53 protein-coding genes and 2 tRNA genes (2 of these 55 cut by a window edge) are annotated in these 57,671 nt (G+C 51.6%); 35 read left to right on the forward strand and 20 right to left on the reverse strand.

Going from position 1 to position 57,671, the window contains the following annotated elements; translation table 11 throughout:
- On the forward strand, positions 1-145 hold the final stretch of the coding sequence (locus FEF65_RS10650) for a GFA family protein (protein ID WP_161595231.1). It extends 674 nt beyond the left edge of the window; 145 of the gene's 819 nt are visible here — the last part of the coding sequence; the start codon falls outside the window, past its left edge; the stop codon is at positions 143-145.
- Between the two features lie 121 nt (positions 146-266).
- On the opposite strand, the gene htpG is transcribed toward FEF65_RS10650, so the two are convergent.
- Both htpG and yjgA read right to left on the reverse strand, forming a co-directional pair.
- Positions 267-2,168 carry a molecular chaperone HtpG gene (gene htpG, locus FEF65_RS10655; RefSeq protein WP_138239799.1) on the reverse strand — a complete coding sequence of 634 codons (1,902 nt, stop codon included), beginning with the start codon at positions 2,166-2,168 and terminating at the stop codon, positions 267-269.
- Between the two features lie 305 nt (positions 2,169-2,473).
- On the reverse strand, positions 2,474-2,983 hold the full coding sequence (gene yjgA / locus FEF65_RS10660) for a ribosome biogenesis factor YjgA (protein ID WP_138239800.1): 510 nt from the start codon (positions 2,981-2,983) through the stop codon (positions 2,474-2,476).
- Positions 2,984-3,208: 225 nt separating this feature from the next.
- Here yjgA and FEF65_RS10665 point away from each other — a divergent pair, with 225 nt between their 5' ends.
- A complete protein-coding gene (locus FEF65_RS10665; RefSeq protein ID WP_138239801.1) occupies positions 3,209-3,571 on the forward strand; it encodes a cupin domain-containing protein in 363 nt (120 codons plus the stop codon).
- Positions 3,572-3,594: 23 nt separating this feature from the next.
- Positions 3,595-4,125 carry a sugar O-acetyltransferase gene (locus tag FEF65_RS13810; protein WP_138239861.1) on the forward strand — a complete coding sequence of 177 codons (531 nt, stop codon included), beginning with the start codon at positions 3,595-3,597 and terminating at the stop codon, positions 4,123-4,125.
- A 133-nt stretch (positions 4,126-4,258) separates the two neighbouring features.
- Here FEF65_RS13810 and FEF65_RS10675 read toward each other — a convergent pair whose 3' ends face one another.
- The 4 genes from FEF65_RS10675 to metH form a co-directional block, all read right to left on the reverse strand.
- Positions 4,259-4,435: an N-carbamoyl-L-amino acid amidohydrolase gene (locus tag FEF65_RS10675; protein WP_138239802.1), complete on the reverse strand. Its 177-nt coding sequence runs from the start codon at positions 4,433-4,435 to the stop codon at positions 4,259-4,261.
- Positions 4,436-4,527: 92 nt separating this feature from the next.
- Positions 4,528-5,754, reverse strand: coding sequence for an EAL and HDOD domain-containing protein (locus FEF65_RS10680; protein WP_138239803.1), 1,227 nt, complete (start codon positions 5,752-5,754; stop codon positions 4,528-4,530).
- A gap of 181 nt (positions 5,755-5,935) precedes the next feature.
- Positions 5,936-6,610 carry a spermidine synthase gene (locus FEF65_RS10685; RefSeq protein WP_138239804.1) on the reverse strand — a complete coding sequence of 225 codons (675 nt, stop codon included), beginning with the start codon at positions 6,608-6,610 and terminating at the stop codon, positions 5,936-5,938.
- Between the two features lie 12 nt (positions 6,611-6,622).
- On the reverse strand, positions 6,623-10,294 hold the full coding sequence (gene metH / locus FEF65_RS10690) for a methionine synthase (RefSeq protein WP_138239805.1): 3,672 nt from the start codon (positions 10,292-10,294) through the stop codon (positions 6,623-6,625).
- Positions 10,295-10,425: 131 nt separating this feature from the next.
- Between metH and cysC the strand changes: the two genes are divergently transcribed.
- The 12 genes from cysC (at position 10,426) to FEF65_RS10750 (ending at position 21,220) form a co-directional block, all read left to right on the forward strand.
- Positions 10,426-11,064 carry an adenylyl-sulfate kinase gene (cysC, locus tag FEF65_RS10695; RefSeq protein ID WP_138239862.1) on the forward strand — a complete coding sequence of 213 codons (639 nt, stop codon included), beginning with the start codon at positions 10,426-10,428 and terminating at the stop codon, positions 11,062-11,064.
- A gap of 48 nt (positions 11,065-11,112) precedes the next feature.
- Complete coding sequence (gene rfbA, locus FEF65_RS10700) at positions 11,113-12,015, forward strand: glucose-1-phosphate thymidylyltransferase RfbA (RefSeq protein ID WP_138239806.1); 903 nt, start codon at positions 11,113-11,115, stop codon at positions 12,013-12,015.
- Between the two features lie 78 nt (positions 12,016-12,093).
- Positions 12,094-13,110 (forward strand): dTDP-glucose 4,6-dehydratase, encoded by a 1,017-nt coding sequence (gene rfbB, locus FEF65_RS10705; RefSeq protein ID WP_138239807.1) that lies wholly within the window; start codon positions 12,094-12,096, stop codon positions 13,108-13,110.
- A 36-nt stretch (positions 13,111-13,146) separates the two neighbouring features.
- On the forward strand, positions 13,147-13,674 hold the full coding sequence (locus FEF65_RS10710) for a transcriptional activator RfaH (RefSeq protein ID WP_138239808.1): 528 nt from the start codon (positions 13,147-13,149) through the stop codon (positions 13,672-13,674).
- A gap of 169 nt (positions 13,675-13,843) precedes the next feature.
- Positions 13,844-13,920, forward strand: a tRNA-Met gene (locus tag FEF65_RS10715).
- A complete protein-coding gene (locus FEF65_RS10720; RefSeq protein ID WP_138239809.1) occupies positions 13,888-15,438 on the forward strand; it encodes a site-specific integrase in 1,551 nt (516 codons plus the stop codon). The genes FEF65_RS10715 and FEF65_RS10720 overlap by 33 nt, the downstream gene beginning before the upstream one ends.
- A gap of 235 nt (positions 15,439-15,673) precedes the next feature.
- Entirely contained in the window at positions 15,674-16,225 is a 552-nt protein-coding gene (locus FEF65_RS10725; protein WP_138239810.1) for a replication/maintenance protein RepL, read from the forward strand.
- A 679-nt stretch (positions 16,226-16,904) separates the two neighbouring features.
- Positions 16,905-17,246 carry a hypothetical protein gene (locus FEF65_RS10730; RefSeq protein ID WP_138239811.1) on the forward strand — a complete coding sequence of 114 codons (342 nt, stop codon included), beginning with the start codon at positions 16,905-16,907 and terminating at the stop codon, positions 17,244-17,246.
- On the forward strand, positions 17,246-17,395 hold the full coding sequence (locus tag FEF65_RS10735) for a plasmid partition protein ParG (protein ID WP_138239812.1): 150 nt from the start codon (positions 17,246-17,248) through the stop codon (positions 17,393-17,395). The genes FEF65_RS10730 and FEF65_RS10735 overlap by 1 nt, the downstream gene beginning before the upstream one ends.
- A 227-nt stretch (positions 17,396-17,622) precedes the next feature.
- Positions 17,623-17,949 carry a plasmid mobilization relaxosome protein MobC gene (gene mobC / locus FEF65_RS10740; protein ID WP_138239813.1) on the forward strand — a complete coding sequence of 109 codons (327 nt, stop codon included), beginning with the start codon at positions 17,623-17,625 and terminating at the stop codon, positions 17,947-17,949.
- The gene (locus FEF65_RS10745; RefSeq protein ID WP_138239814.1) at positions 17,855-19,495 is read left to right on the forward strand and encodes a relaxase/mobilization nuclease domain-containing protein; all 1,641 of its coding nucleotides are present in this window, start codon (positions 17,855-17,857) and stop codon (positions 19,493-19,495) included. Before mobC ends, FEF65_RS10745 begins: the two co-directional genes overlap by 95 nt.
- Positions 19,496-19,549: 54 nt before the next feature.
- On the forward strand, positions 19,550-21,220 hold the full coding sequence (locus FEF65_RS10750) for a restriction endonuclease (protein WP_138239815.1): 1,671 nt from the start codon (positions 19,550-19,552) through the stop codon (positions 21,218-21,220).
- Between the two features lie 144 nt (positions 21,221-21,364).
- On the opposite strand, the gene FEF65_RS10755 is transcribed toward FEF65_RS10750, so the two are convergent.
- Both FEF65_RS10755 and FEF65_RS10760 read right to left on the reverse strand, forming a co-directional pair.
- A complete protein-coding gene (locus tag FEF65_RS10755) occupies positions 21,365-21,844 on the reverse strand; it encodes a hypothetical protein (RefSeq protein ID WP_161595232.1) in 480 nt (159 codons plus the stop codon).
- A gap of 33 nt (positions 21,845-21,877) precedes the next feature.
- Positions 21,878-22,963, reverse strand: coding sequence for a GmrSD restriction endonuclease domain-containing protein (locus tag FEF65_RS10760; protein ID WP_138239817.1), 1,086 nt, complete (start codon positions 22,961-22,963; stop codon positions 21,878-21,880).
- A gap of 548 nt (positions 22,964-23,511) precedes the next feature.
- On the opposite strand from FEF65_RS10760, the gene FEF65_RS10765 reads away from it, so the two are divergent.
- The 3 genes from FEF65_RS10765 to prfB all read left to right on the forward strand — a co-directional run bounded on the left by FEF65_RS10765 (position 23,512) and on the right by prfB (position 26,397).
- Positions 23,512-23,865: a (2Fe-2S) ferredoxin domain-containing protein gene (locus FEF65_RS10765; RefSeq protein ID WP_138239818.1), complete on the forward strand. Its 354-nt coding sequence runs from the start codon at positions 23,512-23,514 to the stop codon at positions 23,863-23,865.
- An 86-nt stretch (positions 23,866-23,951) separates the two neighbouring features.
- A complete protein-coding gene (locus FEF65_RS10770) occupies positions 23,952-25,136 on the forward strand; it encodes a 6-phosphofructokinase (RefSeq protein WP_138239863.1) in 1,185 nt (394 codons plus the stop codon).
- Positions 25,137-25,268: 132 nt separating this feature from the next.
- Positions 25,269-26,397 (forward strand): peptide chain release factor 2 gene (gene prfB, locus FEF65_RS10775; protein ID WP_138239819.1). Its coding sequence is split into 2 segments (ribosomal slippage): positions 25,269-25,343 and positions 25,345-26,397, totalling 1,128 coding nucleotides; the frame shifts between segments, so codons are not numbered across the junction.
- A gap of 102 nt (positions 26,398-26,499) precedes the next feature.
- Here prfB and FEF65_RS10780 read toward each other — a convergent pair.
- The 11 genes from FEF65_RS10780 to FEF65_RS10830 form a co-directional block, all read right to left on the reverse strand.
- Positions 26,500-27,480, reverse strand: a complete 981-nt coding sequence (locus FEF65_RS10780) for a hypothetical protein (RefSeq protein WP_138239820.1) — start codon at positions 27,478-27,480, stop codon at positions 26,500-26,502.
- A 12-nt stretch (positions 27,481-27,492) separates the two neighbouring features.
- Positions 27,493-28,566 carry a protein-glutamate methylesterase/protein-glutamine glutaminase gene (locus FEF65_RS10785; RefSeq protein ID WP_138239821.1) on the reverse strand — a complete coding sequence of 358 codons (1,074 nt, stop codon included), beginning with the start codon at positions 28,564-28,566 and terminating at the stop codon, positions 27,493-27,495.
- The gene (gene cheD / locus FEF65_RS10790) at positions 28,563-29,189 is read right to left on the reverse strand and encodes a chemoreceptor glutamine deamidase CheD (RefSeq protein WP_138239822.1); all 627 of its coding nucleotides are present in this window, start codon (positions 29,187-29,189) and stop codon (positions 28,563-28,565) included. Before cheD ends, FEF65_RS10785 begins: the two co-directional genes overlap by 4 nt.
- 1 nt (position 29,190) lies before the next feature.
- Positions 29,191-30,027 carry a CheR family methyltransferase gene (locus tag FEF65_RS10795; protein ID WP_138239823.1) on the reverse strand — a complete coding sequence of 279 codons (837 nt, stop codon included), beginning with the start codon at positions 30,025-30,027 and terminating at the stop codon, positions 29,191-29,193.
- Positions 30,027-30,419, reverse strand: a complete 393-nt coding sequence (locus tag FEF65_RS10800) for an STAS domain-containing protein (RefSeq protein ID WP_138239824.1) — start codon at positions 30,417-30,419, stop codon at positions 30,027-30,029. Before FEF65_RS10800 ends, FEF65_RS10795 begins: the two co-directional genes overlap by 1 nt.
- A gap of 197 nt (positions 30,420-30,616) precedes the next feature.
- Complete coding sequence (locus FEF65_RS10805; RefSeq protein WP_138239825.1) at positions 30,617-33,283, reverse strand: methyl-accepting chemotaxis protein; 2,667 nt, start codon at positions 33,281-33,283, stop codon at positions 30,617-30,619.
- Between the two features lie 109 nt (positions 33,284-33,392).
- A complete protein-coding gene (locus tag FEF65_RS10810; protein WP_138239826.1) occupies positions 33,393-35,786 on the reverse strand; it encodes a methyl-accepting chemotaxis protein in 2,394 nt (797 codons plus the stop codon).
- A 74-nt stretch (positions 35,787-35,860) separates the two neighbouring features.
- Positions 35,861-36,376 carry a chemotaxis protein CheW gene (locus FEF65_RS10815; protein ID WP_138239827.1) on the reverse strand — a complete coding sequence of 172 codons (516 nt, stop codon included), beginning with the start codon at positions 36,374-36,376 and terminating at the stop codon, positions 35,861-35,863.
- 87 nt (positions 36,377-36,463) lie between these two features.
- A complete protein-coding gene (locus FEF65_RS10820) occupies positions 36,464-38,572 on the reverse strand; it encodes a chemotaxis protein CheA (protein ID WP_138239828.1) in 2,109 nt (702 codons plus the stop codon).
- 5 nt (positions 38,573-38,577) lie between these two features.
- A complete protein-coding gene (locus FEF65_RS10825; protein WP_138239829.1) occupies positions 38,578-38,943 on the reverse strand; it encodes a response regulator in 366 nt (121 codons plus the stop codon).
- 251 nt (positions 38,944-39,194) lie between these two features.
- A complete protein-coding gene (locus FEF65_RS10830) occupies positions 39,195-42,089 on the reverse strand; it encodes a hypothetical protein (protein ID WP_238701353.1) in 2,895 nt (964 codons plus the stop codon).
- Positions 42,090-42,255: 166 nt separating this feature from the next.
- Between FEF65_RS10830 and FEF65_RS10835 the strand changes: the two genes are divergently transcribed.
- Positions 42,256-43,278 carry an ion transporter gene (locus tag FEF65_RS10835; protein WP_138239831.1) on the forward strand — a complete coding sequence of 341 codons (1,023 nt, stop codon included), beginning with the start codon at positions 42,256-42,258 and terminating at the stop codon, positions 43,276-43,278.
- 54 nt (positions 43,279-43,332) lie between these two features.
- Positions 43,333-44,358, forward strand: a complete 1,026-nt coding sequence (locus FEF65_RS10840) for a PilZ domain-containing protein (protein ID WP_138239832.1) — start codon at positions 43,333-43,335, stop codon at positions 44,356-44,358.
- Between the two features lie 80 nt (positions 44,359-44,438).
- On the opposite strand, the gene typA is transcribed toward FEF65_RS10840, so the two are convergent.
- Entirely contained in the window at positions 44,439-46,253 is a 1,815-nt protein-coding gene (gene typA, locus FEF65_RS10845) for a translational GTPase TypA (RefSeq protein ID WP_138239833.1), read from the reverse strand.
- Between the two features lie 193 nt (positions 46,254-46,446).
- Between typA and nfo the strand changes: the two genes are divergently transcribed.
- The 15 genes from nfo to FEF65_RS10920 form a co-directional block, all read left to right on the forward strand.
- Positions 46,447-47,313, forward strand: a complete 867-nt coding sequence (nfo, locus tag FEF65_RS10850) for a deoxyribonuclease IV (RefSeq protein WP_138239834.1) — start codon at positions 46,447-46,449, stop codon at positions 47,311-47,313.
- Between the two features lie 307 nt (positions 47,314-47,620).
- Positions 47,621-48,049, forward strand: coding sequence for a nucleoside-diphosphate kinase (ndk, locus tag FEF65_RS10855; RefSeq protein WP_138239835.1), 429 nt, complete (start codon positions 47,621-47,623; stop codon positions 48,047-48,049).
- 9 nt (positions 48,050-48,058) lie between these two features.
- The gene (gene lysS, locus FEF65_RS10860) at positions 48,059-49,591 is read left to right on the forward strand and encodes a lysine--tRNA ligase (protein WP_138239836.1); all 1,533 of its coding nucleotides are present in this window, start codon (positions 48,059-48,061) and stop codon (positions 49,589-49,591) included.
- Between the two features lie 137 nt (positions 49,592-49,728).
- Positions 49,729-50,193 carry a CBS domain-containing protein gene (locus FEF65_RS10865; RefSeq protein ID WP_138239837.1) on the forward strand — a complete coding sequence of 155 codons (465 nt, stop codon included), beginning with the start codon at positions 49,729-49,731 and terminating at the stop codon, positions 50,191-50,193.
- A gap of 4 nt (positions 50,194-50,197) precedes the next feature.
- On the forward strand, positions 50,198-51,541 hold the full coding sequence (locus FEF65_RS10870; RefSeq protein WP_138239864.1) for an ArsB/NhaD family transporter: 1,344 nt from the start codon (positions 50,198-50,200) through the stop codon (positions 51,539-51,541).
- 36 nt (positions 51,542-51,577) lie between these two features.
- On the forward strand, positions 51,578-52,828 hold the full coding sequence (locus FEF65_RS10875) for a lipoprotein-releasing ABC transporter permease subunit (protein WP_238701355.1): 1,251 nt from the start codon (positions 51,578-51,580) through the stop codon (positions 52,826-52,828).
- The gene (locus FEF65_RS10880) at positions 52,821-53,543 is read left to right on the forward strand and encodes an ABC transporter ATP-binding protein (protein WP_138239838.1); all 723 of its coding nucleotides are present in this window, start codon (positions 52,821-52,823) and stop codon (positions 53,541-53,543) included. The genes FEF65_RS10875 and FEF65_RS10880 overlap by 8 nt, the downstream gene beginning before the upstream one ends.
- Before the next feature lie 135 nt (positions 53,544-53,678).
- Entirely contained in the window at positions 53,679-53,963 is a 285-nt protein-coding gene (locus FEF65_RS10885; protein ID WP_138239839.1) for an integration host factor subunit alpha, read from the forward strand.
- Entirely contained in the window at positions 53,963-54,334 is a 372-nt protein-coding gene (locus FEF65_RS10890) for a MerR family transcriptional regulator (RefSeq protein ID WP_138239840.1), read from the forward strand. The genes FEF65_RS10885 and FEF65_RS10890 overlap by 1 nt, the downstream gene beginning before the upstream one ends.
- Positions 54,335-54,522: 188 nt before the next feature.
- Positions 54,523-54,599: transfer RNA gene (locus FEF65_RS10895), tRNA-Pro, on the forward strand.
- Between the two features lie 75 nt (positions 54,600-54,674).
- The gene (locus tag FEF65_RS10900; RefSeq protein WP_138239866.1) at positions 54,675-55,289 is read left to right on the forward strand and encodes a protein-L-isoaspartate(D-aspartate) O-methyltransferase; all 615 of its coding nucleotides are present in this window, start codon (positions 54,675-54,677) and stop codon (positions 55,287-55,289) included.
- Complete coding sequence (locus FEF65_RS10905) at positions 55,243-55,890, forward strand: YqaA family protein (protein WP_138239841.1); 648 nt, start codon at positions 55,243-55,245, stop codon at positions 55,888-55,890. The genes FEF65_RS10900 and FEF65_RS10905 overlap by 47 nt, the downstream gene beginning before the upstream one ends.
- Entirely contained in the window at positions 55,881-56,717 is an 837-nt protein-coding gene (locus tag FEF65_RS10910) for a M23 family metallopeptidase (RefSeq protein WP_138239842.1), read from the forward strand. The genes FEF65_RS10905 and FEF65_RS10910 overlap by 10 nt, the downstream gene beginning before the upstream one ends.
- Before the next feature lie 56 nt (positions 56,718-56,773).
- On the forward strand, positions 56,774-57,631 hold the full coding sequence (locus FEF65_RS10915) for a sigma-70 family RNA polymerase sigma factor (protein WP_238701357.1): 858 nt from the start codon (positions 56,774-56,776) through the stop codon (positions 57,629-57,631).
- On the forward strand, positions 57,631-57,671 hold the 5' end (the start) of the coding sequence (locus FEF65_RS10920; RefSeq protein WP_138239844.1) for an adenine phosphoribosyltransferase. The gene runs 481 nt beyond the window's last position; the window shows 41 of its 522 coding nt (coding positions 1-41); it begins with the start codon at positions 57,631-57,633; the stop codon falls past the right edge of the window. Before FEF65_RS10915 ends, FEF65_RS10920 begins: the two co-directional genes overlap by 1 nt.

A 57,671-nucleotide genomic window follows, 5' to 3' on the forward strand; every position in this document is an offset into this window, starting at 1 on the left:
TGATGCCTTTGACAGCAGTCTGAAGATTGGTATGGCAACAAGGTTGCCGGAGCCTGTCGATATGGCAGACATCATGAGTGTCATTGATACGATGTTTGTCGAAGCCGAGAGGGGGATGATGCAACATGTGGTGGCTATGCCATAGGTCTGCGAATGCCAGCAGGGAAGTGCAGAACTGTTCAGCATGTTTCAAAGAAAAACGCCCCAACCGGAGGTTGAGGCGTTTTGATCGCGGATGAGGTTATGCCGAATAAATCAGCGCTTCCTTAACGGGTTAGCAGCGCATTGATTTTGCGTACAAATCCGGCCGGATCATCCGGCAGGGCACCTTCAGCCAGTATGGCCTGGTCAAACAGGATGCTGGCATAATCATCAATGCTCTCCTGCGTCTCCATCGCTGCCAGACGCTTGACCAGTTCGTGATCCGGGTTGATTTCCAGAATCGGTTTGCTTTCCGGAATATTCTGGCCGGCCTGGCGCAGAATACGTTCCATATTTGCTGTCATATCAAACTGATCGGAAACAAGGCATGCAGGTGATTCGGTCAGCCGGTCGGTGACACGAACCTCTTTTACCTTCTCTCCCAGTGCTGCCCTGATTTTCTCAACCGCCGGCTCAACTGCCCTGGCCTTTTCCTCACGCTCGCTCTTCTCCTCTTCAGCATCGCCACCGATACCGGAGAGGTCGAGTTTACCCTTGGCAATGGATTGCAGCTTCTTGCCCTCAAATTCGGTCAGGTGACCAACCAGCCATTCATCAATGCGGTCATGCAGCAGAATGACCTCTACACCCTTTTTACGGAAAACTTCGAGGTGCGGGCTGTGCTTGGCAGCAGCCAGTGATTCGGCAGTGATGTAGTAGATGGTGTCCTGACCCTCGACCATGCGGCCGATATAGTCACTCAGCGAGACGAACTGTTCATCCGAAGTGGTGGTGGAGAAGCGCAACAGTTTGGCAATCTGATTGCGGTTGGAGAAATCCTCAATCACGCCTTCTTTCAGGCAGTTACCGAACTCCTCCCAGAACGTGGCATAATCACTGTTGCCTTCATCGCTGTTGCCAGCCATCTCTTCCAGCAGGCCCAGAATGCGTTTGGTAGCGCCTTTTTTCATGGCATCCATGGCCGGACTCTGCTGCAGAATTTCACGGGATACGTTCAGCGGCAGATCATTGGTATCCATGACACCGCGTACAAAGCGCAGGTAACGTGGCAGCAGTTCTTCATTGGCCTCCATAATAAATACGCGGCGAACATAGAGTTTTACGCCGTGCTTGGATTCTGCCTGCCATAGATCGAACGGAGCGCGCTTTGGCAGATAGAGCAGCAGGGTGTATTCGTATTTACCTTCCAGACGCTGATGCAGGCGAGCCAGCGGATCTTCAAAATCATGACCGATATGTTTGTAGAAGTTGTTGTATTCCTCATCGCTCAATTCGGATTTCGGACGGGTCCACAGTGCTGATGCCTGGTTAATCGTTTCGATTTCAGCGGGTGTTGCCTCTTCGCCTTCAGCTGGAGCCTCGGCTTTGCCCTGCATGCGAATCGGGAACGGGATATGATCGGCATATTTGTGAATGACCGATTTGATGCGCCAGTCATCAAGGAATTCGTCGGCATCTTCGCGCAGGTGCAAGGTGATCTCGGTACCGCGCGTCGCCTTTTCAACCGTTTCAAGCTCATATTCGCCATCGCCCTTTGATTCCCAGTGGACGCCATGCTCACTGCCAACGCCGGCCCTGCGGGTGGTCAGGGTAACTTTTTCTGCAACGAGGAAGGATGAGTAGAAACCGACACCGAACTGGCCGATCAGGTGGGCATCTTTTGCCTTGTCACCGGAGAGCTGGCCGAAAAACTCGCGGGTACCGGAGCGGGCGATGGTGCCGATATTGGCAACCACTTCATCCCGATTCATGCCAATGCCATTGTCACGGATGGTGATCGTGCGGTTTTCCTTATTGATATCGATCAAGACATGCAGATCCGAATCACCCTCAAACAGTGCATCATCCGTTGTTGCTTCAAAGCGAAGCTTGTCAGCTGCGTCAGATGCATTGGAAATCAGTTCGCGCAGGAATATCTCCTTGTTGGAGTAGAGCGAGTGAATCATCAGATCCAGCAGTTGTTTGACCTCGGTTTGAAAGGCACGTGTTTCTTTCGTTGTCGTCATCGGTTCTCCTCAGTACAAAAATTGAATGGATCAAAGCACATTGCATCGTGCTGTTACTTGCGGGCGTGCGCCTTGAACTCCCTTGATAGGGGTCATGGCATGTCAATTCAAGGGGGAGGATAAGGCGGGTGGTGAAGGGGGGTGTCGGATCTGCTCAGCCGGCTTGTTGCCGGCTGGCTGCGTATTTGTCGGCTTGTGTACACAGGCTGCCTTGCTCGCAATATCCTGCAAAGCCGGCAGGGCTATATCGCCGTCACCGAATTCAGTGACAGCAGGGCGAATGCAGACGCCGGTGAGACAGCCGCTCAGGCGGCGATGACCTCGCGCAACATGCGGAACAGCAGTCGATGCGATTTTGGCGGTTTCCCCGACTTTATCTCATTGTTGGCATTGCGAATCAGCTGTCGAATCTGACCTGCATCGGCACGGGGAAAGGCCGTCATAAATTCAGTCAGGACACTGTTGTCGCCGCTCATCAGCCGTTCACGCCAGCGCTCGATGCGATGGAAATCCTTGTCCTGCTCCGATTTTTTTGCTTCCAGAGCAGTAATGGTTTCAACAATGGAATCGGTATCGATCTGGCGTAGCAGCTTGACAATAAATTTGAACTGGCGCTTTTCTGCACCATATTTCATATCCTGTACATCTGTCAGTGCCTTGACCAGCTCAGGCGGCATATCCATGCGGGCAAGTGCGCGCGGTTCAAGCCGTGAAAGTGAGACGGCAAGATCATGCAAGACCTTGATGTCGCGCTTTTGCTGACTTCTGTTCAGCCGTTCAACTGGCTCGTATTCTTCATCGCATATATAGTACATGCGGCAACTATAACTGATGACTTCGCAAGAAGTCATCAGCGCGCCCATGGATGGGCGCGCAAATCAGATGCTTGCATCGCAAGTATCTGATTTGTAAGGAAAGTGAAAATCACACTTTTCGCTTTCCGTGGAGGAAAAAGGCCAGGATGGACTTTTTGCGAGACCATCATAACTGGCGACTGAAAGGCTGTCTCGAATTGCAAAAAAATGGACAGGGGACAGGGTATGAAGTGTGTACGTCTCTCCGATGTTGAATCATCCCCCTCTGGCATGCCTTGTTCATCGCGAGAGGGGGATCATGCCGCCGGCATTGTGCGGAAAGTGTTGCTGGGAGAGCATGAACTTCCCGGTTCAGTGCGTTTGTCGCACGCGTTACTCGCGCCCGGTCAATCGGTGGCAGAACACAGTCATGATGATTTGTTCGAGGTGTTTTATGTCCTGGGCGGGCAGGGGGTGTTGATGGTGAATGGGAAGAGTCTGGCGATCGCTGCCGGCAGTTGTTTTGTCGTTGAGCCGGGGGAACTGCATGCGCTGGGCAATGATGGCAGTGGTGACCTGACACTGATTTATTTCGGTTTGTTTGCCTGATGAGGGATGTCCTTACAGAAGGGATGCGGCTGTCCGCGGCGGGGGCAACCGAGTTTGATCATATGATCGCGGGGTTGCCTTTTAACCCTCTGGATGCAGACCTCAGGCACTTGCGTGAGCAGGCAAGGCTTGCCTGTGCCAGATTTGGCAGTCACCCGAGTCCGGGCAATATGCGCCATATCAAACGTCTTTTCCGGCGCCTGGGCAGTGCGATGATCGAGCCGGGTTTTCAGTGTGATTATGGTGTGAATATTGAGGTTGGTGAAAATTTCTACGCCAACTTTTATTGCGTGTTGCTTGATTCTGCCGCCATCACCATCGGTGATGATGTGCTGCTCGGGCCGGGAGTGCATATCTATACGGTGAATCATCCGAAAGATGCCGATGAGAGACGGCGCGGAGTTTGTTATGCCAGACCGGTCAGGATCGGCAATCAGGTGTGGGTTGGCGGTGGTGCGAAGTTGTTACCGGGCATCTCTGTCGGTGATGGCGCCATTATTGGTGCCAATGCTGTTGTGACCAGAGATGTGGAGGCAGGAGCAATCTACTATTAAGAAGATGCCGACTTTTCCCCGGATGGCAATAAATCAGCATCTCCCTAAAGACGGTTGATCCTCGCAGTGTATCCATGACCTGTTCGGATACAGTGAATCATTCAGAAGATCGCCGCTATTTGTAGCCGGAAGTTTACCGCTTGTATTTATAAATGGCGCCCGCATCACTATGTTCATAAATGCCGCAGACAATTTCAGTCAGTACCTCATCGACAACATCGCTGTTGAGGTCACGCTCAAGGATATTCACCATCTCCTCGCTGCTGATGGTCTCTTCTTCCTGGGTCTTTTTATCAATTCTGACAAACATGCTTGGCTCCGTGTGAGGATATGAGTGGCGCAAGATAAGTTGTGATCAGCGACTTTGACAGTGGCGGTCGCCTGCCGGTTCCGGGGTCATGGCTACATCAGCGCTTTCAGTCGGGCATCCGCCCAGGCTGTGGACTCCACATACAGGGCGGAAAGCTGATTTTCAGGGGTATCCAGGTGCTGTGCAAGTCTTGCCACATCATCCCATGCCGCCAGCTCAATGGCACAAATAAGCTCCAGTGCAGAAGCTTCGCAGGAGTCCAGGTCAAACAGACCTCTGGAGACACTGGCCGGCAGGGACATATTATCCGTGATCGCGTATAAATCCTGATCGAGTAATGCATCCAGCGTAGAGAACATGCCAAGTACGAAATAATCGTTTTTCAATGTGGCTGAGCCGTATTTCTCAGCCCACAACTCAAGGAAGCGCCCCCGGCTGAGAGCAATGATCATCAGCTCGGGCGGTTTATCCTGGCTGAACGACGAGAGCAGAATGATCGATAGCCAGAGGCGTATATTTTTAATGCCCAGCATATTAAGTGCGTGGGGAATGGAGTCGATACGGGTGCGTAACCCCAATGCCGCCGAGTTGATATATTTCAACAGCTTGTAGGAGAGGGCGAGATCATGGGTGATATCAAACTGTAATTCGGTTGTGCTTTCAGCCCTTAATGTCCGGTCGAGCAGTTGCAGTACCTGCAGTTTATTGCTGGGCAGTGATTTGCTGACCATCAGCTTGGGTTTACAAATAAAATAGCCCTGGAAGTAATCGAATCCCAGTGCCTTGCACTGCTCATACATCTCCTGGGTCTCCACCTTTTCTGCCAGCAGTTTGACCGGGTATTGGCGCAGGGATTTTACCATTGGCTCCAGGTGACCTTCCGGCAGGGCGAGAAGATCGACTTTTACAATATCGGCATAGCGGATCAGTCTGGCCTGATCATTGGCGATGCTGACAAAATCATCCAGGGCAATGGTGTAGCCCTTGTTTTTCCACGCCTGGATCGCCTCAATGACGTTCGTGTCTACCTCGACATCCTCGAGTACTTCAAGAACAGATTGCCCTGCCGGTAGCAGGGAGGGGTAATCGCTGAGCAGAAAGTCGCGTGAGATATTGAAAAAAAGCTCGTGTTGTTCGGACAGACTGGCCATCCCCATCTCATTCAGTACATTTGAAAGCACCTGGGCAGTGAGCTCAACGTCACCGAGCCGTGATGCGCACTGGAGCTGTGAATCAACGCTGCGATAAAGAATTTCATAGGCAACCGTATTTGAGTGAGCATCAAAAATCGGTTGTCTGGCCAGCATGATTTCAGACATAGAGCATTCCTCTTTGTACAGATGAACTGATAAGCAAGTTGCTACTTAACCATTCAGTGGTCATTTACCCCGAGTCTGGCCAAACTGGCCATCATCTGCTGCGTGCTATGCCGGATCACCCGACCAAAAAGAGAGTAGGTATAGAGGCGGCTGCTGTCCAGACGTAAATGGATATATGATGTTATGACAGGCGTGTGGCAATCCAGATGGTATGCTGATTACCGCGTTGTGATGCGTGGGCACGTACCCGCTTTTCGGCCACATCAAAGCCGATCTTCATCAGTCGCCGGGTGAAGGCCTGGTCAGGTGCTGCCGACCATACCGTCAGCACTCCGCCCGGCCTGAGTGCATCATAGGCGTGTTGCAGGCCACGCAGACCATACAGGGCATCATTGTCGTCACGGGTAAATGCATCCGGACCATTATCGACATCCAGCATGATGGCATCATAGCTGTTTTTCCCCTCACGCATCACTTTGCCGACATCCGCAACCCGCACTTCAACACGGTTGTCATTGAGAGGGTAACCGGCCAGACCTCCGAGGTGGGTCCGGTTCCACTGGACCACTGCAGGCATCAGCTCTGCGACCACGACTCGGGTGGTTGTCGATGCATAGGGGAGGGCTGCAGCCAGGGTATAACCCAGCCCCAGTCCGCCGACCAGAAAGCGGGTATGCGATTTTCCCGAGACAGGTTCGCACGCCAGCTCTGCCAGCACATCTTCCGAGTGATGCAGGCGGCTGTTCATCAGCTCACCATGTTTGTCGACCCGGATCGAAAACTCATCGCCGCGCTGATAAAGACGCAGTGTGGCGCCATGATCGCTGGCACTGTCGAGCAACTGATAGGGTTTCATATCAGCAGTATTTTAATAGCCGAGGCTAGGAGCCAGCCAGCGCTCAGCCTCCTCAACACTCCAGCCTTTGCGGCGGGCATAATCTTCCACCTGGTCACGGTTGATCTTGCCCACGGTAAAGTAATGGGCTTCAGGGTTGGCAAAGTAGAGTCCGGAGACGGCAGCCGCAGGCAGCATGGCAAAGGATTCGGTCAGCGTCATGCCGATGTTGGCTTCCACATCGAGTATTTGCCAAAGCGTTGCCTTTTCACTGTGCTCCGGGCAGGCCGGGTAGCCGGCCGCCGGCCGGATCCCCTGATACTTCTCGCGGATCATCTCTTCGTGTGAAAGCGACTCCCCGGCAGCATATCCCCAGTAGTCGGTGCGGACATGGTGGTGAAGCATTTCTGCCAGCGCTTCCGCCATACGGTCCGCCAGTACCTTGATCATAATCGACTTGTAATCGTCATGGTCGGCCTCAAACGCCCTGGCCCGCTCTTCTGCACCGAAGATGCCGACGGCAAATGCACCGATATGATCATTTGCATCAGGCGAGACAAAATCAGCCAGACACAGATTGGCGCGTGCATCCTTTTTGTCCTGCTGCTGACGGACAAAGTGCAGACGGGTGAGTTCCTGACCGCGTGTTTCATCCGTATAGACGCTGACGCTGTCATCCTCAAGGCTGCGGGCGGCAAACAGACCGAAGACGGCACGTGCTGTGAACCACTTCCCGGCAATGATGGTATCCAGCCATTGCTGGGCTTCATCGAACAGCTTTTGTGCCTCTTTGCCCTTATGCGGATCGGAAAGAATGCGCGGATAGGCACCATTGAGTTCCCATGCCGAGAAGAATGGTGTCCAGTCGATATACGGGCGAATATCCTCCAGCGGGATATCAGTCAGGACATGGATACCCGGCTGCGCAGGGGCTTTGGCGATGGTCGCCTGATTGAGGCTGTGGGCATTGCCCCGCGCCGTTGCAAGACTCAGCCACTCGGTCTGGTTTTGACGGCCGAGATAGCGTTCGCGAACGCCTTTGTACTCCTCACGTACCGATGTGACGAAGCTGTCGCGATTGAGCTCTGAAATCAGGTTCTGAGCGACACCAACGGCGCGCGAGGCATCCTTGACCCAGATGACCGGCTGATCGTATTCCGGCTCGATTTTTACGGCCGTGTGCGCCTTGCTGGTGGTGGCACCGCCAAGCATAACCGGGATGGTAAAGCCGAGACGTTTCATCTCTTTGGCGATATGGACCATCTCATCCAGACTCGGCGTGATCAGGCCGGAGAGGCCGATAATATCCACCTGATGTTTGCGGGCCTCGTCAAGAATGGTCGCGGCCGGCACCATCACACCAAGGTCGATGACTTCGAAGTTGTTACACTGCAGCACGACGCCAACGATATTTTTGCCGATATCGTGGACATCGCCCTTGACGGTTGCCATCAGCACCTTGCCATTGGAGGAGTTGGCACCCTCTGCCTTACCTGCCTCGATAAACGGCATCAGCCAGGCGACCGCCTTTTTCATCACGCGTGCCGATTTCACCACCTGTGGCAGGAACATCTTGCCATCACCAAACAGGTCGCCCACCACATTCATGCCATCCATCAGCGGGCCTTCAATCACCTCAATAGGGGTGGAAAACTGCTGGCGGGCCTCTTCGGTATCCTCATTGACGAAGGTGTCGATACCTTTGACTAGTGCATATTCAAGACGCTTGCCGACCGGCAGGGAGCGCCACTCGTCATCCGCTTTTTTCGCTTTGGTGCCGTCGCCCCGGTAGTCATCAGCAATGTCCAGCAGGCGTTCGGTTGCATCATCACGACGGTTCAGGACCACATCTTCCACACGTTCGCGCAGATCCGCCGGCAAATCATCATAGACGGCCAGCTGGCCGGCATTGACGATGCCCATGGTCATGCCGCGCTTGATGGCATGGTAGAGGAAGACCGAATGAATCGCCTCGCGTACCGGGTTATTGCCGCGGAACGAGAAGGAGACGTTGGAAACACCGCCGGAGATCATCGCATGCGGCAGGTGTTCGGTAATCCAGCCGGTGGCTTCGATAAAGTCGACGGCATAGTTGTTGTGTTCCTCAATACCGGTGGCAATGGCGAAGATGTTCGGGTCAAAAATAATATCTTCAGGCGGGAAACCGATCTCATCCACCAGAATACGGTAGGATCGCTCGCAGATTTCGACCTTGCGGGCATAGGTGTCGGCCTGCCCCTGCTCATCAAAGGCCATGACAATAACGGCTGCACCATAGAGGCGGAGCAGTCGGGCATGTTTGACGAAGTTTTCCTTACCCTCTTTCAGCGAGATCGAGTTGACAACGCCTTTGCCCTGAATGCATTTCAGTCCGGCTTCGATAATCTCCCATTTGGAGGAGTCAATCATCACCGGTACACGGGAGATATCCGGTTCACTGGCAATAAGGTTGAGAAATGTTGTCATCGCGGCGACACCATCGAGCATGGCCTCGTCCATGTTGACGTCGATGATCTGGGCTCCGTTTTCAACCTGCTCACGACAGATGTCCAGTGCAGTGTTGTAATCACCGTTCATGATCAGCCGTTTGAACACGGCAGAGCCGGTAACGTTGGCGCGTTCACCGACATTGACGAAAAGCGATTCGGCGCCGATATGCAGGGGCTCAAGCCCTGACAGGCGGCACTCAACCGGACGTGTTTTGCCGCGTACGGGTAGCGGGCGGGGAGGGATGCCGGCGACGGCCTTGCTCATGGCACGGATGTGATCAGGGCCGGTACCACAGCAACCGCCGATAATATTCAGAAAGCCGGATTCGGCCCACTCACGAATTTCGGCCGCCATGTCTTCCGGTGTCTCATCATAGCCACCGAATGCATTGGGCAGGCCGGCATTGGGGTGCGCATTGATACGGCAGGAGACGGTGCCTGAAAGCTCTTCAATATACTGGCGCAACTCTCCTGCACCGAGGGCGCAGTTCAGGCCGATGGAGATCGGTTCGGCATGGGCCAGCGAGTTATAGAAAGCTGTCGCCGTTTGGCCCGACAGGGTGCGGCCGGAGGCATCGGTAATCGTGCCGGAGATCATGATCGGCAGTTCGATGTTCTGATCGGCAAAGTACTGTTTGACGGCGAATACAGCCGCTTTGGCATTGAGTGTATCGAATACCGTTTCAATCAGAATGATGTCGGCACCGCCATCAATCAGGCCACGGGTCGCTTCGGTATAGGTCTCTACCAGCTCATCAAAATGGATGTTGCGGAAGCCCGGGTCGTTTACATCGGGGCTCAGCGAGCAGGTGCGGGATGTCGGGCCGAGTACACCGGCGACAAAGCGAGGCTTATCTGCTGTGGCTGCGGCATCACAGGCGAGGCGTGCCAGGCGGGCTCCCTCGAAATTGAGTTCATATACCAGAGACTCCATATGGTAGTCGGCCATGGATACGGAGTTGGCGTTGAAGGTGTTGGTTTCAAGGATATCCGCGCCGGCATTGAGGTAATCCTCATGGATGCCCCGGATGATATCCGGCCGGGTCAGATTAAGCAGATCATTGTTGCCCTTGAGTTCACTCGCCCAGTCGGCAAAACGCTCACCGCGATAGTCGGCCTCCTCAAGTCGGTGGCGCTGGACCATGGTGCCCATGGCACCATCCAGAATAAGAATGCGGTTGGCAAGTTGTTGGTTGAGTAGGTCAGAGCGATTCATGGCGGCGAGGCTATCAGTGCCGTTTAATTTGATAAACAAGCTTCGCTTATCTGCTATACTCGGCCTCCTTCAGTCATGGAATTGCTCGAGCTGTTTCCATGGGATCTATTAACGATAAGGATTTCAACAAGATGCATCGTCATGGTAATGAGCGGAATGAAAATATCGTATGGCATGAAGCGACGGTGACACGGGCAAGGCGAGAGCAGGCCAATGGTCATCGTAGCGTTATTTTGTGGTTTACCGGCCTCTCCGGAGCGGGCAAGTCGACACTTGCGCACGCACTCGAAGAGCGCTTGTTTCAGATGGGGATGCGCACATTTGTCTTTGACGGCGACAATGTGCGCCATGGCCTTTGTGCCGATCTGGGATTTTCGGCCGAGGACAGGGTTGAAAATATCAGGCGTATCGGTGAAATGGCCAAATTGATTATTGAAGCCGGCGTGATTGCCCTGACTGCATTTATATCCCCCTTTCGTTCGGATCGTGAGCGGGTGCGTGGTCTGGTGCGAGAGGGTGATTTTATCGAGATTTACTGTCGCGCATCACTGGATGCCTGTGAGGCACGGGATGTGAAAGGGTTGTATGCGAAGGCACGCGCTGGTGAAATTACTGATTTTACCGGTATATCCTCTCCCTATGAGGAGCCCGAATCGCCCGAACTGGTGGTTGATACAGGAAGCAGGCCATTGGATGAGTGCGTAGAGCAGGTCATCGCTTACCTGACGGATCATCACTTTATCGGCCATCGTGAATCATTGCGTATCTGAACCTGGATGGATGGCGCGACCGGACTTTGCAATGGGTGGAGATGAAAAATGAAAGGTATCATTCTTGCCGGTGGAGCAGGAACCCGGTTGCACCCGCTGACGTTGTCCGTCAGTAAACAGCTTATGCCTGTTTATGATAAACCGATGATCTATTATCCATTGTCTACATTGATGCTGGCCGGGATTCGCGAGATGCTCGTGATATCGACTCCTGATGACTTGCCCCTGTTCAGGCGTTTGCTTGGCGATGGCTCAAGATGGGGGATTTCTCTCTCGTATGAAGTTCAGCCCAGCCCTGACGGGTTGGCGCAGGCATTTACGATCGGGCGTTCATTCATCGGTCACGACGGATGTGCCCTGATTCTCGGCGATAATATTTTTTATGGCCACGGGATGGTGAAACAGCTGCAGGCTGCCGCCGCTCATCCTTCCGGGGCCACGGTGTTTGCCTATCGGGTACAGGACCCTGAGCGTTACGGTGTGGTTGAGTTCGAGGAGGGGTTCAGAGCTGTTTCGATTGAGGAAAAACCGCAACATCCGAGAAGTAACTGGGCCGTTACAGGGCTCTATTTTTACGATAATGACGTGGTTGAAATTGCTTCACAGCTGCGCCCTTCCAGGCGAGGGGAGCTGGAGATTACCGATGTCAATCTCTCCTATCTCAAACGGGGAGATTTGCGTGTTGAAACGCTCGGGCGAGGGGTGGCCTGGCTTGATACGGGGACGCATGCATCACTGCTGGATGCTTCCCAGTATGTTGAGGTGATTGAAAAAAGGCAGGGGTTGAAAGTGTCCTGTCCGGAAGAGATTGCCTGGGAAGCCGGCTATATCGATGATGCACAACTGGAGCGGCTGGCGCATGCACTGGAAAAAAACGCCTACGGGCAGTATCTGTTGCGGCGCCTTCAGGAGGGCCGATATGGTTACGGTGCGATCCGTAATGATCGTTGATTGGCGCTGGATTTGTAATTAAGGAGATGCTGATTGATTGCCCTCCTGAAAACATATAAGAAGAGGGGAATGATGCAGATGAGCAACTTTACTGCGAAAAATATGTTGGTTACGGGTGGAGCCGGATTTATCGGCTGTAACTTTGTTCGCTATATGCTGGCAAGTGATACATCGCTTCACATTGTGAATCTCGACAAGCTTACCTATGCCGGTTCGCTTGCAAATCTGAAGGGGCTTCCCGATGAGCATCGTCATACCTTCATTGAAGGAGATATTTGTGACCGGGTTCTGATTGATCGGCTGCTGCGCGAGTACAACATTGATACCATTGTTCATTTTGCCGCCGAGTCCCACGTCGACAACTCCATTGCAGGTCCTGCCGTGTTTGTGACGACGAATGTGGTGGGGACGTTTACGCTGCTTGAGGCCGCCCGTCACTACTGGCTGAATGAGTGCGCCATGGATGCAGAGCGTTGCCGTTTTCACCATATCTCGACCGATGAAGTTTATGGTACGCTTAGCCGGCAGGATCCCGCATTTTCCGAGCAGACGCCTTATGCGCCAAATTCACCGTACTCAGCATCGAAGGCCGGCTCGGATCATCTGGTGCGGGCATATTTTCATACCTACGGGTTACCTGTGACCACGACCAATTGTTCCAATAACTACGGGCCGTATCAGCACGGGGAAAAGTTTATTCCGACGGTGATTCGCTCGTGCAGGGAGGGCAGGTCAATTCCGGTGTATGGCGATGGTTCCAATATTCGTGACTGGCTATATGTCGAGGACCACTGCTCCGGCATTGATGCTGTCATTCGCCGGGGGGTGCCGGGAGAGGTGTATAATATCGGTGGCATCAATGAGTGGACGAATCTGAATATCTGCAAGCTTGTTTGTCAGTTAATGGATGAATATGCGGAGCAGCCAAAGGTGGACAGGCATGAGTCGCTGATTACCTTTGTAGCTGATCGTCCGGGCCATGACTGGAGGTATGCCATTGATGCGACGAAAATGCACGATGCGCTGGGCTGGCAACCGGCAGAGACCTTTGAAACAGGTATCCGGAAAACAGTTTTATGGTATCTGAACAGGTGATTGATTGCCTTGCAGGCAGAATTCAGGCGGTATGGTATGAATGAAAGTGACTCCCGGAGTGTGTGGTTTGCCGTGCGTACCAAGCCGCGCAAGGAGCATGTTGCCAGAGCCAATCTTGAGCAGCAGGGAATTGAGGTTTATCTGCCACTGATTAACACCCGCATTGCTCATGCGGGAAAAGTCAGCTGGCAACCACGTCCGTTTTTTACCGGTTATCTGTTTGTGCATCTTTCACGGGAGCAACAGCGATGGACCACGATACGGAGCACAGTCGGGGTACTGGCACCGGTTGTTTTCGGTCACTTTTATCCCCCGATTCAAAATGCTGTGATTGAAGCGTTACAACTGCGCCACGATGAACATGGATATATCTCTCTGAGCCAGACACCGGATGCACCGTTCAAGCCAGGGGAGCGAGTGCGCCTTCTCGATGGAGCCCTGAAAGGATTGGAAGGCATATTTGTTGAAATGCGTGGGCCTGACCGGGCCCTGGTGTTGCTCGACTGGATGCAGAAACATATGCGTGTTGTGACAGCGACCGAAGAGCTGGTTTCGCGTTCTTGAGTGAAATGTTGTTGTGCCGGGCCTGCATGTTGCTGCGCTGTACCGTGTATCCGTGAAAAAATGATGTTCGGCTAATATTTGTTTTATAAAGATTTTTTTTGAAGGATAAAAAAAGTTGTTTAATGATGCTTGACGGCGCAGAAGTTTTTCCTAAGATGCCGGCCACCGAGGCGCTTTAGCTCAGTTGGTTAGAGCAGCGGAATCATAATCCGCGTGTCCGGGGTTCGAGTCCCTGAAGCGCCACCAAACATATTCTATCCCTTTATTATCAAGGGTTTAGATGGTGAAAATGAAGCGCGCCACCATTTTTGTACAATTTTATTGCACAGGAATGGGAGGCGCGCTTTGCTTTTTAAGGCAAGTAAGAAAGCTCCATATTTATATCGCCATACAAAATCTGCATCGTTCTATTTCCGGCGGTCTGTTCCAGATGATTTGCGAACCTTAATCGGTCGGCGTGAAATCAAAATCAGCTTGAAAACATCGGACAAGTCTCAAGCAATACTTTTTCATAACCTGTTTGCTGCTAATGTTGAACGCACATTTCATGACATCCGTGTGGGCAGCAATATGAACGAAAATGAATTGAAAAAACTGATTGGCAATATTCAAGGATTTACAGTCAAATCCATGAAGCGGCATGCTGATGGCAGTGTCGAGATCGAAGGTCTTGAAGTTGATCCAAGCCGAGCAGAAGAAGAAAAGATGTTGCTTCAGGCAGCAGGCATCTTTCCATCCTCATCGCCATCTTCACCATCACATCAGATGCAGGTTCAGGCAGGCATGAGGTTCAGTGAGCTTGAAGAATTATATTGGTCAAAGACAAAGCGGTTAACTGCAAAGAAAGAAAAAGAAGATCGAGCAATATACAGGACATTCATCGAATTATTTGATAATCCATTTTTGTCAGAAATAAGCCATCCAATGCTCACAATTTTTTCCGAAATCCTTGAAGAATACCCGACAAATGCTAAAAAGATTTATCCAAATCTGACTGCGAAGCAAATCTCAAAACTAAATCACTCAAGAAAGACTTTGTCGCCAAAGAGTATTAACAAATATATGAACAGGGTTGGGGTTCTTTTTCAGTTTGCAATAAACAGGGGTGAAATGTCTGTCGATTTTTCCAAAGGCAAACGAGTAGAAGAAGACACAAACGCAAAGGATGAAAGAGAGCCATTTACTGATGCCGAAGTAAATACTTTGCTCAGGACTGTAGAAGACGAGAAAACAAACAACCCTGATCTGTATTGGTTGATGTATATTGGCGCATACACCGGCATGCGCATTGGTGAGATTTGTCAGTTGCAGCCAGAGGACATACTTCGAGATGCTGGTGTTTTGTGTTTTGACATCAACGAAAATCATGACCTTAAATCATGCAAGAACTCTGGCTCTAAGCGATTGATCCCGATTCACGACAACTTGATCAACCTTGGCTTTATTGATTTTGTTTCTAGCCGTTTTAATCAGGAGTTTTTATTTCAATTTAATTACCACCTAGAACAAGGCTGGTCATACGAGTCGAGTAAAGAGACCCGGTATTTTATTCAAGAGAAATGTAATATTAAGAAAAAAAGCTTTCACTCGTTCAGGCATTCTGTTGCAACAAAACTCATGAACAAGATTAGTCCGACTATCACGATAGAGTTGATTAAAGGTGTTTTGGGTCATGCTCAAGACGGGCAAACTCTTGGTAGGTACGGTAAGGGGTTTAAAGGGCCGATCTTGAAGCATGTTGTTGATGCCATTGATTTTGATTAAGTATAAAGGTTTTAGTTACATCTATAGAATTGGGCTATATTTCTATATAAATCAATAACTTATAAGGATACAGTGTCGCAATAAAATGATACACATATGTCTCAATAAAATGCACTCTATCAAGAATTGGTCTATTTGTCAATTTCACCAATAAAATCAATAGGTTATTGACTTTAATTTTTCGATTCTGATACACTGTATATCACCATGATATGTTGTGTACTGGAGCCCTGATATGAAAGAACTCGATCTTGACGAACTCATCAATAATGACGCTGCTATGGACGCCTTGAAAAAGGCTGGTTATGCGGTAAGAACACACCGATCGTATGATGCGAATGGTAACTTAATCGCACAATGGATTGATCGCGGAGACAAGAATTTCAAGCTTGTCGATGACGCGGCATGGCTGACATTCTCGCAGATGTCTGCAAAAAATAAAAACGCAGCATCTGTGTTCTTCTACCTCGTGCACCATATGAGCCGATCAAATGCGCTTGTCATCAGTCGCAATTGCTTAGCTGAAGCCCTTGGCATCAGTGTTGCAAGTGTCGCGAGGCATATTAAATACTTGCAAGACAACAATTACGTTGAGGTACTGAAGTCAGGCAACACAAACATTTACCACATCAACAAGACAATTGTGTGGAACGGCAAAGGTAAAAAGTATGCCAAGTTTGATGCTCAGGTAATCGTTTCGAGAACAGAGCAAGACAAGAACCCTTTCGAGCCACAAACAAACTACACGAAACATGTCTCAAAAAAGGAAACTGCTTTGATAAGCTGATACACTAACGTATCATTCTATTGATACACATAATGTGTATTTAAGGGGGCTCTGCGCCGCCCCCTCGGCCTTCGGCCTCACCTTGGCACCTCAGTTTGCTGGCACAAACTGAGACTTCAGCAACATGGAGCTCTCTTCTTTTTGTGGCCTTCGGCCTTTCCGGCATCAAGAAAAGGTTGCTCTGTATTGCAATATGCAGCACAAAAACTACAGCAAAACCTTTTTCTAATGCTTAATGCTTGCCAGCCCCGCAGGGCTCATTGGAAAATCCTCAACGTAAAACTAGGCTCAGTTTGTGCCAGCAAACTGAGGTGCCTAGGAGGGCGAGCTTGCGAGTCCGGGGCGGCGCAGAGCCCTTCTTACTTTACCATTTCTTCGATTAAGTCATTTGTTTTCTCATAAGTCTCAACATCGGTTGCATACAACGCGGCAAGCGCTCGATGTATATCTGTAGGCGTCACTTGCTTACAAACCTTTGCAGATATCCGGGATGCCGACTTAAAAATGGCTTCATGGTTTTTTTCTGGATACACAAGAACAAATCGTTTCGAACCGTTTAACAAAACATATACCTCACTTTTTTATACGGATTTCGCAATTATTTTAACGATTTACAAAAAAAGTGCTTGCGTTTATTTTTCAGAACATATATAATTATATATAAAGCGAGGTGATCGACATGAGCAAGTCAACAATATCAATTCTGACCGATGAATATCTGATGTCAGTATTTTTGCGTTCGCCATCTCCTGAAAGTCTTCGCGGAGAAATCGAAGCGATTGAAGCACTCATGTCTCAAAAATCAAACAGCGTGATGAGCGTTTATTATGGCTTGAAAAAAGAGCTTAAGAGCATCGTCAGATTCAACCTTGAAAAGATCAACGACGTCGTCACGGATCATTATATTAATCAAAATATAGATGAGCTTTGCGAAAAAGCCCTTATCAAACTCAATGCAGCACTCATGGAGCGTGAAGCTCTTCAAACCCACGCTCAATCAACGGCTGGCTGGAGGCTCTAATGTCAGGCGAAAAACTCAAACTCACTTCGTTCATGATTGAACCTTCATTGCTTGCGCGATTCAAGATCGCATGCGTGAAAGAAGGCGTCAGCGTCGGTGCAAAAATCCGTCAACTCATTGAAAATTCGCTCAGAGAAATCGAGTCATGACGCTTACGCTTCTCACACTGAAAAACGCTCTTCGCTGTGTTCTCAAAGAATTTTCCAGTGCAGTTGAGTTTTTAGTGCGGATTCAGGAAAATAGTAATAGCGGGTCAGGTGCCAGCACAATCCTGGTATTACCTCGTACCTCGGCAATACAGGATGCTGGCCCCTCCGGGGGATCGCCAACCGAGGGTTGGCTATGTGCCTCCGGCGGTTAAAGACAGGAGCTGAGCATGTCTAAGAAATTTGCAATCCACCTCAACGATGAAGAGCACACTTTCTTCGAAGAGAAAGCCAAGGCTGAAGGTCTCTCAGTTGGTGGCGTCATCAAGAAAGCTGCAACCCAACAGGCCGTGATTCACCGAACTCATGATCCTGTTAAGACAGCTCAGATTGCGCGCATTGGCAACAATGTCAATCAGATCGCCCGGCATCTAAACCGTCTTGAAGGGAGGCGCGGGATTGATGCAGAAGTTGTTGCTGCATGCCGTGCTGATTTGGATCGCATCCGTCAGATGGTTGAGAATATCCAAGGTACTGGTGCAGCAAATGCTGGTTAAGTGGATTCCTAAAAAGGAAGCAGGTGGAAACCTCAATGGTGCTGTTTCTTATATTCTCGGTGAGAAGAACTCAGCAGGCAAACAGCGCGACGATTTGCCGAAGCCATGTCCGAAGTGCTCAAACGTCTCACCCGAAGAGCTCCAGACTATTGAAGAAAGCATGACGCAGAAAAATACATATTCGCATGCAGTCATATCGTTTAGTCCGTCTGATATGGAAACGCTTTCAAAAGAAGATCGAGAAGCAATCGTGAATGATTTCGTGAACGAATGCGCTGGAGGATTAGAAAGAGACGGTCAACGATTGCCTCACATGTCAGTCTGGCACAACGACGGTCAACATTGCCACGTCCTGATCAATCATTTGGATATCGACACCGGGAACCATACCAGCCCTTACGTTGTACAAAGGGGTGATAAGCACAGGTTTAATGATTGGAAAAGTGCTATTAATTTTGAATACGGTTTGCAGCCTCCAGTAAACGATATCTCTTGCAGGGTAATTTCGACTGCAAAAGACCTTACACATGCAAACCAGTTTGTTAATCATATCAACAAGAAGATTGGTGACGGCATCGATGCTGGTGCTATCAATAACAAAGCTGACATTCATGACCTCATTCGTTCGACAGCAGAGAAGCATTCGAAACTCAGTATCGCGAAAGAAACAGCGAACAGCTTTACGATCAACGTTGATGGTGCAAAAGCCTTTGTTCTGAGAACACCACAATGCAATAAAGATGGCTCTTTCATGCTCAACACGAAAGCCGAGCACAACCCTGACAAAGCTCAGTATTTTCGGCAGAAGAACGAAGCAAGATATGCTCGAATGAAACAGAGCAAAACCAAGGACTCAACAGAGCTTGGCAAGCTTGTCCGCTCTCTTGAGCAAGAAGATTTGATCGAGGCTCGGATGCGCAAAACACGTTTCGAGAAACCGAAAGCCAAGACAGAGAAATCGTCAAAGCCAAAAGTTTCAGATCGCTACGAACTTGCGCGGGACGTTGAGCAGATCAGAAAGAAAATCTATTTCGCTAGCAAGCGTAAAGACAAGTTATACCAAGACGATCTCGATCTTTTAGATAACGAGAAACGTCGGCATGCAGTTGATCTAATGTTTAAATACAAAGCAACGCTTGCAGCAGAACTAGAACGCCGTGAGAAAGAGTCTGGCAAACCATTCGAGCCATTGAAAGATTGCACTGATTGGGAACTTAAGCAGGAGCTTCACAAGACAGAAGAATCTTTAGAAGCTGTTGAGCCAGCAGTTGAGAACGTTCTCAAGGTCGGTCGGGCAATGATTCAGCCAAAGCCTGTCGCTTCGAAGGATCAGGTTGCGACTGCGCTTGGCATTGGCAAACAACATGCAAAAAGCCATCAGGCGGGAGCTAAGAAAGCACTGCAAATCACCCTACAAGCGATGGCCGAAGCGATGGCTGCATACGAAAAAGGTAAAGCAGCAGAAGATGCAAGCATTCAGCAGATGACAGCGAGACTCAGAAGAGAAGCGCCTGTGCCTAAGAAAAAGAAAGGCCGGAAGAAGTGATTCGATTGATTTTTTAGCAAGCAAACTTTTCAATAAGGTTCGGAGGAATAAATTATGAGCTTAGTAACCCACAGTGACGTTGAGCCGAAATACACTTCTACTGGCAGACAGTCAGGCTGGATGATCGAACTTCGACATAATGGATTGAATGAGACTCGGCACCTTTCAGCAAGTGAGATTTCTATTCTCCAAGGCAAGGTAAATAATCAACTCGCCACTTGGGAAAAGAAGTATGCAAGAGTATGTGATGTTCAAGACAAGAAGGATAAAGAAGAGCAAGCTCAGGAGCGAACGGCTCAGGCTAAAGAGGCTCTTGAGGCGATAGAGAATATTCTTTCGCATACTCTTGGCATTGACGATGCTGTGGATTGGAATGACGTAAAGAACACCCAACCGTTCAAGACAGCAAAGCCTAGGAAGCCGAATAGCAAACCCATTCCTTCAGAACCAAGCAGATCTTCGTTCATGAAGCCTGTTCCATTTATGAAGACTTTATTTGGTCAGAAACAGAAAATCGTCTCGGCTCAAGAAGCCGAATACGCTGCTGCAATAGAGCAATGGCGAAAAGATAAATCCGCTGTTGAGTCGGAAAATGCGGCAATTGTGAAGGCTCATGAAAAAGCCGTGGCAGAATGGAATGACGCTAAGGCAAAATACGAGGCTGAGCAGGTTGAGTTCAACGCGAAGATCGAGCAATTGAGAGCGGCGTATGGCGATAAAAACGCCGAGGCCATTGTCGAATACTGCGAGATGGTTCTTAACAATTCTGAATATCCAGACTCATTCCCAAAAGACTTCGAGATTCAATATAACGAAGCTAATGGGATGCTTCTCATCGACTATCAATTGCCTTCTATCGAAAACATTCCGAATCTGACTGTTGTTAAGTATGTGAAGTCTCGCGATGAGTTTGATGAGAAGTACCTTGCACAATCAGCCAGAGAAAGACTGTTCGACTCTGCCGTTTATCAAATCACTTTGCGAACGATCCACGAGATACTCGAAGCAGACGTTATTAATGCGATTTCATCTGTGACATTTAACGGCATTGTGACTGCAGTAAATCCGGCGACTGGTAATGAAGAAACCAAATGCATTCTATCTCTGCAAGCAGCCAAAGAAGAGTTCTGCCAGATCAACCTTGGCTCCGTCGATCCCAAGACTTGCTTCAAAGCTCTAAAAGGCGTCGGAAGCTCTAAGCTCAGCAGCATTACGCCAGTACGACCAATCCTTGAATTGGACAAGTCTGACAAGCGTTTCCGTGACCATTATGAAGTTGCTGGAGGAATGGACGAATCAACCAATCTCGCAGCAATGCCGTGGGAAGATTTCGAGCATCTTGTCCGGGAGTTGTTCGAGAAAGAATTTGCCGCGAACGGAGGTGAGGTCAAAGTTACTCAGGCAAGCGCCGATGGTGGTGTTGATGCCGTTGCCTTTGATCCTGATCCGATCCGCGGCGGTAAAATCGTCATTCAAGCAAAACGCTATACAAACACCGTCGGTGTCGCCGCTGTTCGTGATCTGTACGGCACTGTTATGAACGAAGGTGCGACGAAGGGTATTCTTGTCACAACATCTGATTACGGTCCCGACAGTTATGAGTTTGCCAAGGGCAAGCCACTTACTCTGCTTTCCGGAGGCAACCTTCTCCATCTACTTGAGAAGCACGGGCATAGCGCAAAGATTGACATCAAAGAAGCGAAGCTGCTTATGAAAAACCAATAAAACTACGCTCGGCGCGGGCCAAGGGTGCAGCGCGGCTTAACGCCTTCTACACCCAAGGCCCGAAGCGTGGGGCTTAGGTGCGTCAAGGCTCGCTTCGCTCTCGACCTTGACTCGTTATGCTAAAAACTATTTGCTCATCTAGCCCTATAACCTCCTAACTTCAGCGTAGATTTGTTTTACTATCGGGAAAAGCGTATTGAATTTGGATAGAATTACTGAAGGTGACGGATAAGTTTTTGTCGGGCCATCAATCCATGTGTGCGCTGCGTTATCCCGATGTTGTTTTATTGATTCCAATTCACTGACAAATATTTCGAATTGACCCGATGACTTCAAATATATCTCAATTGTTTCCATGTTTTTAATGCCTACGGCTGAAGTCAACATTGGCCGAAAGTTCTTCTTATAATCAAAGCCAAAGTTGTTTCCAATTATTCGAGTCTCAAGCATATTTTTATAATCTGGAGTCTTTAGCTTTGGCTTCACCAAGCGCCTAACAATCATATCGAAGTTTTCTTCAATCCACCCGCAATATTCAAGAGTGGCAAGCTTCGAGAAATACACTGCTTCTTCCGGCGTTGGAGACCTCATTGCTGCCTCGAAACGCCTTTCCAAAGTTTTCAACGTTTTAGTTATATGCGTTTTTATGACCATCGGTTAGGCAAAAATTTGGATAGCTCTACTAATACGATCTTTTACTTTATCAGGAGCTGACAACCCTTCTTTCAAGTTCGCAATTGAAAACTGATCATCGTCCCTTAACGCCTGAAGTCGTGTACGTAAATCCTGATCCGGCATCCCCTCCAGCCTATCAATATGAGTATATACCCCAACTAGTATTGCTTCAGTTGTCGCTTTGCTTAACTTTGGCATGGACTGCCCGTCCAAAACTCTTTGATAAAGAAGGTTAATTGACCTTTGCATGTTACGACCCAATCTTTCTATATGGGCTTCATCTATCTTACGCTTCTCATCCATATAATCGTTCAGAAATTTGGCTAGCTTTCCTTTATATGAATCAAGCTTTTCAGAAAAACAAAAGGCTCTTAGAAACAACTCTTCATACGAGAACCGGTATGAGTTATCGCTCTCCAAATTAAATAGGTATCGTGTATTTGTATTTTGAACTATTGATTTTAATAGCTCATTGAAAGGCCCTTGATAAATGCAATTCCTGATTTCTTGATTGCTTAATTTATTTCCACCTGTATTCAACCTGTGAAAAATCGTGAACAGATAATTCATATGTGACGACTTTGAATAATCGCACCTTAACACTGTTACCGGAATCGTAAGGTTCTCGATTCGGCTATATATCTCGAAATATTTATCTCGAATATGGGATACATTACGACCTGATATCCTTGGGTCTATGTCCTCAAGTTTAGAAAGCCGCCACTCATCATCGGTTAGAAATCTTATGATGCTAGATATACGTTGCAGTCCATCTATCATCAAACGCTTTTCAGTCTTATAATCAAGACTTAGGCACATGCTTGGAATGGGAAGCTGTTTTACCAGTGAGTCAATGAACCGTGTTTGATTGGGGTTAGTCCAGACCACATCCCTTTGAAAGTCAGGTTTAATTATTAGCTGCTTTGCCTTGTACATTCGGACAAGATCAGCACACGAACGCAGTTCATTAAATGCAACGATGTCAGATGGCGGAGCCTCATTATAGTCTTCAGTTTCTTCTTGTTCTCGCTCAAATTTTTCAATTTCATCGTTGAATTCGTCGGGCATATTGATCTCCTCTCTGACACAATCTAAATTAGAAACTCGTTTTAACAACTCAGAAAATTGACCACTTAAATTGCCATAGCATCAGTGATTGGCTAGCGCAAAGCAGTGTTGTATATTTCGCTGGTACAGAAATGGTGAAAAACGAGCGCCACTAAATTTCGATGTTCTGAAAAAAAGTTATATTTTTCAAAGCATCTAGGCTGTTTCGGGGTTCGCACATTGCGCCTCCCTGAGGCGCCATCATATAGGCATCCTTGATGCACAAAGAAAGCCTGTAAGCCTTGTGTTTGCAGTTTTTTTTGGCGAACTATGGCTTTTGTTGCAGCTAAAATGACTGTTTATCAACGATGATGCCTGCCTATCGATCAAGGAGAGCAAGGCGATTAATAAACTGCGCGGGGCTTTAGTGGTTAATCCGAAGCGATATAGCGAAATGGTTTTGGCATGAATCGGTTGTAAAACCATGGACATGTCAGAGGTGTCAGTCCGTACCGTGCCGATGCATATTCAGCTAGGATGTAGTCATGCAAAACGGTTATCATGCTGCCATGAATGATACGTTATCTGCTCGTGCCGAAGCACTGGGAATTGATCGGATTCGGCACCATATATTTCTATGTTGTGATCAGGGTAAACCCAAATGTTGCAGCCATGCGGCAGGCATGGAGGCGTGGGAGTTTCTCAAGTTTCGCCTGGATGATCTCGGGCTGACAAGAGCGGGCATTTATCGCAGCAAAGTGAATTGCCTGCGTCTGTGCTGTCGGGGACCGGTTGCCGTCGTCTATCCGGAGGGGGTGTGGTATCACTCCTGCACGCCGGAAGTGCTTGAGCGCATTATTCAGGAGCATCTGATCGGCGGCTGCGTGGTAGAAGAATACCGGATCAATACTGCCACTGACTGACATAAACAGCCGAATCATGGATGCATAATACTGTGCATCCGTATGATGATTCCGCTATGATGCAGAAAAATTTCAAGGGGATGACAATGGCATTGAAAGGTAAAATGGTAATCGGTCAGTCCGGCGGACCGACTTCGGTGATTAACCAGTCGCTGGTAGGGGCTGTGCTTGAGGCACGTAAACATGGCGCGATTACCGGCATACTCGGTGCCCGCCATGGCATTGCCGGTATTATGAAAGAGGATTTTATTGATCTGACCGTACAGAGCGTCGAAGAGCTGGAGTGTGTGGCCAATACCCCTGCAGCCGGTCTCGGCTCTGTTCGTTTAAAGCCGGGCAAGGCGGAGTGTGAGCGCGTCTTCGAAGTGTTTAAAAAGAATGATGTCCGCTATTTCTTTTATATTGGCGGTAATGATTCGGCTGAAACAGCTCATATCATCGCAGAGATGGCCAAAGAAGCGAACTACGATTTTTGTACCGTGCATATTCCCAAAACCATCGATAATGATCTGCGAGTCACCGATCACTGTCCCGGATTTGCTTCGGCGGCCCGTTTTGTGGCGCTCGCATTTATGGGCGATGACCGCGATAACGCGGCTCTGGCAGGTATCAAGATCAATATTGTCATGGGGCGCGATGCGGGCTTTTTGACGGCTTCTTCTGCACTGGCACGCCAGGCAGAAGGCGATGGTCCTCACCTGATTTATGTGCCGGAACGTGCGTTTGATGTGGCACGCTTTCAGGCGGATGTGAAGGCTGCTGTGGCCAAATACGGGCGCTGTGTGGTTGCCGTGTCTGAAGGCATTACCGATGCGGATGGCAACCCGGTGATGACCAGCGGTGAACGTGACAGCCATGGCAACCTGCAGCTTTCCGGCAGCGGCGCTCTGGGTGATTTTCTTGCCGGCAAGGTCAAGGAGGCCTATGCAGGGGAGAAGGTGCGTGTGCGTGCCGATACCTTTGGTTATCTGCAGCGCAGTTTCCCGACGATTGTATCGGACGTGGATGCACGGGAAGCGCGTATGGTGGGGGGCTTCGGTGTCGCTCAGGCGGTGGCTACCGGCGAGCCGGGATCGGTCGCCATTCGTCGTCTTGCCAGCGAGCCCTATGCCAGTGAATGCTTTATGACGCCGCTGGCAAGCGTTGCGCGTGAGGCAACCTCACTGAAGGATGAATATATCAATGCCGAGGGCAATGATGTGACTCAGGCATGGCTTGATTATGTTCGTCCGCTGGTTGGCGCGCTGCCGAAGATCGGTCGTCTGTTCTGATATCGCTGAAGTGACAATAAAAAGAGCTGTCAAAATGGCAGCTCTTTTTATTTGTCCGGTTCACAGGTTGATTTGAAACGCTGAATCAGTACCTTCCACCCCCTTTCGAAACATGATCAATGGAGCACAAGAATGAGCATTGAAGATCGCATCTCCGGATTCAGAACACGGCTGGAGGATTATAACAGCCGTCTGGACTCGCTCCGGAGGTCACTTTGACGTTGAAGCCAGGGAAGAAGAGCTGCGTGAATTAAACGCCCGCATCGAAGATCCTGCCCTATGGGAAAAGCCTGAAGAGGCTCAGAAACTGATGCAGGATCGTACCCGCCTTGAGCGAACGCTCAAAAACTATGGCGATTCGACAACTGCACTGGAAGAAGCACTGATGCTGTTCGAGATGGGAGCCGACGAGGGTGATCAGGCGACCCAGGTGGAAGCAGTCGAAACGCTGGATGCCGTTCAGAAAGAGATCGAGGCGATGGAACTGGCCCGTATGTTGGGTGGCGAGACCGATGCCGAGTCAGCCTTTCTTGATATCAATGCCGGTTCCGGCGGAACCGAAGCTCAGGACTGGGCTGAAATGCTGTTGCGTATGTATCTGCGCTGGGCTGAACGTAAAGGCTTCAAGACTGAGCTGATGGAGTGTACGGCAGGTGAAGAGGCCGGTATCAAATCAGCGACGGTCTCCATCAAGGGTGAATATGCTTACGGTTTTCTGAAGGCAGAAGTAGGGGTGCATCGCCTGGTGCGCAAGTCGCCATATGATTCGGGTAATCGTCGTCATACCTCATTTGCTTCCGTATTTGCCTATCCGGATATCGAAAAAGAGATCGAGATTGATATCGATCCCAGCGATGTTCGCACCGATACCTATCGTGCTTCCGGTGCCGGCGGTCAGCATATTAACAAAACCGACTCGGCCGTTCGTCTGACTCATATTCCGACCAACATTGTCGTTCAGTGCCAGAATGATCGCTCGCAGCATAAAAACAGGGCCGCAGCATGGAATATGCTGAAGGCACGTCTCTATGAGCACGAGCTGAATCTGCGCAATGCAGAAAAGCAGGAGATCGAGGATAGCAAGACCGATATCGGCTGGGGCCACCAGATCCGTTCCTATGTACTGGATCAGTCGCGTATCAAGGATCTTCGGACCGGTATGGAGACTGGCAACACACAAGCCTTTCTCGATGGTGATATCGATGCATTTGTGCAGGCGCAACTGATGGGAATCAAGCGGGGCGACTCTTCGGGCGAATAATCAGCCGGGCCGCCCTGGTCGGGCAAGAGGGCGTTGTTGACTGATAAATATTAAGGAATCGCTGATTAATCCAGCGATTCCTTACGCAGGCTTGCGGCTATATCAGAACAGATCAACATCGCCTTCATCCATATTTTCCTGTGAAATCGGATTATTTTCCTCCAGCTGAAGAGCGCGGTGGTAATCCAGCATGGTACCGTGAATCATCTCTACCTGATGCGTGTACTCCTCCAGCGTCAGGTTTTCATTGGCCTCAATATTTCTCAGGCCATCGGTCAAAATGGTGAGCATGCCTTCCATGCGATCAAGGTGCCGGTCGGTGTAGCCAAGGCTTTGTCTTGAAATATCCTCAAATTGAAGGGCGCGAATCGCCGTCCCCAGATGCTGCCTGATATCGCCATTAATCTGGCTGACACTTGAGCGGCGCTCGGACACGAATGAGTTGATGTCAAAAAAGTGCTGTACGATCTTTTCCACCTTGGCCTTGGAGGCAAAGACCTCATCCATATCCTTGGAGGCAATTTCATCGATCAGGCGGTGGGTGTTTTTAAACATGGCCATGGTTTCATTGCCATATTTTGCCTGTAGCAGCTGCAGATCGCGCAGTTCTTCGCCCACGCGTCGCACCGTATCTGCCGGGACGGAATCGCCTTCGATGCTGCCCAGCAGCTGTTGAATCAGGTCGCTCTGTTTGCGCTCCATGTTGATCAGTTTATCCAGACGGTTACGAACCGTATCCATGGTAGTCAGCGCACGCAGATTGTTTTTACTGCTGAGCAACAGGGTTTCCACCAGGTCGGTCAGAATGAGGCTGGCGCTTTCAGCCTGCTGAAAAATATTTTGCTCATCATCGGCACCCACCACCTGCATCATCAGTGCCGTCATGGTTTTCATCTGTTCGTTGGTTGATTCGTGGATAGAGCCAAATGCGTCATGCAGAGAGGTAATCGCATCCTCCAGCAGTGACTTGATCTGATCAGTCTGTCCGCGGATAGAGGCAACCTCACTGCGTACGCTTTCCTCTACATCGTAAAAAACGGCTGACATCGATTTGGACAGCTTCAGTTCAGTTTCATTAGCCATGGCTATTTCCTTTTAATCCAGATTTGACATTAATGCGCCGGCAATCTTGTCCAGGGGCAACAGCTCGGAAACGGCGCCGAGTTTATAGGCCGAACCGGGCATGCCCCACACCACACTGGTCGCTTCATCCTGAGCAATGGTAAATGCACCGGCATCACGCATTTCTTTCATACCTTCTGCGCCATCAGCACCCATGCCGGTCAGAATGACGCCCAGCGCATTGGGCCCGACATTCTGGGCTACTGAGCGGAACATGACATCGACAGAAGGGCGGTGGCGATTGACCGGCGGACCATCGTTGATATGGCAGATATAACGGGCACCATCCCGTTTCACCAGCAGGTGATGATCGCCCGGTGCCATGTAGACGTGGCCTGGAATGATCTGCTCGCCGTGTTCGGCCAGCTTCACTTTCATCTGACAGCAGCCATCGAGGCGCTGGGTGTAGGAGGCGCTGAATGCTGCAGGGAGGTGCTGACTGATAACAATGGCGGGAAACCCGGAGGGCAGACTTTTCAGCACCTGAGCAGTTGCTTCGGTACCACCGGTTGAAGCTCCGAGTGCGATAATACGCTCGGTTGTTCTGAAATGACTGCGGCCCACCTTTTTGGCCAGGATAGCATCGGCCGTGTTGCTGGGGGCCACCGTAGCGGTTGCCGCCGACCTTGCAGGGGTATGGGCTTTGGCCCTGACCCGTGCGCCGGCCGCCATACGCACCTTGGCAATGATCTCGTCGGAGTACTCCTCAAGACCACGGCCAAGGGCAGATGGTTTACTGACAAAGTCGACAGCTCCGAGTTCGAGTGCTTCGAGCGTGACGCTTGCCCCCTTGCTGGTCAGTGAGGAGACCATGACAACAGGCATCGGACGCAGTCGCATCAGGTTGCCAAGAAAGGTCAAGCCGTCCATGCGTGGCATTTCAACGTCAAGTGTCAGCACATCAGGGTTGAGCTGTTTGATCTTCTCGCGAGCAATCAATGGATCCTGAGCTGTCCCCACGACTGTGATGCCGGCGGCAGAATTCAGAATAGTGGTCAGCATCTGGCGTACCAGTGCCGAATCATCAATTATAAGTACTTTTATCAAAACAGATCCACCTCCCCGCCCACCGGAGCATCTTCGATGGCACGGAAATATCTTTTCTCACGTTCAAACAATGTATCATTATGCAGGCTGGCCAGTTTTTTAAGCAGTACACGTCCTGTTTTCGGAAAGTAATAGATTTTACGCGGATAGTTTCCATTAAGATCCTGAGCCACAATAGGGAGCCCCTCTTCGCGCAGATAATCAAGCACAAAGCGGACATTGCAGTCGCCGATATCAGACATGCCCTGTACGATACGGCCACCGCCAAATACCTTGACCTCCAGGTTTTTTCGCATGCCCCCGTTGGCCAGAATACAGTTAATCAGGTGTTCCATGGCGTAGTTGCCATAGCGGGTGATATTATCGACCACACTGCTTTTCCATTTGGAACGTTCACCTTCATGAATCGGCAACATAAAATGGTTCATGCCACCGACGCCAAAAACCCGATCACGGATACAGGCCGAAACACACGAGCCGAGCACTGTGACGACTGCTTCTGATTTGCTGGTCACATAATACTCGCCTGGTAACAGCTTGGCCGTGTTGATCTGGTGTATGCTGTCGTAATAGGTATTGATGTGATCAAAACCGGGCAGTCTGGAGGATACCGGAATCACCATATCAGCATTTCTTCTTGTAAACAGATTTTCCACACAATAAATAACGTTGGCTCATATTATTCATCGCTTCGGAGTGACCGAGAAAAAGATGGCCATCAGGCGCAAGAAGATCTGCATAGCGATTCATCAGTTTCTGTTTGGTCGGCAGGTCAAAGTAGATAATGACATTGCGACAAAAAATGATATCGATCGGTCCCTTCATCGGCCATTCCCGCAGCAGGTTGAGCTGACGAAAGTAGATCATCTGTTGCAGCTCAGGCCGCACCCGTACCTTGCCCGGCTGTTGCGGGTTTTTCATAAACCAGCGATGAACCCGTCCCGGTTCCATCTCGTCCAGGCGAGCAATGTCATAAACACCGCGCGCGCCATGGGCAAGGACTTCGGTATCGAGGTCTGTTGCCAGAATTTTGACATCCCAGCCGGCCGGTACTGTTTCAGCCACACACATGGCAATCGAGTAGGGCTCCTCACCCGAGGAGCTGCCTGCTGACCAGATGCGAATACGGCGCCTTGCACTGTTGCGCTGCATAAGTTCCGGCAACAATGTTTTTTTCAGAAATTCGAAATGATGGTTTTCACGGAAAAACGATGTCAGGTTGGTGGTTACTGCATTGATGAATGCATTAAACTCTTCGCTCTCCTCGTTTTGTTCGAGCAGTTCGATATAGGCTTTGAAAGAGGGGAGGCCGAGTTTGCGGATGCGGCGCGACAAGCGTCCGTAGAGCATATCCTCCTTGCCCTCTGCCAGCTGAATGCCGGTATGGCGATCCACCATCTGACAGAGATGCACAAAGTCATTTCTTGTCAGGGTGAATTCACGATGAACGACATCATCCATTATTGAGCCTCAATCCCCATATGATCGTTGAGTCCCAGGGCATTCAATGCCTCAAGCAGTGCATCGGAGACGGAGGTCCACTTCAGCGGCAGGCCGCGTTGCCTGACCTCACGTACAAAGGCGTAGAGAAGTTGTGCACCGGCTGCATCGACACGGCTGAGCTGCTCCGTGCTGATGGTTATATCGACATTGGCCTGAAGTATACGGGTCATGCGCTGGTGCAGTGCCTCGACCTCGGCAATGCCCAGGCTTCCTTCCAGCACGATATTGCCTGAAAGCGGCTGATCCTGATCAGGGGTTGCCTCGTCACCGGCGGGGGCGCTGATGATCCATGCAATCGGATCATTACTGTCCGCTTGTGCTGTAGGGTTCTTCACTGCCTCATCTGTCATATTAACCTCTCTTCTATGTTGCTGCCTGGCGCTGTTTAAGGAAGCGCTGATCTGTTCAGCACTTCCATCCGGGTGATCGATGACCCGCCAAATCGGGCGCGTGAGTGACTGATCTGTGTAAGCATAAGCAAAGGAAAAGCCAGCTTTTGCCTTTGCGGGCTGATTTATTGCCGGGGTGGCAATAAATCAGCCGCCCATTAGTCCCTCAACGTAAAGATAGAGACCTGTTGACGAAGATTTGTTGCCTGTTCATTCAGTCGCTGACTGGCCGCAGCAGACTCTTCAACCATGGCAGTGTTTTGCTGTGTGCCGGAGTCAAGCTGGGCAATGGCCTTGTTAATCTGGTCAATACCCGAGGTCTGCTCAACGCTTGCAGCAGCAATCTCGGCGATGATGTCGCCCACCTTGCTGACGGCGATCACTATCTCGGTGAGAGCCGTGCCCGACTCATCCACAAGTTTACTGCCACCTTCAACACTCTTGACGCTCTGGTTAATCAGTACCTTGATCTCCTTGGCTGCCTCAGCTGATCGTTGCGCCAGTGAGCGCACCTCTCCGGCTACAACCGCAAAACCACGTCCCTGTTCACCGGCACGGGCGGCCTCGACGGCTGCATTAAGCGCCAGCAGGTTGGTCTGGAAGGCAATCTCATCGATGACACCGATAATGTCGGAGATCTTGCGACTGCTGGCATTGATATCCGCCATGGCTTCAACGGCACGTTGGGCAACCTGGCCGCCTTTTTCAGCCCGGACTCGGGCATCGGAAGCAAGCTGATTGGCCTGGCGTGAATTATCGGCCGTTTGCTGAACGGTACCGGTGATTTCCTCAATGCTGGCGGCAGTTTCCTCAAGGGCTGCAGCCTGTTCCTGCGTGCGGGTATTCAGGGTGTTATTGGCCTCGGCAATTTCACCAGAACCAAGACCGACTTCCTCCGCTGAAGCACGTACTTCGCCAATGACCTCGGCAAGTCTTTCAGCGGTGTCATTGGCCGCCTGCTTGATGTCATTGAACGCACCCTCATATTCATGGGTGATGCGGTGGGTCAGATTACCCTCGCTCAGAGCCTGGACAGCCTGGCCCACGTCATTAAAGCTTTGCTGCAACATGCTGCTCAGCTCATTGACCATTTCTGAAAGCTGGCGGAAGAATCCTGATTTATCCGCCACGGTTGCACGCTGGGAGAGATCACCGCGCTGAACTGCCGAGAAGATGGTAGCAATCTCCTGTTCCACTTTCACTTCGGTCGTACGGTTGGTCCATTCAACAATGGTGGCAAGGCGGTTGCCGTTCTCATCGGTGACCGGTGTGGCACCCACGGTGACGATAAAGTTGTCACTGAATGTCAGGTCTTCGGATACATAGCGACCCTGCAGATGATCAAGCAGGCGACGCTGGTGGGCAGGGTCACGATGATAGATATCAATATTGGAACCGATGACTTTGGATGCATCAAAGTTTTTGACCCGGTTGCGGATATCCTGCTGGTGCGTCTGGAACATCTCGTTCGCCGCTTCATTGGAGTAGAAAACATTATAAGAGGCATCTGCGATTTGCACAGGGGAGGCCACCTGATCCAGCGCATTTTTAATACGCAGAGCATCCGTTGCCTGTTCACTGATTCGGCGCATCTGGTAACCCTGCCGGATCTGCATCGACTTCAGCCCCTCCTGCAAAATACCTATTTCATCCGTGGAGTCGAGAACCACCCAGTCAAAGTAGTTACCTTCTGCAATGGCGTTGAGTTTACCGTTGGTGTAGCGCAGGCGACGGCTGAAGTTACGGATCAGCAACAGCGAGAAAATCGTGGCCAGTACGAGTGAAACAGCAACAGCGGTAATTGAGCTGCGCCGAATCGCTTCATAGGCGGCACTGCCCTCATTGGACTCTTCCACACTCACTTCTCTCTGGATACGGTGAAAGTTTTCGCCAAGTTTATACATGTTCTGATAGGCATCATTATTCAGTGCGATCACAATTTCATTGAACGTGGACGCATCATCCTGCTGCATGGCCTCATCAACCGGTTTGAATGTATTGTTAATATAGCTATGCACGGACTGGATGAAACTGGTGGCAGCCGCAGTCTCGCTATCACTGAGGTCAGCTGCTTCGATCAGGCTGATATATTTTTCAATACTTGCCAGCTGTTCGGCCATATAGCGGTGGCTATGCTGGAATGCTTCCGGTTCGAGAATGGTTTGTGTCTTTTTAAGGTCGATCATGATCGACAGGGTTGCATTCTGAATGCCGGATGCGGCCAGTGATACGGCCCGGTCATTGGCCGACATGGCAAGACTATCCTGTGATTCGTTCAGTCCCTGCAGAGTGATCAGCCAGGAGCCGGTCAGCAGGACTGCCATCAGGATAAGCGTGCCAGCCATTTTGTGGGCAATTTTCATATGGCTGAAAATGTTAATTTTTTGTAACAGCGATTTTTTACCGAGGGTGGTTTTGCCCGAGTTGATATCGGCGTAGAGGCGGCTGGCTGCATCAATATCAGCCTGTGTGGGCTTGGTGCGTACCGATACGTAGCCGGTAATCTGACCATTTTCGATCAGTGGAGCGACGTTAGCCTGAACCCAATAATAATCGCCGTTCTTGCAGCGGTTTTTTACAATGCCTGTCCACGGTTGACCTGCACGGATGGTGTCCCAAAGCCACTGGAATGCGGAGGCAGGCATGTCAGGGTGACGGATAAGGTTATGATTTTTACCGATTAGCTCATCTCTGGAGAAACCGCTGATGTCGATGAAGTCCTGATCGACCTCAGTGATAATCCCTTTGAGATTTGTCGATGAGATGATGACCTGATCATCGCGCATTACGACTTCATGATTGGTAACCGGTAGATTTTTCCTCATCACTGTACTCCTGTCAGATCCGCACCTGCGGCGATTGAATTTTTTGGCATGATCACGGTACGGTCAGCGTGTGATGGCTTTTGTCCGTACCGTGACCGGCTGGTTACATTTAAAACTCTTCCCAGATATCATCATCCTCAACCGGTTTTCTTATCGCTGGACGAGGCGATACGGGTTTTGTTGCCTGAGCGCTTTGTTTTGGCGCTGGTTTCTTTGCCGGAGTTCCCTGAGGTTTTGCTGCCGGGGCAGGGGAGGCCGCCTTGCGAGGTGCAGGGCGGGGAGCTGCTGCAGAGGTTCTGGCGGCAGATCCCAGATCGAACATGGCAACCTGCTGGCGCAGGTTCATCGCCTGTTCATTCAGTCGCTGGCTGGCGGAGGCTGATTCCTCAACCATGGCGGTGTTCTGCTGTGTACCCGAATCAAGTTGCGAGATCGCTTTGTTGATCTGGTCGATGCCACTGGTCTGTTCGACACTGGCTGCGGCGATTTCAGCAATAATGTCACCGACCTTGCCGACTGCAGCCACAATCTCGGTCAGTGCCGCTCCCGACTCATCCACGAGCTTGCTACCACTTTCAACACTTTCGACGCTCTGGTTGATCAGCACCTTGATCTCCTTGGCGGCCTCGGCCGACCGTTGCGCCAGTGAGCGGACTTCTCCGGCTACCACCGCAAAGCCGCGTCCCTGCTCACCGGCACGGGCTGCCTCGACGGCGGCGTTCAGTGCCAGCAGATTGGTCTGGAAGGCAATTTCATCAATCACACCGATAATGTCGGAGATTCGGCGGCTACTGGCGTTGATTTCAGCCATCGCCTGAACGGCGCGTTCTGCCACCTTGCCTCCTTTTTCAGCCTGTCCGCGTGCATCCGCAGCCAGCTGATTGGCCTGACGGGAGTTGTCGGCAGTCTGCTGAACGGTACCGGTAATTTCCTCGATACTGGCGGCCGTCTCTTCAAGGGCTGCTGCCTGCTCCTGGGTACGGGTGTTGAGGGTATTATTCGCCTCGGCAATTTCACCGGAACCAAGACCAACCTCTTCAGCCGAGGCGCGTACCTCCCCGATGACCTGGGCAAGCTTCGCGGCAGTGTTGTTGGCGGCCTGTTTGATGTCATTGAATGCGCCTTCGTATTCGTTGCTGATACGATAGGTGAGATTCCCCTGGTTGAGTGCATCCACAGCCTTGCCTACATCGGTAAAGCTCTGCTGCAGTGTGTCGCTCAGCTCATTGACCATTTCAGCGAGTTGACGGAAAAATCCAGCCTTGTCCTTGATGCTGGCACGTTGTGAGAAATCTCCGCGCTGAACAGCCGAGAAGATGGCGGCAATTTCGTGCTCGACCTTCACCTCGGTGGTGCGCTCGCTCCATTCGACGATGGTGGCAATCCGCTTGCCGGACTCATCACGTACCGGTGTGGCACCGACCCTGACGACAAAGTTGTCGCAGAAGGCAACATCCTCGGAGGTGTGACGTCCCTGCAGATTATCGAGCAGCCGGCGCTGGTGAGCAGGATCCTGGTGGAATGTGTCAATATTTGTGCCCTGAATTCTGTTGGCATCAAAGCCTTTGACACGCGTACGAATATCATTCTGATGCTCATGGAACATCTGATTGGCAGCCTGGTTGGTGTAGAAGATGTTATAGTCGGCATCGGCGATCTGTACCGGTGAGGCAACCTGATCCAGTGCGTATTTGATGCGCAGGGCTGCTTCCTTGTCACTGTTGATCTTGGTGAACAGCTCCGACTGCATGCGCTCCATTGATTTGCACAGGTCACCGATCTCATCAAAGCTGTCGACACTGATGCTATGGGTCATATCGCCGGAGGCGATACGGTGGGCTGCGGCGGTGGCGAGTTTCAGTGGCTGGGTGACAATGCGTTTGAGCAGCTGGTGAATCAACAGCAGTCCGATCATGAACAGGACGGCGTTGATGAGGATGCTCTTCCAGAATGCCACCTCAATCTGATGGTAGGTTGGTTCAAGCGATACGCTCAGACGAATACCGCCGATCGTGGTGCCTGAGGCCACATCGTGGCAGGCAAGGCAGTTCACGCCGCGCGTCATTTCGGTTGCCTGGAACGGGGTGGCGATGGTCAGCGTTCTCTCACCATTCACTTCGGAAATTTCGATCACCTGCTTGCCTGACAGTGCCTGTTTATCAATCGCATCCGCGATAGCTTCATCGGTATTGCCTTCGCCATACTGGGTTGAGACAGGGGCTCCGCGTAAAAACTTGACGTCCTTGACACTTTCACCGGAAAGAAGTTTTTTACGCAGGGTTTCCCTCTGGTCCATGGAGCCTGCAATCATCAGCATGTTCAGGCTGTCGAAGGCCGCCTCGCTCTGGGCTGCGATATGCTGTTTCAGCAGGTTGAGAGCCCGTTCTTTCTCTTCAATGCTGGATAAATAGACAGACATGCTGACAACCACGACAAAGGTACAGAATATAGCCAGCATAATTTTCGCTGATAATGAGCGGTTAAGTGTCTGTAAAATGTTCATCACGTACTCTCCATGGAGATAATTTATATTGAGGTGATCGGGACGGCAGCTGGCTACACCGCTATCACCTCTGTTCAGGCCGCTTCTGTGGCTGGTGCTGTAGCCGGCATCGGGGATTTTGATTTGGATAGAATCCCTTCATGCACCAGACGGTTGATATCCAGTAAAATGACCATTTTTTTGTCCATTGTTGCCAGGCCGGTGATAAAATCGATCGAGATGGCGCCATCCATATCAGGTGGTGGTTGCAAATCACTGTTGGCAATATCGTAAACCTCGGATACGGCATCCACGACAATACCAAGAACACGCTCCTTGCCGCTGGCTATGACCTTGACAATGATAACCACGGTGGTGGGGCCGTACTCCATACGCTCCAGGCCGAAGCGGTCACGCAGATCGACAATCGGTATGACGACTCCGCGCAGATTGATCACTCCCAGTACATAGGAAGGGGCATTGGGAATCGGTGTGGTTTCCTGCCAGCCGCGCAGCTCCTGTACGGTTAGAATATCAACGCCATACTCCTCATCGGCCAGCATGAAGGTCAGGTACTGGTGCCTGGAGGCATCCATATTTACTGCTACCATGTTATTCTCCTTGGAAAATTGCGATGTACAGGGTGAAAGAGGGATGTCAGTTTGACATGCAGTGCAGGGAGGGAGACGTCACGCATTTCAGGCCACCCTGTTGCGCTTGCCTGTAGCACGCCTGGTGTTCATTGCCTGTTCACGTACCCGGGTCGACATTTCGATGATGCCGGAAATATCAAGGATCAGTGATACGGTGCCATCACCAAGAATGGTGGCCCCGGACAGCCCCGGTACCCGCTCATAATTGGTTTCCAGGCTCTTGATGACGACCTGTTGTTGTCCCAGCAGGTCATCCACCATGAGGCCGATGCGTTTGTCCGCCCACTCGACAATGACCAGCAGGGCACAGTGCTTTTCTTCGCCCCGTGGCTTTTCCTCCCCCGTGGCAAACAGCTCGGAAAGGCTGACCATCGGGATATAGGCATCGCGCAGCTGATAAACCTCGGCATCACCGGCGAGTGAACTGATGGCGTTCGGGTCGATTTGCAGGCTTTCAATGATGGAATTGAGGGGCAGGACATAGGTCTGTCCATCCACCTTGAGCAGCTGACCATCAAGAACGGCGAGCGTCAGCGGCAGCCTGATGGTGAATACGGTTCCTTCTCCGAGCACCGAGCGCACATCGACATTGCCGCCCAGGCTTTCGATATTGCGTCGTACCACATCAAGGCCCACACCCCGGCCGGATATGTCGCTGAGCGTTTCAGCGGTGGAGAAGCCGGCCGCAAACAGCAGCATATAAATCTGCTCATCCGTGAGTACATCCGTCTCCTTGATCAGGCCGCGTTCAACGCCTTTGGCAAACAGTTTATTGCGGTCAAGACCGTTGCCGTCATCAGAGACCTCGACCACGATACTGCCGCCCTGATGATAGGCCTTCAGGCATACCACGCCTTCTTCATCCTTACCTTTGGCAATGCGCTTGTCAGGGGTCTCAAGGCCGTGGTCAAGCGAGTTGCGCACCAGATGAACGAGAGGGTCATTGATCTTCTCCATGACCGTCTTGTCCATTTCGGTATCTTCGCCGACAAGCTCGAGGCGGATTTTCTTGCCGAGTTTCTGGCTGAGGTCATGCACCATGCGAGGGAAACGGTTGAATGCAAACGAGATCGGCTGCATGCGAACCTTCATCACCGCGTCCTGAATCTCGCGTGAGTTGCGCTCAAGCTCCTCGAGTCCCTCTTTCAGGCGGGAGAGTTTGCTCATATCAAAATCTTCGCCCAATTGTCCGAGCATCGATTGGGTGATCACCAGCTCACCCACCATATCGATCAGTGCGTCAATGCGATTGGTATCCACGCGGATCGTGGTCGGTTGTGCGGCAGGGGCCTTGTCATCCGGACGACGGGGACCTGTACGACGGTCACTTTGACGCCGGTCTTCCAGTTGCCCCGGTTGCCTGCGATCACCGGCCCGGCGGTCTGAGGCCTTGCGTTCCGGGTAGATACCCTTGACCACAAGGTCACACTCATCCTCGACCCACTCAAAAATTTCCCTGATCTGGGCCTCTTCTGTCTGGGCGGCATCGGTGCCCTCATCATTGACGCCGAGAAGGTCTATTTTCCAGCGCAGGTAGCACCGCTCCGGATTCATTTCGGTGAAAGGGGGGAGGGCTCCGTCCTCCATGACCATGGTCATTTTGCCCAGGTAGGCCAGCTCGCTCAGCAATAGTGCCGGGTCATTGCCGGTGATTAACAGATTATCGTGTGGCGTGAATTCAATATGCCAGCCAAGAAGACGATTTTCTTCCGCGGCCTCACTTTTGTTTGCCGACTCTTTTTCCGGTGCTGCTGCCGTGTTACCGGAGCCACCGAAAATTGCCTCAAGCTTTTGCTGCAACAGCTGGGCCTGATCGGTGTCGGGATCCTCACGGTTCTGGTAGGCTGTCATCAGCGTGCGGATTTCATCCACTGATTCGAGCAGAATATTAATGACGGTCTGATCGGCCTGGCGTTTGCCTTCCCGCATTTCATCCAGCAGTCCCTCCATGACATGGGTGAAAGATGCGACGGCAGTGAAGCCGAACGTGGCACTTCCGCCTTTGATGGAGTGGGCTGCTCTGAAAATATCGTTCACAATGTCGAGGTTGGTTTCGCCATCGGTCATGCCCAACAGACCGGTCTCCATGGTTTCGAGCCCTTCGAAACTTTCCTCGAAGAAAATTTGCTTGAACTGATCGAGATCGACGGCCATGGGAATTAACGCAGAACTTTTTTGATGGTCATCAGTAACTTGTCAGGATCGAATGGCTTGACCAGCCAACCTGTTGCACCGGCTGCTTTTCCTTCCATCTTTTTGTCGGTGCCGGCTTCAGTGGTAAGCAGCAGAATAGGCGTGAATTTGAGAGAGGGCAGTTTTCTAAGCTCACCTGTCAAAGTAATGCCATCCATGTTCGGCATATTGACGTCGGTAATGACCAGTCCGAAACCGCTCTGCTCCCTGGCAATTTTTAGCGCAATATCACCATCCTCAGCCTGCACGACGGTATGGCCGGCACCCTCCAGGGTAAACGCAACCATTTTCCGCATGCTCGCCATATCATCCACAATCAAGATTTTCGCCATTGCATCCTCCGGTATTTATTCAATTCGATTTTGCATCTGTTCAGCAATTTGCGGGCCAATGTATGAACCGCAGCCATGATCGGGCAGAACGCTGCCATCCGGCCTCTTCCCCGAGTCGGGAACAGAATGGGGGTGATGCCGGAAAAGTATTGTTTTCCAGGTATATAGCCGTGATGTTGCCAGCTGTTTTATGAGTACAATGCCGTATTGATTCTCCTGTCTGCAGCAGGTTGCCCGGGACTGTGGAGCTGTTAAAACAGTTCAACATCGGAATCGCCGCCAATCGTAATCAGCTCGACAATGTTCTCTCTGTTGGTCAGCCATGCCCTGCGACTGTAAGGGGTACCATTGGGGTTGATGACGATCTGGTTCTGGCGCTTGCATGAGAAGTATTTCTGGCGTGGAAAGACCGTGTTGATTGCATCACCGATTTGATCATCCTGCTTGTAGACGGTATTCAGGGTATAGCCGATCCAGATGTACCCCGCCTCTTTAAGGGAGTTGAACAGATCCATCTCATCTTCCGGCAGTGGTGTGCTGACCGAGAAAATCTTTAGCCCCATGTCGGCATTTTCGCCTGAATCGGACATCAGCTTGTCCAGCGTATGGCGGAATACCCGCTTCATCTGGTAGTCGCTTTCTTCTTCCACGGCATACATGTGAAAGCTTGTGTGGGCCACATAGATGCCGTAAAACTCGTTCGGAACGGTCACGTGCACATCCGCCGGTAATTCAAATTCGAAGAGTTCGGTTTGCAGCATGCTGGCCTGCTCACGATTTTCCATGACAGGGAAGATCTGGGGGGTGACCTCTTCATCCTTGGTGATGGTAATGATGTGAGAGAGCACCATACTGATCATGGCATACGCATCATCCTGCATGCTGCTGGCACGGGAAAGAATGATGTGATTGGCATCCTTCACATGTTCACGCAGGCATTCCATATCATTGAAATTCCATGGCTTGATTTTGATATTGATCAGCTCTTCCATGCCTGGCTGATCAGAGATGCGACGCTCGATATATGTGCGTTCGTTATTGACCTCTTCTTCACTCAGGTTATCGAGAATGGTCAGATCCAGTTCATGATAGAAACGCAGCAGGCGCTTGAGAAGCAGGGGCAGGCTGCCCACCCAGCCGACGACGAGTAGCTTCATTCTTGCTTCGGCCTCAACCAGCGTGAGTCCGAGCGAATCAATATCCTCAACCATCACTGCGGCTTCGGGCTCCTCCTCCATGGCGAGGGTGCGATCACTCATGCTTTCGCGAATACAGAATACGGCTTCGTCATAGAGTGCAATATCACTGATGGCGATACCGATGAGCGCATGCAGCTGCAATGACTCCACATACTGATCATCGAGCGCATAGATCGGGATGATTTCCCAATCATCGGTAATGATGCCGAGCAGGATGACACCGCGCCTGAACATATTGGCACGAATGGACTGGATATCGGCACTGTATTTTCCATCCGGGGTAGGGATCTGCCATTGATTATTTTCATTACGCCTGAGTTCTGCGTTCCAGCTGGCCAGTTGCAGGGCGGATTCATCCATCAGCTCCGGAATCATCAGTCGTTGCAGGACCTGATCGAAATCACTGTAACGGAGAATGTTGCAGAATGCAGTCGCCCGGAAATCCGCCTCCGAGAGAATAACCGTGGGTTGATCATATTTGCCATGGTTATCCCAGCCGACCTGTAACATATGACGATGGGTATTCAGGCGGGGGTGATCCATACCCGGGATGGCGATGCTGAGTTTGATGCGCTGATTTTCTTTGCGGATGGCCATCAGATTATAGAACGAGTGGGCCAGGGAGACCGCCTCACTGCGTGCTTCGGGCAGCATCATCAGGGCCTGTTTGGCCGATCCGATATTTATGCGCCGGAGGTCGGTCGAGGTATCAATCGCCCCCTGACGGTAGGTGACCCATTTTTCATTGATCAGTTCGGCCGGAGGATGGTCTTCGTGATGGAGGAGGACGACCTTCAGGCGGGCGAAACTGCGATCCGAAATAATGCGCAGCTGATGGACAATATAAGGGGAGGCAGGGGTCCAGCCCAGAATGACCATATGGTTTTTCACCTGCAGTGCTTCGTTGCGCAGGCGGCGCATCAGACCTGATACAATATTGGCACCAATGCCGATAAAGAAAGAGAAAATGAATACGCCGAGAATAACGGCAAAGATCGAGAAGACGGCAAGGCTGATACTGCCGGGGTAGATGACCGAGTTGCCCGGATCGGTTAACAGGCGGAAGGCGAACCAGATGGCTGACAACACCTCGTGTTCGATCGGTTTGTGGTAGAGCCCAAGCGTGTAGTCAAAGTCGGTGAACAGCAGGGTTGCTGCAACACCGCCGCCGATGGAAAGGATGGCCAGAAACAGGACGATCAGGTTGATCTCCTGCATAAACTGTCCTTCCCTCAAGACCTCCATCAGATTGCGGACGATGATTTTCCATGGTCTTAGCAGTCTTGCCAGTCGCAGCATACGCAGGGCGCTGCTGTAGCCGAAACCGGTAATGAACGGCAGCATGAAAATGGTGGCGATCAGATCCAGCCACCAGAATGCCCATTCGGTGATTTTATCCCGACGCGATTCGAAGTTGATGCTGCGCATGATGATCAGCCGCACCGACAGCTCGATGAAGAAGAAGATGATGATGGCGCTGAGCATCATGTCGGTGGCAAAGAACGAGATCAGGATCACCAGCGAGATAAACATGCCGTAGGTGGGGGAGAACATGGCGCTATGCAGGTCAAAGTAACGGATAAAGCGAATGGAGCGGAGCAGGTAGACGCCTCGCATCAGCCTTGCCAGTGCCAGATCTTCTGCCGGAATATGAATATTCAGAACGGTGACCAGTAAAGAAGCGACGGCAATGGTATCGATGGTCAGCAGCAGTACTTCAATTTTGCGATTGGTCGACGATCGGTAGGGGTTGAGCTTGATTTTGCGTCGTAGCAAGGCGATACGCATGACAATTTCAGCTGTAAACAGCACAAACAATGTCAGTGCAAGCATCTGGTTATGGGTAAAAGACATGCAGATCAGAGCCATCATCAGCAAGCCAAAGCGAGGGTGTCCGAGCACCCACTCCAGATGATGATACTTCAATGCACGATCATTGGTAATCACAATGTCTCCCCGCCGCTATTTTGCCAACATCTCCCGCGCCTGACGGTGGGGATGAGTTCGAATAACATGATGGCAAGCAACATGCTTGCCAACAGAAAGGGCGGGGCAGGAAGAGGTCGCGGTTTGGAGTGGGCCCTGTTAGGGCCGGAGATTGACAGAGAGGGTGATGAATACCATGAGTGACAGCGCCAATAAACCGGAATCAGCCGGTACCATCGATGCAGATGGAAATGATTTGCATCAGTCCGAGACGCCGATGCAGCGTATGCAGCGTGAGGCACTGGAGGAGCAGGCGGCGGCAGATGCTGCGCGTGGGAATGCTTCCCTGGATGAAATTCGCGCCATGCAGCAGGAGGCGCTGGCTGAACAGCTGGCAAGTGATCAGCGATCAAGGCAGGGGAAGTCGCTGCGTGAGGTGCTCAACCGCTATCTGTTTGATATGAGCTGGACGGGTGGCAAGCTGGTGAACTATTCCATACTGCTTCTGATTATCACGACGGTGCTCACATCGATGTTCAATACCCTGCCGGAGGTCAATGAGACCTGGGGGGCTGAAATTGTAGATTTTCAGATCGTGGTACTTTACGTCTTCCTGGCCGAGTATGTGTTACGTATCTACGCTGCCAGGGAACGGAAAAAGTACGCCCTTGGCTTTTATGGCATTGTCGATCTTCTCACCGTACTGCCGCTGTTCTTTGGTAACTCCGGCTCTGCCCTCATGCGTCTGTTCCGTCTGATCAGAATTATTCGGCTGGGTCACTATTTTCCTATTCTGGTGACCTTGTTTCGATCTGTCTCCGATGCCAAGGGGATGATTTTAGCTGTACTGGCGACCATTATGGCTGTTTCCGTACTGACCGGTAACCTTGCCTATCTGCTCGAGCCTGAAACATTTAAGAATGCATTTGTCGGCACCTGGTGGAGCCTGGTGACGATGAGTACGGTTGGATATGGTGATCTGGTGCCAAAATCCTCGGGCGGAATGATTCTTGGCGGTGTTCTTATTCTGCTGGGAATCTGTGTGGTGGCGATGATGACAGCGGTGATTGCCGTGCGGGTGGGGCGCATGGTCAATATGACGAATAAATGTTTCGAGTGTTCGAAACCCGTTGCGGCAGAGCACCGCTATTGTCCTCATTGCGGTCAGGATCAGTCGGATAATATTGATCTGTTTACCGATGATGACTGAGTCGTTGTCTGAATCGATTGGTTGCCCCCGTCGAACAGAGGCGGACAGTTTGCTGTGAGTGAGCAGACGGAAAGGCTGCTTGAAGAGCATATTGCCAGGGATTTACCGATGCTCCGGAAGGAGGATCGCAGGGATATCATCCAGCTGATTGCCGGACATCAGCCGGCGCTGAATGCAGACCGGCTGGCAGATTCGATGATTGCCTCCGGGGTTGAAGTAGGGGTGTTGCTGGCTGTTTTGCTGCGCTATGAGTGGATGGTGGTGCAGGGAATCATGAAATCGACAGCGGCTGGAGGTATTGCAGGTCAGCTACCGGCATTTTCACGTTGTGTGGAGCGGTTCGGGACGTTGCAGACGGCCGTGCTGAACGCCGTTGAGAGAAACTGGAAAAAGAGGCTGGATAAAGAAGTGGCTGCCCGGGTGGTGGCTGAGTGTCATGCCGAATGGGTGCGGGAAGGTGTGGTCCGGATTCATAACTATTTTCAGGAAATGCCGGTGACGGCCAATGCCGGGTTTCATGGCTATGCCGGTGAGTACCTGACAATTATGGCTTCGCCGGAGGTCGGGCGGGTGTTTACCTGTACGGATGATATGCAGGAGGCACTGATCACCAGTCCGGATCAGGCATTCAAAATCAGGGTCGGGGTGATTCGTTGTCGCAAGGGCTTGTTGACACTGGCTGTCCGTGATGTCGCTCCGGCCATGCAGGAGACACGAGAGCATTTCAGAGTCAGGATGACTGAGGAGATTGAGGTAAAGCTGCGCCGGCAGAGCGGAATGGTGGTCGGCCGCCTGATCGATATTTCGGTATCGGGTATGAAGGTGGCGATGGCTGCGCCATGTGATCTTGCCCGGGATGAGCGGTTACGCTGCAACTGGTTGCTGGCAGGAAGTGCCTGCGAGGCGGATATGACGGTCTGCTGGCGGAAAGAGAGGGGTGATATGCTGCAGTTCGGCCTTAAATTTACCCGCCTCGGAGCGGTTCACGAGCAGGTTCATAAACTGATGCTGATTCAGCAACAGCGATTGATCGACCGCCTGAAGCATCTGGGGGCGCCATCATGGATGGAGATGGCGTGAGTTGGCGTAGCATCGATGGCCCGCATGGAACCGGTGGATTGAAATAAAAAGGGCAGGCGATCAAGCCTGCCCTTTTTCATTTATGCCGGACGGGTGGTACGTTTACGGTCGCTCTCTTTGAGGTAGCGTTTACGCAGACGGATCGATTTCGGTGTGATTTCGACCAGCTCGTCATCGGCAATAAACTCGATTGCGCGCTCAAGTGTCAGCTTCATCGGTGGGACCAGATCAATCGATTCATCCTTGCCTGATGCACGGACGTTGGAAAGTTTCTTTTCCTTGACCGGGTTGACGGTCATGTCGCTGTCACGGCTGTTGATACCGATGATCATGCCTTCATACAGCTTCTCACCAGCGCCGATGAACATTTTACCGCGCTCCTGCAGTTTCCACAGCGCATAGGCAACCGAGTCACCATTTTCCATAGAGACCAGCACGCCGTTGGTACGGCCAGGCAGCGGGCCTACATACGGGCCATAGGCATGGAATACGTGGTGAAGAATGCCGGTGCCGCGTGTGTCGGTGAGGAACTCGGAGGTGTAGCCGATCAGACTGCGGGTCGGTGACATGAATTCAATGCGGGTGGAACCGTCCGCATTGGTTTCCATTGAGGTCATTTCAGCACCGCGTTTGCCCAGCTTTTCAATGACCGAACCCTGAAACTCGGATTCTACATCGACGGTGACATGCTCATATGGCTCCTGTTTGACGCCATCAATGGTGCGCACAATAACGGTCGGGCGTGATACGGCCATTTCAAAGCCTTCACGACGCATGGTTTCCAGAAGAATGCCGATGTGCAGTTCGCCACGGCCGGAAACCTTGTAGATATCGGCTGAGTCAGTTTCTTCAACACGCATGGCCACGTTGGTACGGATTTCACGCATCAGACGATCACGAATCTGACGGGTGGTGATCAGTTTGCCCTCGGTGCCGGCAAGCGGTGAGTTGTTTACATGCAGTTCCATCGAGAGGGTAGGCTCATCGACATGGATCACAGGCAGGGCAATCGGGGTATCCTTGCAGGCAATGGTTTCACCGATGTTGATGTGCTCAATACCGGCAACGGCAATAATGTCGCCTGCTTCAGCCTCGGTGATTTCCATACGATGCATGCCCAGGAAGCCGAGCAGTTTGGTTACACGGAAATTCTCTTTCGATGAATCGGCATGGACCACGGTGATGTCCTGACCGGTTTTAATGCGGCCATTGGCAATGCGGCCGATGACGATACGACCGATATATTCATCCCAGTCAAGGGTGGTGGCGAGCATCTGCAGCGGCTTTTCTGTATCGCCGGTGGGGGCTTCCACGTGCTTGATGATGGTTTCAAACAGGCAGGTCATGTTGTCCGATTCCTGATCGAGGCTCATCTTGGCGTAGCCATTCTTCGCTGATGCATAGACTACAGGGAACTCGAGCTGTTCATCGGTTGCACCGAGTGAGGCAAACAGGTCGAAGGTAAGGTCAACGACTGCATCCGGATCGGAGCCTTCACGGTCAATCTTGTTGATCACCACGATCGGCTTCAGGCCGAGTGCCAGTGCCTTGGAGGTTACAAACTTGGTCTGTGGCATCGGGCCTTCACGTGCGTCAACCAGCAGAACCACGCCGTCGACCATGTTCAGAATACGCTCAACCTCACCGCCGAAGTCGGCATGGCCGGGGGTGTCGATAATGTTGATCAGGGTGTTATCGCCATAACGGATGGCAGTATTTTTTGCAGTAATGGTAATGCCGCGCTCTTTTTCAAGGACGTTGGAGTCCATCACGCAAGTGCCAATGTCCTCACGTGCATCCAGTGTGCCGGACTGCTTGAGCAGCTCGTCCACCAGGGTGGTTTTGCCATGGTCCACGTGAGCGATGATGGCGATGTTACGAAGATTGCGCGACATATGTGATACCTCAGATAAAAAGTGCGCCGCATAGTAGCGGCTTGCGCCCCGGATGAAAGGAAATAAAACCGGCCTGTGATCGTGGCCGGTGATTTGGCAGCTTGCTGGTGCGGTGAAATGGCCGGCATTTTCTCCACAATGGCGGCCGGGATGGTTAGGGTTGGCGTTTAATATCAATTGCCCGGAGTTTCCCTTGAAATATATTGGAGCACACACCAGCGCTGCCGGCGGTGTCGATCAGGCGCCTTTAAGGGCCATGGAGATTGGAGCCCGTTCATTTGCGTTGTTTACAAAAAACCAGCGCCAGTGGGCTGCAAAACCCCTGTCCGTGAAAGAGATCGATGCATTTACAGCAAGCCTGCACAAGTCCGGGATCAGTGCCGGGCATGTGCTGCCGCACGACAGCTACCTTATTAACCTGGGCCATCCTGATGCTGAAGCACTGGAAAAATCACGCACAGCATTTATTGATGAAATGACACGTTGTCAGCAACTGGGTTTGAAACTGCTTAATTTTCATCCGGGATCACACCTTAAAAAAATATCCGAGCAGGATTGTCTCCGGCGCATCGCTGAATCTGTCAATCGGGCGCTGGACCGGACCGAGGGTGTGACTGCCGTGATAGAGAATACCTCGGGGCAGGGGAGCAATATGGGCTATCGCTTCGAGCATCTGGCAGAAATCATCGATCAGGTTGAGGATAAGTCCCGGGTCGGTGTCTGCCTTGATACATGCCACACTTTTACAGCCGGTTATGATTTGCGTACCCCGGATGATTGCCGGACGACGTTTGCGGCATTTGATGCGGTGGTTGGCTTTCAGTATCTGCGAGGCATGCATCTGAACGGTTCCAAGGCTGCTTTCGCATCAAGGGTGGATCGCCACCACTCATTGTTGCAGGGGGAGCTGGGGCTGGAAGTCTTCCGGTATATCATGAATCACGATGCATTCAGCGATATACCGATGGTGCTTGAAACCATCGACGAGACGATATGGGCTGAGGAAATCCGTTTGTTATACAGCCTGGTTGAAGAGCCGGGATCAGCGGTCAGGGGCTGAGCGATTGCTACAGCTTTGTATGATTCGCAAGGTAGCTGCATTTCGGCAGAGAACTTCATAAGGAGATGCTGATTTATTGCCAGGAGGGCAATAAATCAGCATCTCCTTCATGGGCTCTATGTCTGATTTACCCTGCGCAACCTGGCGTACTCTGTGGTGCAGCTGTTTATAAAGATCCACGGAACCAGGGCATTTTTAATGCGATTGCCCTGCTGTATGATTGAATGCAGCTTGGAACTTGCCATGCCCTGCTTTATAGTGCCGCTCCCGCAGCAAGCAGCTGCGCGGAATAAAGGGGGTTTCACCAATGCCAGTTCAACGTACGCTTTCAATTATCAAACCAGATGCAGTGGGCAAGAATGTTATCGGCGACATCATCCGTCGTTTCGAAGAGAACGGACTTTCTGTGATCGGCACAAGAATGACTCAGCTGAGTGCTGCTGAAGCAGGTCGTTTTTATGAGGTCCATGCCGGCCGTCCTTTCTACAACGATCTTTGCGCATTCATGAGCTCCGGCCCGATTCTGGCAATGGTGCTGGAAGGCCAGAATGCAGTGGTACTGAACCGTCAGCTGATGGGCGCTACCAATCCGAAGGAAGCAGAAGCAGGTACCATTCGTGCCGACCATGCTGACTCTATCGATGCAAACGCCGTTCATGGCTCTGATTCAGTTGAGAATGCTGCGATTGAAATCGCGTTTTTCTTTTCCGGCCTTGAGCTGATCAGCCGCGGATAAATTGTAGCAATGAACACAACTGTTGCAGATCAAGCCGGACAGCAAGCCGGCTCCAATGAGCCGACACTGAACGAGCAGATGCTTGTTCGGCGGGGCAAGCTGGCTGCCTGGCGGGAGGCTGGAAATGCCTACCCGAATACATGGCGTACCAGTGATCAGTGCGCGGCAATCTTTGCCCGCTATGAGTCGATGAGCGATGCTGAGCTGGAACAGTGTGGTCAGCGTTTACGTGTTGCCGGTCGTATCATGGCCCATCGTGTGATGGGCAAGTCCAGTTTTATCAAAATTCAGGATGGCAGCGGGCAAATTCAGCTGTTTCTGAATCGGGACGATGTCGGCGGTGCCGATGTCTATAATGCGACCAAAAAATGGGACCTTGGTGATCTCGTCGGTGCGGAGGGCGAACCATTTCGTACCCGCACCGGCGAATTGTCGATCCGGGTGACCCATATCGAGATGGTAGGAAAATGTCTGCGTCCGTTGCCGGAAAAATGGCACGGGCTCAGTGATGTTGAAACCCGCTATCGCCAGCGTTATGTCGACCTGATGGTGAATCCGGAATCGCGGGAGACATTCCGTCAGCGCTCCCGTGTGGTATCGCTGTTGCGTCAGGGGCTGGAGGAGCGTGACTTCATCGAGGTTGAAACGCCGATGCTGCAGACACAGGCCGGCGGTGCGGCTGCAAGGCCGTTTACAACCCATCACAATGCGCTGGATATCGAGCTGTACCTGCGTATTGCGCCCGAGCTGTATCTGAAGCGATTGCTGGTTGGCGGCTTTGAGCGCGTATTTGAAATTAATCGTAACTTCCGTAACGAAGGGCTGGATGCAACCCATAACCCTGAGTTTACCATGGTCGAGTTTTATCAGGCTTATGCCGATTTTCATGATGCCATGGATACAACCGAAGCCCTGATCAGGAATATTGCCGTTGAGTTGAAGTGCACACAGGTGACGTGGCAGGGTGTTGAGCTGGATCTGACGCAGCCGTTCAGACGTATCCGGCTTGATGAGTCGGTATTTGAGAAGCGTCCGGATTTGCGTGGTCATGCCAATGACAAGGCGCTGCTGGCTACCGTCTGTATGCAGATTATTCCGGATTTCAAGCCATTGATTACCTGGAAGGCCGGCCATTATCTGCTGGCTCTGTTTGAAGAGCTGGTTGAGCCGGGTTTGCAGCAGCCGACGTTTATTACCCATTACCCTGTTGACGTGTCACCGCTGGCCAGACGCAGTAACGACGATGCCACGGTAACAGATCGCTTTGAGCTGTTTGTCGCCGGACGTGAGATGGCGAATGGCTTCTCCGAGCTTAATGATCCGGATGATCAGCGTGGCCGCCTGGTAGCTCAGGCTCAGGCAAAGGCTGCCGGTGATGCCGAGGCGACAGGTGTGGATGAAGATTTCCTGCGTGCGCTGGAGTTTGGCATGCCACCTGCTGCAGGTGTGGGGATCGGAGTGGATCGACTGGTGATGATGTTGACCGGTCAGCACTCTATTCGCGATGTGTTGTTGTTTCCTCATATGCGACCGGAGCAATAACAGCAGGGCATGCCGTGTCAGTTTGATGGTCGGTTTTTTCCACCACAGGCGATGCCGGATGTACTTGTGAAATAATCGGATGCATTGCCATGGCTGTGGCAATGCATCCTTCCGGATGATCGGATGAGGGAGATGTTATGCTTGCAACAGAATTTATGATCGATCAGCCGCATACATGTCTGATTGATGAGCCGGTCGGGGATGTGTTTTTACGCATGCGTGCCCAGGGTCTGCGTATGTTGCCGGTGCTTGATGCAGGTGGTTGCGTCAAGGGGGTGCTCTCCACCTACTCAGTTCTCGGTCATATTGTGCCTGACTATATTCTTAGCGGTGATCTTTCCGCCATTCCCTATGCTCCCGATATCGATATGTTGCGTACGCATTATACCGATGTGGCGGGGCGTCTTGTGGGGGGGGTGATGGATGAGGAGTATCTCTCTGTCGGTCCCGGCGAGTCGCTGCTCAGCGTTGCTGCGGCGCTGGTCGGTTTTGGCAGGCATGAGTATGCGCTGGTGGTGGATAAGGACGGATTGCTGAAGGGGATGATCTCTGCCGGCGATATCCTGGCGACACTGAGAAAAATCACCTGTGATGCACGGTGATAGCATGGTTGAGCCGGTTGTGAATCATCATGTAATTTTCGGTCTGGACCCTCTCTGGCTTGCTGTCTCCATTCTCCTGCTCGTCTACGCAGTGGTGATGATGGAAAAATTCAATCGTGCTGTGTTGTCCCTGTTAGGGGCGGGCATGATGATTCTCGGTGGTGTTTTAACCCAGCAGCAGGCGGTTGCCGGTGTTGATTTTAATACCATCGGCCTGCTGACCGGTATGATGGTGATTGTGGCCATCAGTCAGAAGACGGGCATGTTTCAGTATGTAGCGATTCGTGCTGCCAAGGCAGTGAAGGGGCAGCCCTGGGGCGTGTTGGCGATGCTGGCAACCGTGACAGCCGTGTTTTCAGCCTTTCTGGATAATGTGACAACCGTATTGCTGATTGCGCCTGTGACCCTGCTGATTACCGATGCTCTGGGTGTGCGACCATATCCGTATCTGTTCAGTCAGATTCTTGCCTCGAATATCGGTGGTACGGCGACGTTAATCGGTGATCCGCCCAATATCATGATCGGTTCAGCCGCTCATCTCAGTTTTTATGATTTTCTCCTGCACCTTACACCGATCATTCCGGTTATTTTTCTGGTGACGTTGCTGCTGATCTGGATGATGTTCGGGCGTGATCTGAAGGCCAGTGATGAGCATCGTCATCTGATTATGGCTTTTAACGAGAATGAAGCCATCAAGGATCATGTGCTGCTGAAGAAGTGCCTGCTGGTGCTGTTTCTGGTGATTGCCGGCTTTACCGTGGCGCATCAGTTTCATCTTGAGCCTGCTTCGATTGCCATGACGGGGGCAGCGCTGCTGCTGCTGTTGCAGACGTGGGGCAAGCCTTTGAAAGACAAGGATCATGCCTTTGAAGGCATTATGGCTGAAGTGGAGTGGACGACGATCTTCTTTTTCGTCGGCCTGTTTATTGTGGTGACCGGCGTTGAACATACCGGTGCGATCAAATGGCTTGCCGATCAGACGCTGGCGATGACGGGTGGTGATTTCAATGCGACCGTTGCAGCCGTACTGTGGATTTCTGCCATTGCCTCGGCCCTGATTGATAATATCCCATTTGTGGCCACGATGATTCCGATGATTCACGATATGGGGCCGAGCTTCGGTGGTGAGGATATGTTGATGCCATTGTGGTGGGCTCTTGCACTGGGAGCTTGTCTGGGTGGAAATGGCTCGCTCATTGGTGCCTCTGCCAATCTGATTGTGGCCGGATTTGCCCAGCGGGCAGGTCAGCCGATACCATTTCTGGTCTTTATGAAGCATGCGTTTGGCCTGATGCTGATTTCAGTTGCCATTGCGCATGTGTATATCTATCTGCGTTATTTGATCTGATGCGGGTGGCTCAGCCCGGCCAGCAGGGATTCTATTGTGAAATATCGTTTTTTTAAGCCTTATGAGTGGATGCTGGCAAGACGTTATCTGCGCTCGCGCCGCAGTGAGCGTTTTGTATCGCTGATCAGCTGGAGTTCGGGGATCGGCATTGCCATCGGCGTGATGACGCTGATTGTGGTGCTGTCGGTGATGAATGGTGCGGCTGTTGAAATCAGGGACAAGATCCTTGGTTTTTCGGCGCATGTGGATATCCAGGGACCTGACGATGCGCTGGGCGAATGGCGCAGCTGGCTGGATACGGCCAATGGCTTGCCCGGAGTTGTGCGGGCTGCCCCCTATATTTCGGCACAGGTGCTGGCGACCTCCGGCTCGCGTGCGATTGGTGCGATTCTCAAAGGGGTGGATGTAGGGGCGAGCGATGAAATTGCCACCCACATTGTTCATGGCCGCTTTATTAATCATGAGGGGTCGCCGTTTCAGGTTGTCATTGGCAAGGATCTGGCCCATAAGCTCGGGCTGGAGGTTGGAGAAAAGGTACGTCTGATGTCTCCCTCCGGTGGTGTCAGTCCCTCCGGTGCGACACCTCGTATGCGTGCATTTGAGGTGGTTGGAATTTTTGATTCCGGTTTTTATGAATACGATGTTGGCATGATTGTGACGCCGCTGTCAGCCGTTCAGCTGCTTAATCGTATGGGAGATTCGATTACCGGTATCGAGGTGTTTATCAGTGACCGGGATCAGGCTGGAAGTGTGGCTGCCGAAGCGCGGGCCAGCCTGCCGCCCGGGGCGTGGGTGACGGACTGGCAGCAGCGTCATCGCTCATTTTTCAGGGCGCTGAAGACTGAGCGTATGGCGATGGGGGTGATTTTATCCCTGATTGTCATGGTCGCCGTGTTTAATATGGTGGCATCACTGGTCATGGTGGTGATGGAGCGCAGGAAAGAGATCGCGATTCTGAAAACTGTTGGTGCTACACATGGATCTGTGATGAGGGTGTTTCTGCTGATGGGCTGCCTTCTCAGTGGTATTGGTACGCTGTTGGGCTCGGCGCTGGGCTTGCTGCTCGCCTGGAAGCTGGATGTGCTGCTGGAGTGGGTCGAAAATATGACGGGTGTCAAATTTATGTCGGGCGATGTCTATTTTATTGACCATGTTCCGTCGGTGATTGATCCGGTTGCCGTGGGTGTGATTATTATTGGCAGTTTGCTGATGGGGTTGCTGGCTACCTTTTATCCCGCATGGCGGGCGGCCGGCGTGCCTCCTGCAGAGGCTCTGCGCTATGAGTGATGTAAGTGTGAATACAGGTGAGGCTGCCGGAGTGGAGTCCCTGTTCCGGGTCAATGATCTGCATAAAGGCTTTTCAGCCCCGGCCGGTGAGCTGCATATTCTGCAGGGGATTACCTTTTCCCTGATTGAGGGCGAGTTTCTGGCCGTGGTGGGGGAGTCCGGTTCCGGAAAGTCCACCATGTTGCAGATTCTCGGTACGCTTGACCGACCGGATCGTGGCGAAATGTGGCTGGATGGAGAGTCCATTCATGGCCTGAGCAATGGCCGTCAGGCTCGTTTGCGCAATGAGAAGATCGGTTTTGTATATCAGGCGCATCATCTGATCCCTGAGTTAACAGCGCTGGAGAATGTGGCCCTGCCCTTGCTGGTACAGGGGGTTGCAGGCAAAGAGGCCGACGCGCGCGCGGCAAGTTTGCTCGAGCGGCTGGGGCTGGCAGCTCGCCAGCATCATGTGCCATCCCACCTGTCGGGTGGAGAGGCGCAGCGTGTTGCGGTGGCCCGGGCCCTGGTAACCAGGCCGCGTCTGCTGTTGGCGGATGAGCCGACAGGAAACCTGGACGAGCATACTGCGGGCGAGGTATTTGCTCTTTTACGGCAGCTGTGTCGGGAGGAGCGGGCTGCGGTTGTCATGGTGACTCACAGTATGGCGCTGGCTCATAGTTGTGATCGCATGCTTCGCCTGCATGAGGGAAGGCTGGTTTCCGGACAGTTATAAACAGTTGTATACAATGGACTGTTTACATCTGGAAAAACTTTGACAGATTAACGGGTTCTGGTACCGTTCATAATGTTCTTTCTGGACATTGAAACGGTCAACTTGTGTTAGTTTTATTTTGACATGTGAGGGGATGTGACAAAAGCAGAAATCGCCAGGATCGTTCATGAGCGTGTCGGTCTGACTAAAAAAGAGTCCGCAGAGATTGTTGAGTCTGTGCTGGATGTGATCCGTGATGCGCTGGCGCGCGGGGAAAACGTGAAGTTGTCAGGTTTCGGCCATTTTATGGTGCGTGACAAACACGCTCGTCGTGGACGCAATCCGAAGACCGGTACGGATATTACAATTGAGCCGCGTTCGGTGGTAACATTCCGGGCCAGCCCATTGCTGAAAGACAAAATGACGGGGGTAGATGAATAATGAATCCCGAGCAGGCATTGGCTAAAGCAGGGTTGGATGTTCCGGTATTACCGGATAAGCTTTTCTTTTCGATTCGTGAAGTCAGTGATGTGTGTGGTGTTGAGCCGCATGTGCTGCGTTATTGGGAAACAGAGTTCAAGCATATCAAGCCGGTTAAAAAGAGTGGTAATCGCCGCTTTTACCGTCATCGGGATGTCTATGCGGTGTTGCAGATCAAGCACCTGCTTTATGATCTGAATTTTACTATTCGGGGCGCCAAAAAGCGCCTGCATAACGGCGACCTTGAAGATATTGTGGAGCAGAAAGACTCCCGTACGATACTTCGACAGATCAGGCAGGAACTGATCGATATTCGCTCGCTGCTTGACTGATTTACTGGTTGATAGTGCATTTTTCGGGGTTCGCATGCGCGGGCAGTGACCGGGCGGATGTTCTGTTTTTTCCGTCGCTGTTGTCTTCTCTGCGCCGTACCGTAGCAGGAAGTGTTTTGCAGGCAGCAATGTCAAATTTCGCACTTACATTCTTTTTCTGTTTGAGTATCCTTGCGGCCTCAATAAGGCGGGACGTAGCGCAGCCTGGTAGCGCACACGACTGGGGGTCGTGTGGTCGGAGGTTCGAATCCTCTCGTCCCGACCATTTTTTCAGGGCTTTTAACCGGTGAACAGAACTGTGGTTAGTGGCCCTGCGGGCAATGCGCTCGAGCGTCCGCGTATGCGGATGGTTGCCGATCAGATTGTGGCGCGGGGTATTCGTGACGACAAGGTGATTGCAGCCATGATGTCCGTGCCCCGCCATCTGTTTGTCGATTCAGCCCTTAGTTCCCGTGCCTATCATGATTGCGCACTTCCGATTGGTTGTGGTCAGACCATTTCGCAGCCGTATATGGTGGCCCGTATGACTGAGTTGCTTGAGTTGCAGGGTTCCGAGCGCGTGCTGGAAATTGGTACTGGCTGTGGGTATCAGACGGCCGTTCTCTCGCGCATATGCCGGCGTGTGTACAGCATCGAGCGGATTGAGGCGCTGCATAACAGGGCAAGACAGAATCTGCGTGCTGCCCGTCATGCCAACGTGATGCTTAAATGTGGCGATGGTCTGCTGGGATGGGACGAGTATGCACCCTATGATGCCATCATCGTCACCGCCGGAGGTTTTGCCTCTGATGTGTGGATGCAGCAGTTGAAGCCGGGTGGGGTGTTGTTGTTGCCGGAAGGCGCTGCCGGTAATCATCGACTGGTCAGACGGCGCAAGCTGGCGCGTGGCTGGAATGAAGAGTATTTTGATGATTGCACCTTTGTACCGTTGCTGGAAGGAGTACACCATCACTGATCATGTTGTGCAGCCACGGCCCTCATGGCTGCGTCGCAGCTATGACTGGACGCTGGCCTGGGCTACGCATCCGCAGGCTGCATGGGCCCTGTTTGCCATTGCAGTCATTGAAGCCAGTGTGTTTCCCATTCCTCCTGATATTCTGCTGCTGGCGCTTGCCCTGGCTCAGCCGCGCCTGGGGCTTCGATTTGCCGGTATTGCTACGGCAGGTTCCGTGCTCGGGGCGGTGATTGGCTACGGTATCGGTATGTTTCTGTTTGCGGCGATTGCCCAGCCGCTGCTTGAGTTCTACCATGCCATGGAGCGTTTTTCTGAAATGCAGCAGCTCTTTGTTGAGTATGGTGCGGGAATCGTGCTGATTGCCGGATTTTCTCCCATCCCATTCAAGGTAATCACGATTGCAGCCGGAGCTTTCGATCTCTCTTTCCCCCTGTTTCTTATGGCCGCGCTGGTTTCTCGCGGTGCCCGCTTTTATCTGGAGGGAGCACTGCTGCGTTGGGGCGGAGATTCACTGAGGCAGCTGGTTGAAAAGCACTTTGAATGGTTGACCGTTGCCGTAGTGCTGGTCGTGATTGGAGGGTTTGCCCTGTTGTGGCTGTAGCCCGCCGTGTTTTTTTACTGCTGGTGGTGCTGTCTCTTGCCGCCTGCTACCACACCAGTGTAGGAGAACCAGCCAGTCGTGCGGCTCCGGTCGTAAGTCAGAAAAACAGCACCTATATCGTGCGGAGTGGCGATACCCTGTACAGCATCGGCAAGCGCTTCGGCGTGGATTACCACCGGCTCGCCGCCCGCAATCGTCTTAGGGCTCCGTATCATATTTTTATCGGACAACAACTTTATATCAGCACATCTGCGCCACCTGAAACCCGTCTTCCGGTTGCTACCGGTGGGGATAAGCGGCAGACGGTGCGTGTCAATCGGCATGTTCTGAATTCGAATTCGAAATCGAAAAGCAGGGAAGTTGTAGCTGCCAGGCCTGCTGCTCCGGTTGCCCGGCATGCGACATCAGCCGGGTCTGAAGTCACCCGCCAGCCCAGGGCGACCGGTTATGAAAGTGGTAAATTGCTCTGGCCCGTGAAGGGTGTGGTGACCAGTCGATTCGGGCATCGCGGCAGTCGAATGCATGATGGTATTGATATAGGGGTGCCGGAAGGAACGGCGGTACATGCGGCCGGCAGTGGCGAGGTGGTCTATTCCGACTCGCGTATTTCCGGCTATGGACGGCTGATTATTATTCGTCACGGGCGAGATCTGTTTACCGCCTACGCACATAATCAGCGTAATCTGGTGCGCAAGGGCGATCGGGTGCGGGCCGGTGATGTCATTGCCAGGGCCGGCCATACAGGAAGAGCGAGTGGGCCGCATCTTCATTTTGAGGTGAGACAGGGAAGTACGCCGGTTGACCCGCTTGCCTATTTACCTCGCTGACAAGATGGTGAACACTTCAGCACAATGAATGGTATGGTTCAACATATGATCAAGTGGTGCAGGTGCTGATGGCGAAAGAGGTTAGTATGGACCCGCTGGCCATTTATATGCGCGAAATATCGCGTTATGAATTGCTTTCGGCTGCAGAGGAGATTGAGCTGGCGGGGCGTATCGCGGGTGGCGATGAGCAGGCACGTCATTTTATGGTGCAGGCCAACCTGCGTCTTGTTGTGAAGATTTCCAGGCGTTATATGAATCGCGGTGTTGCCCTGCCGGATTTGATTGAGGAAGGGAATATCGGTTTGATCCGGGCGGTGGAAAAATTTGATGTGGCCCACGGCTGCCGTTTTTCAACTTATGCGACCTGGTGGATCAGGCAGGCTGTTGAACGGGCGATTATGAACCAGTCCCGCACCATTCGTATTCCGGTGCATGTGGCCAAGGAGTATCTGACGGTGTTGAACCAGGTGACCCAGCTGAGGGCTTCTCTTGGCCGGGAGCCGGATCATGCCGAGCTTGCGACTGCGCTGGGCATGAGTGTTGAGCATGTTCAGGAGCTGCTCAATGTTGAGGTGCATACCGACAGTGTTGATGAGCAGCTGAATGATGAAGGCGGTTTTACCCTTTATGATATTACTGCGGATGAATCGGCAGAGGTGCCCGGCGACAGGCTGCAGATTATCCGGCGCAATGAAATGCTGCAGGGGTGGATGGAGCAGTTGACGCCGAAGGAGCGTGAGGTGGTACGTTTGCGCTACGGGCTCGGAGATGGTGGTGAGCCATGGACGCTGGAGGAGATCGGGGAGCATCTGGGGGTGACGCGTGAACGGATTCGTCAGATTCAGGTGCAATCCCTGCAGAAGTTGCGGCGATTTGTGGCGCGTGACGAGATTGGTCTGGAGGAGATTCTCTGATGTCTGAAAAAATGGCGTGGTCACAGTTGATTCGCGATGT

It is taken from the genome of Mariprofundus erugo (assembly GCF_005818865.1).
GTDB classification, from domain to species: Bacteria; Pseudomonadota; Zetaproteobacteria; order Mariprofundales; family Mariprofundaceae; genus Mariprofundus; species Mariprofundus erugo.

Bases quoted from the DNA above. Each gene is read 5' to 3' on its own strand.
- htpG (WP_138239799.1), bottom strand. From the start codon at position 2,168: ATGACGACAACGAAAGAAACACGTGCCTTTCAAACCGAGGTCAAACAA.
- yjgA (WP_138239800.1), bottom strand. From the start codon at position 2,983: ATGTACTATATATGCGATGAAGAATACGAGCCAGTTGAACGGCTGAAC.
- FEF65_RS10665 (WP_138239801.1), top strand. From the start codon at position 3,209: ATGAAGTGTGTACGTCTCTCCGATGTTGAATCATCCCCCTCTGGCATG.
- FEF65_RS13810 (WP_138239861.1), top strand. From the start codon at position 3,595: ATGCGGCTGTCCGCGGCGGGGGCAACCGAGTTTGATCATATGATCGCG.
- FEF65_RS10675 (WP_138239802.1), bottom strand. From the start codon at position 4,435: ATGTTTGTCAGAATTGATAAAAAGACCCAGGAAGAAGAGACCATCAGC.
- FEF65_RS10680 (WP_138239803.1), bottom strand. From the start codon at position 5,754: ATGTCTGAAATCATGCTGGCCAGACAACCGATTTTTGATGCTCACTCA.
- FEF65_RS10685 (WP_138239804.1), bottom strand. From the start codon at position 6,610: ATGAAACCCTATCAGTTGCTCGACAGTGCCAGCGATCATGGCGCCACA.
- metH (WP_138239805.1), bottom strand. From the start codon at position 10,294: ATGAATCGCTCTGACCTACTCAACCAACAACTTGCCAACCGCATTCTT.
- cysC (WP_138239862.1), top strand. From the start codon at position 10,426: ATGCATCGTCATGGTAATGAGCGGAATGAAAATATCGTATGGCATGAA.
- rfbA (WP_138239806.1), top strand. From the start codon at position 11,113: ATGAAAGGTATCATTCTTGCCGGTGGAGCAGGAACCCGGTTGCACCCG.
- rfbB (WP_138239807.1), top strand. From the start codon at position 12,094: ATGAGCAACTTTACTGCGAAAAATATGTTGGTTACGGGTGGAGCCGGA.
- FEF65_RS10710 (WP_138239808.1), top strand. From the start codon at position 13,147: ATGAATGAAAGTGACTCCCGGAGTGTGTGGTTTGCCGTGCGTACCAAG.
- FEF65_RS10725 (WP_138239810.1), top strand. From the start codon at position 15,674: ATGAAAGAACTCGATCTTGACGAACTCATCAATAATGACGCTGCTATG.
- FEF65_RS10730 (WP_138239811.1), top strand. From the start codon at position 16,905: ATGAGCAAGTCAACAATATCAATTCTGACCGATGAATATCTGATGTCA.
- FEF65_RS10735 (WP_138239812.1), top strand. From the start codon at position 17,246: ATGTCAGGCGAAAAACTCAAACTCACTTCGTTCATGATTGAACCTTCA.
- mobC (WP_138239813.1), top strand. From the start codon at position 17,623: ATGTCTAAGAAATTTGCAATCCACCTCAACGATGAAGAGCACACTTTC.
- FEF65_RS10745 (WP_138239814.1), top strand. From the start codon at position 17,855: ATGCAGAAGTTGTTGCTGCATGCCGTGCTGATTTGGATCGCATCCGTC.
- FEF65_RS10750 (WP_138239815.1), top strand. From the start codon at position 19,550: ATGAGCTTAGTAACCCACAGTGACGTTGAGCCGAAATACACTTCTACT.
- FEF65_RS10760 (WP_138239817.1), bottom strand. From the start codon at position 22,963: ATGCCCGACGAATTCAACGATGAAATTGAAAAATTTGAGCGAGAACAA.
- FEF65_RS10765 (WP_138239818.1), top strand. From the start codon at position 23,512: ATGAATGATACGTTATCTGCTCGTGCCGAAGCACTGGGAATTGATCGG.
- FEF65_RS10770 (WP_138239863.1), top strand. From the start codon at position 23,952: ATGGCATTGAAAGGTAAAATGGTAATCGGTCAGTCCGGCGGACCGACT.
- FEF65_RS10780 (WP_138239820.1), bottom strand. From the start codon at position 27,480: ATGGCTAATGAAACTGAACTGAAGCTGTCCAAATCGATGTCAGCCGTT.
- cheD (WP_138239822.1), bottom strand. From the start codon at position 29,189: ATGGTGATTCCGGTATCCTCCAGACTGCCCGGTTTTGATCACATCAAT.
- FEF65_RS10795 (WP_138239823.1), bottom strand. From the start codon at position 30,027: ATGGATGATGTCGTTCATCGTGAATTCACCCTGACAAGAAATGACTTT.
- FEF65_RS10800 (WP_138239824.1), bottom strand. From the start codon at position 30,419: ATGACAGATGAGGCAGTGAAGAACCCTACAGCACAAGCGGACAGTAAT.
- FEF65_RS10805 (WP_138239825.1), bottom strand. From the start codon at position 33,283: ATGAGGAAAAATCTACCGGTTACCAATCATGAAGTCGTAATGCGCGAT.
- FEF65_RS10810 (WP_138239826.1), bottom strand. From the start codon at position 35,786: ATGAACATTTTACAGACACTTAACCGCTCATTATCAGCGAAAATTATG.
- FEF65_RS10815 (WP_138239827.1), bottom strand. From the start codon at position 36,376: ATGGTAGCAGTAAATATGGATGCCTCCAGGCACCAGTACCTGACCTTC.
- FEF65_RS10820 (WP_138239828.1), bottom strand. From the start codon at position 38,572: ATGGCCGTCGATCTCGATCAGTTCAAGCAAATTTTCTTCGAGGAAAGT.
- FEF65_RS10825 (WP_138239829.1), bottom strand. From the start codon at position 38,943: ATGGCGAAAATCTTGATTGTGGATGATATGGCGAGCATGCGGAAAATG.
- FEF65_RS10835 (WP_138239831.1), top strand. From the start codon at position 42,256: ATGAATACCATGAGTGACAGCGCCAATAAACCGGAATCAGCCGGTACC.
- typA (WP_138239833.1), bottom strand. From the start codon at position 46,253: ATGTCGCGCAATCTTCGTAACATCGCCATCATCGCTCACGTGGACCAT.
- ndk (WP_138239835.1), top strand. From the start codon at position 47,621: ATGCCAGTTCAACGTACGCTTTCAATTATCAAACCAGATGCAGTGGGC.
- lysS (WP_138239836.1), top strand. From the start codon at position 48,059: ATGAACACAACTGTTGCAGATCAAGCCGGACAGCAAGCCGGCTCCAAT.
- FEF65_RS10865 (WP_138239837.1), top strand. From the start codon at position 49,729: ATGCTTGCAACAGAATTTATGATCGATCAGCCGCATACATGTCTGATT.
- FEF65_RS10870 (WP_138239864.1), top strand. From the start codon at position 50,198: ATGGTTGAGCCGGTTGTGAATCATCATGTAATTTTCGGTCTGGACCCT.
- FEF65_RS10880 (WP_138239838.1), top strand. From the start codon at position 52,821: ATGAGTGATGTAAGTGTGAATACAGGTGAGGCTGCCGGAGTGGAGTCC.
- FEF65_RS10890 (WP_138239840.1), top strand. From the start codon at position 53,963: ATGAATCCCGAGCAGGCATTGGCTAAAGCAGGGTTGGATGTTCCGGTA.
- FEF65_RS10900 (WP_138239866.1), top strand. From the start codon at position 54,675: ATGCGGATGGTTGCCGATCAGATTGTGGCGCGGGGTATTCGTGACGAC.
- FEF65_RS10905 (WP_138239841.1), top strand. From the start codon at position 55,243: ATGATTGCACCTTTGTACCGTTGCTGGAAGGAGTACACCATCACTGAT.